The organism is Streptomyces sp. NPDC017979 (assembly GCF_044328175.1).
In the GTDB taxonomy this organism is placed as follows: domain Bacteria; phylum Actinomycetota; class Actinomycetes; order Streptomycetales; family Streptomycetaceae; genus Streptomyces.
On record NZ_JBIRGU010000003.1, the window covers coordinates 460424 to 516208 of the forward strand.

At 73.1% G+C, this 55785-nt stretch carries 52 protein-coding genes, 1 other RNA gene and 1 riboswitch (2 of these 54 only partly in view); of the genes, 26 read left to right on the forward strand and 27 right to left on the reverse strand.

All coding sequences use genetic code 11. The annotated features are described in order from the left end of the window. Positions 1-784, reverse strand: the 5' portion of a protein-coding gene (locus ACH4E8_RS11560; protein ID WP_398446773.1) for a prenyltransferase/squalene oxidase repeat-containing protein. It extends 467 nt beyond the left edge of the window; only the first 784 of its 1251 coding nucleotides appear in the window; it begins with the start codon at positions 782-784; its stop codon lies beyond the left edge, outside the window. 157 nt (positions 785-941) lie between these two features. Beyond that, positions 942-1015: riboswitch (cobalamin riboswitch) on the reverse strand. A 455-nt stretch (positions 1016-1470) separates the two neighbouring features. Here ACH4E8_RS11560 and ACH4E8_RS11565 point away from each other — a divergent pair. Then, positions 1471-1866, forward strand: coding sequence for a RidA family protein (locus tag ACH4E8_RS11565; protein ID WP_398447295.1), 396 nt, complete (start codon positions 1471-1473; stop codon positions 1864-1866). 79 nt (positions 1867-1945) lie between these two features. On the opposite strand, the gene ACH4E8_RS11570 is transcribed toward ACH4E8_RS11565, so the two are convergent. Continuing rightward, positions 1946-2533: a histone deacetylase gene (locus ACH4E8_RS11570; protein WP_398447297.1), complete on the reverse strand. Its 588-nt coding sequence runs from the start codon at positions 2531-2533 to the stop codon at positions 1946-1948. 408 nt (positions 2534-2941) lie between these two features. Here ACH4E8_RS11570 and ACH4E8_RS11575 point away from each other — a divergent pair, with 408 nt between their 5' ends. Next, complete coding sequence (locus ACH4E8_RS11575; RefSeq protein WP_398446775.1) at positions 2942-4432, forward strand: aldehyde dehydrogenase; 1491 nt, start codon at positions 2942-2944, stop codon at positions 4430-4432. After that, positions 4432-4665, forward strand: a complete 234-nt coding sequence (locus ACH4E8_RS11580; protein ID WP_398446777.1) for a ferredoxin — start codon at positions 4432-4434, stop codon at positions 4663-4665. The genes ACH4E8_RS11575 and ACH4E8_RS11580 overlap by 1 nt, the downstream gene beginning before the upstream one ends. Positions 4666-4738: 73 nt before the next feature. Here ACH4E8_RS11580 and ACH4E8_RS11585 read toward each other — a convergent pair whose 3' ends face one another. Beyond that, positions 4739-5377, reverse strand: coding sequence for a TetR family transcriptional regulator (locus tag ACH4E8_RS11585; protein WP_398447299.1), 639 nt, complete (start codon positions 5375-5377; stop codon positions 4739-4741). A 451-nt stretch (positions 5378-5828) separates the two neighbouring features. Here ACH4E8_RS11585 and ACH4E8_RS11590 point away from each other — a divergent pair, with 451 nt between their 5' ends. The 4 genes from ACH4E8_RS11590 (at position 5829) to ACH4E8_RS11605 (ending at position 9417) form a co-directional block, all read left to right on the forward strand. Continuing rightward, a complete protein-coding gene (locus ACH4E8_RS11590; protein WP_398447301.1) occupies positions 5829-7106 on the forward strand; it encodes a glycosyltransferase family 4 protein in 1278 nt (425 codons plus the stop codon). A gap of 238 nt (positions 7107-7344) precedes the next feature. Continuing rightward, entirely contained in the window at positions 7345-8076 is a 732-nt protein-coding gene (locus ACH4E8_RS11595) for a class I SAM-dependent methyltransferase (protein WP_398446779.1), read from the forward strand. Beyond that, positions 8073-9143 carry a prenyltransferase gene (locus ACH4E8_RS11600; RefSeq protein ID WP_398446781.1) on the forward strand — a complete coding sequence of 357 codons (1071 nt, stop codon included), beginning with the start codon at positions 8073-8075 and terminating at the stop codon, positions 9141-9143. The genes ACH4E8_RS11595 and ACH4E8_RS11600 overlap by 4 nt, the downstream gene beginning before the upstream one ends. Positions 9144-9207: 64 nt before the next feature. Next, positions 9208-9417, forward strand: a complete 210-nt coding sequence (locus ACH4E8_RS11605; protein ID WP_398446783.1) for a hypothetical protein — start codon at positions 9208-9210, stop codon at positions 9415-9417. Between the two features lie 233 nt (positions 9418-9650). Here the strand turns inward: ACH4E8_RS11605 and ACH4E8_RS11610 are convergent, their stop codons facing one another. From ACH4E8_RS11610 to ACH4E8_RS11630, 5 genes are all read right to left on the reverse strand, one after another. Beyond that, complete coding sequence (locus ACH4E8_RS11610; protein WP_398446784.1) at positions 9651-10526, reverse strand: hypothetical protein; 876 nt, start codon at positions 10524-10526, stop codon at positions 9651-9653. A gap of 358 nt (positions 10527-10884) precedes the next feature. After that, a complete protein-coding gene (locus ACH4E8_RS11615; RefSeq protein WP_398446786.1) occupies positions 10885-11895 on the reverse strand; it encodes an LLM class F420-dependent oxidoreductase in 1011 nt (336 codons plus the stop codon). A 244-nt stretch (positions 11896-12139) separates the two neighbouring features. Next, positions 12140-12973: a hypothetical protein gene (locus ACH4E8_RS11620; protein ID WP_398446788.1), complete on the reverse strand. Its 834-nt coding sequence runs from the start codon at positions 12971-12973 to the stop codon at positions 12140-12142. Between the two features lie 366 nt (positions 12974-13339). Beyond that, positions 13340-14344, reverse strand: coding sequence for an N-acetylmuramoyl-L-alanine amidase (locus tag ACH4E8_RS11625; RefSeq protein WP_398446790.1), 1005 nt, complete (start codon positions 14342-14344; stop codon positions 13340-13342). Between the two features lie 264 nt (positions 14345-14608). Continuing rightward, the gene (locus ACH4E8_RS11630; protein ID WP_398446792.1) at positions 14609-15274 is read right to left on the reverse strand and encodes a class I SAM-dependent methyltransferase; all 666 of its coding nucleotides are present in this window, start codon (positions 15272-15274) and stop codon (positions 14609-14611) included. Between the two features lie 324 nt (positions 15275-15598). Between ACH4E8_RS11630 and ACH4E8_RS11635 the strand changes: the two genes are divergently transcribed. Both ACH4E8_RS11635 and ACH4E8_RS11640 read left to right on the forward strand, forming a co-directional pair. Beyond that, complete coding sequence (locus tag ACH4E8_RS11635; protein ID WP_398446793.1) at positions 15599-16810, forward strand: lipid-transfer protein; 1212 nt, start codon at positions 15599-15601, stop codon at positions 16808-16810. 127 nt (positions 16811-16937) lie between these two features. Then, positions 16938-18413: an MFS transporter gene (locus ACH4E8_RS11640; RefSeq protein WP_398446795.1), complete on the forward strand. Its 1476-nt coding sequence runs from the start codon at positions 16938-16940 to the stop codon at positions 18411-18413. Positions 18414-18432: 19 nt separating this feature from the next. Here ACH4E8_RS11640 and ACH4E8_RS11645 read toward each other — a convergent pair whose 3' ends face one another. Next, on the reverse strand, positions 18433-19470 hold the full coding sequence (locus tag ACH4E8_RS11645) for an alpha/beta hydrolase (protein ID WP_398446797.1): 1038 nt from the start codon (positions 19468-19470) through the stop codon (positions 18433-18435). 457 nt (positions 19471-19927) lie between these two features. Here ACH4E8_RS11645 and ACH4E8_RS11650 point away from each other — a divergent pair, with 457 nt between their 5' ends. From ACH4E8_RS11650 to ACH4E8_RS11660, 3 genes are all read left to right on the forward strand, one after another. Beyond that, positions 19928-20788, forward strand: a complete 861-nt coding sequence (locus ACH4E8_RS11650) for a MaoC/PaaZ C-terminal domain-containing protein (RefSeq protein WP_398446799.1) — start codon at positions 19928-19930, stop codon at positions 20786-20788. Between the two features lie 66 nt (positions 20789-20854). Next, positions 20855-21934, forward strand: a complete 1080-nt coding sequence (locus ACH4E8_RS11655) for a Zn-dependent alcohol dehydrogenase (protein ID WP_398446801.1) — start codon at positions 20855-20857, stop codon at positions 21932-21934. Positions 21935-22002: 68 nt separating this feature from the next. Then, positions 22003-22944 carry a 3-oxoacyl-ACP reductase gene (locus ACH4E8_RS11660; protein ID WP_398446803.1) on the forward strand — a complete coding sequence of 314 codons (942 nt, stop codon included), beginning with the start codon at positions 22003-22005 and terminating at the stop codon, positions 22942-22944. 47 nt (positions 22945-22991) lie between these two features. Here the strand turns inward: ACH4E8_RS11660 and ACH4E8_RS11665 are convergent, their stop codons facing one another. From ACH4E8_RS11665 to ACH4E8_RS11675, 3 genes are all read right to left on the reverse strand, one after another. Continuing rightward, the gene (locus tag ACH4E8_RS11665; protein ID WP_398446805.1) at positions 22992-23453 is read right to left on the reverse strand and encodes a hypothetical protein; all 462 of its coding nucleotides are present in this window, start codon (positions 23451-23453) and stop codon (positions 22992-22994) included. A 157-nt stretch (positions 23454-23610) separates the two neighbouring features. Then, positions 23611-23775: a hypothetical protein gene (locus ACH4E8_RS11670; protein ID WP_398446806.1), complete on the reverse strand. Its 165-nt coding sequence runs from the start codon at positions 23773-23775 to the stop codon at positions 23611-23613. A 93-nt stretch (positions 23776-23868) separates the two neighbouring features. Next, the gene (locus tag ACH4E8_RS11675) at positions 23869-24999 is read right to left on the reverse strand and encodes a hypothetical protein (RefSeq protein ID WP_398446808.1); all 1131 of its coding nucleotides are present in this window, start codon (positions 24997-24999) and stop codon (positions 23869-23871) included. Between the two features lie 240 nt (positions 25000-25239). Here ACH4E8_RS11675 and ACH4E8_RS11680 point away from each other — a divergent pair, with 240 nt between their 5' ends. From ACH4E8_RS11680 to ACH4E8_RS11695, 4 genes are all read left to right on the forward strand, one after another. Beyond that, positions 25240-26292: an ABC transporter substrate-binding protein gene (locus ACH4E8_RS11680; RefSeq protein ID WP_398446810.1), complete on the forward strand. Its 1053-nt coding sequence runs from the start codon at positions 25240-25242 to the stop codon at positions 26290-26292. 133 nt (positions 26293-26425) lie between these two features. Further along, positions 26426-27265: a Nif3-like dinuclear metal center hexameric protein gene (locus tag ACH4E8_RS11685; protein WP_398446812.1), complete on the forward strand. Its 840-nt coding sequence runs from the start codon at positions 26426-26428 to the stop codon at positions 27263-27265. Beyond that, a complete protein-coding gene (locus ACH4E8_RS11690; protein ID WP_398447303.1) occupies positions 27262-28005 on the forward strand; it encodes a zinc ribbon domain-containing protein in 744 nt (247 codons plus the stop codon). The genes ACH4E8_RS11685 and ACH4E8_RS11690 overlap by 4 nt, the downstream gene beginning before the upstream one ends. Then, a complete protein-coding gene (locus ACH4E8_RS11695) occupies positions 28005-29273 on the forward strand; it encodes a bifunctional RNase H/acid phosphatase (RefSeq protein ID WP_398446813.1) in 1269 nt (422 codons plus the stop codon). Before ACH4E8_RS11690 ends, ACH4E8_RS11695 begins: the two co-directional genes overlap by 1 nt. A gap of 108 nt (positions 29274-29381) precedes the next feature. Here ACH4E8_RS11695 and eda read toward each other — a convergent pair whose 3' ends face one another. From eda to ACH4E8_RS11710, 3 genes are all read right to left on the reverse strand, one after another. Continuing rightward, on the reverse strand, positions 29382-30011 hold the full coding sequence (eda, locus tag ACH4E8_RS11700; protein ID WP_398446814.1) for a bifunctional 4-hydroxy-2-oxoglutarate aldolase/2-dehydro-3-deoxy-phosphogluconate aldolase: 630 nt from the start codon (positions 30009-30011) through the stop codon (positions 29382-29384). Positions 30012-30090: 79 nt separating this feature from the next. Continuing rightward, entirely contained in the window at positions 30091-30891 is an 801-nt protein-coding gene (gene yaaA / locus ACH4E8_RS11705) for a peroxide stress protein YaaA (RefSeq protein WP_398446815.1), read from the reverse strand. A gap of 476 nt (positions 30892-31367) precedes the next feature. After that, positions 31368-31658 carry a hypothetical protein gene (locus tag ACH4E8_RS11710; RefSeq protein ID WP_398446817.1) on the reverse strand — a complete coding sequence of 97 codons (291 nt, stop codon included), beginning with the start codon at positions 31656-31658 and terminating at the stop codon, positions 31368-31370. 369 nt (positions 31659-32027) lie between these two features. On the opposite strand from ACH4E8_RS11710, the gene ACH4E8_RS11715 reads away from it, so the two are divergent. Beyond that, positions 32028-33491, forward strand: a complete 1464-nt coding sequence (locus tag ACH4E8_RS11715; protein WP_398446819.1) for an RNB domain-containing ribonuclease — start codon at positions 32028-32030, stop codon at positions 33489-33491. A gap of 19 nt (positions 33492-33510) precedes the next feature. On the opposite strand, the gene ACH4E8_RS11720 is transcribed toward ACH4E8_RS11715, so the two are convergent. Next, positions 33511-34416 carry a hypothetical protein gene (locus ACH4E8_RS11720; RefSeq protein ID WP_398446821.1) on the reverse strand — a complete coding sequence of 302 codons (906 nt, stop codon included), beginning with the start codon at positions 34414-34416 and terminating at the stop codon, positions 33511-33513. Then, on the reverse strand, positions 34413-35174 hold the full coding sequence (locus ACH4E8_RS11725) for a MerR family transcriptional regulator (RefSeq protein ID WP_398446822.1): 762 nt from the start codon (positions 35172-35174) through the stop codon (positions 34413-34415). The genes ACH4E8_RS11720 and ACH4E8_RS11725 overlap by 4 nt, the downstream gene beginning before the upstream one ends. A 99-nt stretch (positions 35175-35273) precedes the next feature. Between ACH4E8_RS11725 and rnpB the strand changes: the two genes are divergently transcribed. The 3 genes from rnpB to ACH4E8_RS11740 all read left to right on the forward strand — a co-directional run bounded on the left by rnpB (position 35274) and on the right by ACH4E8_RS11740 (position 38091). Next, positions 35274-35681, forward strand: an RNA gene (gene rnpB, locus ACH4E8_RS11730) — RNase P RNA component class A. 101 nt (positions 35682-35782) lie between these two features. Further along, the gene (locus ACH4E8_RS11735) at positions 35783-36232 is read left to right on the forward strand and encodes a DUF523 domain-containing protein (RefSeq protein ID WP_398446824.1); all 450 of its coding nucleotides are present in this window, start codon (positions 35783-35785) and stop codon (positions 36230-36232) included. A gap of 92 nt (positions 36233-36324) precedes the next feature. Beyond that, entirely contained in the window at positions 36325-38091 is a 1767-nt protein-coding gene (locus ACH4E8_RS11740; RefSeq protein WP_398446826.1) for an ABC transporter substrate-binding protein, read from the forward strand. Between the two features lie 22 nt (positions 38092-38113). Here the strand turns inward: ACH4E8_RS11740 and ACH4E8_RS11745 are convergent, their stop codons facing one another. The 4 genes from ACH4E8_RS11745 to ACH4E8_RS11760 are packed head-to-tail and all read right to left on the reverse strand — an operon-like array spanning position 38114 to position 41578. Beyond that, on the reverse strand, positions 38114-39280 hold the full coding sequence (locus ACH4E8_RS11745; protein WP_398446828.1) for a C45 family autoproteolytic acyltransferase/hydolase: 1167 nt from the start codon (positions 39278-39280) through the stop codon (positions 38114-38116). Then, on the reverse strand, positions 39277-40008 hold the full coding sequence (locus ACH4E8_RS11750; RefSeq protein WP_398446830.1) for an SDR family NAD(P)-dependent oxidoreductase: 732 nt from the start codon (positions 40006-40008) through the stop codon (positions 39277-39279). The genes ACH4E8_RS11745 and ACH4E8_RS11750 overlap by 4 nt, the downstream gene beginning before the upstream one ends. Then, positions 40005-40793, reverse strand: coding sequence for an SDR family NAD(P)-dependent oxidoreductase (locus ACH4E8_RS11755; RefSeq protein ID WP_398446832.1), 789 nt, complete (start codon positions 40791-40793; stop codon positions 40005-40007). The genes ACH4E8_RS11750 and ACH4E8_RS11755 overlap by 4 nt, the downstream gene beginning before the upstream one ends. After that, the gene (locus ACH4E8_RS11760) at positions 40790-41578 is read right to left on the reverse strand and encodes a polysaccharide deacetylase (protein WP_398446834.1); all 789 of its coding nucleotides are present in this window, start codon (positions 41576-41578) and stop codon (positions 40790-40792) included. Before ACH4E8_RS11760 ends, ACH4E8_RS11755 begins: the two co-directional genes overlap by 4 nt. Positions 41579-41776: 198 nt before the next feature. Between ACH4E8_RS11760 and ACH4E8_RS11765 the strand changes: the two genes are divergently transcribed. Further along, positions 41777-43201 (forward strand): APC family permease, encoded by a 1425-nt coding sequence (locus ACH4E8_RS11765; RefSeq protein ID WP_398446835.1) that lies wholly within the window; start codon positions 41777-41779, stop codon positions 43199-43201. A 338-nt stretch (positions 43202-43539) separates the two neighbouring features. On the opposite strand, the gene ACH4E8_RS11770 is transcribed toward ACH4E8_RS11765, so the two are convergent. The 4 genes from ACH4E8_RS11770 to ACH4E8_RS11785 all read right to left on the reverse strand — a co-directional run bounded on the left by ACH4E8_RS11770 (position 43540) and on the right by ACH4E8_RS11785 (position 48068). After that, positions 43540-45210: a serine/threonine-protein kinase gene (locus ACH4E8_RS11770; RefSeq protein WP_398446837.1), complete on the reverse strand. Its 1671-nt coding sequence runs from the start codon at positions 45208-45210 to the stop codon at positions 43540-43542. A gap of 100 nt (positions 45211-45310) precedes the next feature. Further along, positions 45311-46480 (reverse strand): abortive phage infection protein, encoded by a 1170-nt coding sequence (locus ACH4E8_RS11775; protein WP_398446839.1) that lies wholly within the window; start codon positions 46478-46480, stop codon positions 45311-45313. A gap of 471 nt (positions 46481-46951) precedes the next feature. Beyond that, on the reverse strand, positions 46952-47281 hold the full coding sequence (locus ACH4E8_RS11780) for a MazG-like family protein (RefSeq protein ID WP_398446841.1): 330 nt from the start codon (positions 47279-47281) through the stop codon (positions 46952-46954). A gap of 25 nt (positions 47282-47306) precedes the next feature. Further along, on the reverse strand, positions 47307-48068 hold the full coding sequence (locus ACH4E8_RS11785; RefSeq protein WP_398446842.1) for an SDR family oxidoreductase: 762 nt from the start codon (positions 48066-48068) through the stop codon (positions 47307-47309). Between the two features lie 154 nt (positions 48069-48222). Here ACH4E8_RS11785 and ACH4E8_RS11790 point away from each other — a divergent pair, with 154 nt between their 5' ends. The 4 genes from ACH4E8_RS11790 to ACH4E8_RS11805 all read left to right on the forward strand — a co-directional run bounded on the left by ACH4E8_RS11790 (position 48223) and on the right by ACH4E8_RS11805 (position 52983). After that, positions 48223-49854, forward strand: a complete 1632-nt coding sequence (locus ACH4E8_RS11790) for an alkaline phosphatase D family protein (protein ID WP_398446844.1) — start codon at positions 48223-48225, stop codon at positions 49852-49854. A gap of 56 nt (positions 49855-49910) precedes the next feature. After that, positions 49911-51347, forward strand: a complete 1437-nt coding sequence (locus ACH4E8_RS11795) for a multidrug effflux MFS transporter (RefSeq protein ID WP_398446846.1) — start codon at positions 49911-49913, stop codon at positions 51345-51347. Further along, the gene (locus tag ACH4E8_RS11800) at positions 51344-52363 is read left to right on the forward strand and encodes a small ribosomal subunit Rsm22 family protein (RefSeq protein ID WP_398446848.1); all 1020 of its coding nucleotides are present in this window, start codon (positions 51344-51346) and stop codon (positions 52361-52363) included. Before ACH4E8_RS11795 ends, ACH4E8_RS11800 begins: the two co-directional genes overlap by 4 nt. A gap of 125 nt (positions 52364-52488) precedes the next feature. Next, positions 52489-52983: a universal stress protein gene (locus tag ACH4E8_RS11805; protein ID WP_398446850.1), complete on the forward strand. Its 495-nt coding sequence runs from the start codon at positions 52489-52491 to the stop codon at positions 52981-52983. Between the two features lie 32 nt (positions 52984-53015). Here the strand turns inward: ACH4E8_RS11805 and ddaH are convergent, their stop codons facing one another. Then, a complete protein-coding gene (ddaH, locus tag ACH4E8_RS11810; protein WP_398446852.1) occupies positions 53016-53840 on the reverse strand; it encodes a dimethylargininase in 825 nt (274 codons plus the stop codon). A 384-nt stretch (positions 53841-54224) separates the two neighbouring features. Here ddaH and ACH4E8_RS11815 point away from each other — a divergent pair, with 384 nt between their 5' ends. Continuing rightward, positions 54225-54983: a bifunctional DNA primase/polymerase gene (locus tag ACH4E8_RS11815; protein WP_398446854.1), complete on the forward strand. Its 759-nt coding sequence runs from the start codon at positions 54225-54227 to the stop codon at positions 54981-54983. A 37-nt stretch (positions 54984-55020) separates the two neighbouring features. Here ACH4E8_RS11815 and ACH4E8_RS11820 read toward each other — a convergent pair whose 3' ends face one another. Next, on the reverse strand, positions 55021-55785 hold the 3' portion of the coding sequence (locus tag ACH4E8_RS11820) for a hypothetical protein (protein ID WP_398446855.1). Its footprint extends 273 nt past the window's final position; the window shows 765 of its 1038 coding nt (coding positions 274-1038); its start codon lies beyond the right edge, outside the window; its stop codon occupies positions 55021-55023.

Below are 55785 nucleotides of genomic sequence, written 5' to 3' on the forward strand. Positions count from 1 at the left end.
GGTACGCGGCGCCGTTGTGCGCCGCGCCCTGGACGTCCGTGGCCTTCGCGCAGGTCGTGCCCGCGGCGTGCGCGGCGCCGGCCTTCGCGACCAGGCCCTTGCCCTGGGCGGCGAGCACCGCGGCGGCGGTCGAGTCGGCGACGACGCCGGGCTGCCCCGGCTGGTAGACGAACGCGCCGCCGTCCTTGCCGCCGCACGGCTGCGCGAACGTCAACAGGGCGTCGTACGGCGACTTGCCGCCCTTGGACCGCACGGCCTGCGGCTGCTCGCCGGCCGCGGCGAGGGCGCCGATCACGACGGAGGTGGAGTTCGCGTCGCTGGCGCCGCCCGGGTTGTAGCTCCAGCCGCCGTCCGCGTTCTGCACGGACTTCAGCCAGCCCACGGCCTTGGCGACCGTCTTGTCCTGGCCGCCGGTGGCGGCGAGGGCCTGGACGGCGGCGGCGGTCGCGTTCGAGTCCCGGGGCAGCTTGGCGGCGCAGTCGCCGGAGACGTCCGCGCGGTAGGCGGAGAACGCGCCGTCCGCGCACTGCTGGGCGGTCAGCCAGTCCACCGCCTTCGCGGCGGGGGTGAGGCCCACGGCGTCCTGCGCCAGCAGCGCCAGCGACTGCCGCCAGACGCCGTCGTACGCCGGGTCGGCGGTGCCGAAGAGCCCGGAGGGGAGCGGGGCGGGGGAGGGCGACGCGGTCGCCGGGGCGGCGTGCGCCGCGGGGGCGCCGAGCAGGGCGGCGGCGCCGAGCGCTGCGGAGAGGGCGAGCGCGGTGGTGCTGCGGCGGACGGTGGTCATGACGGGTGCTGCCTCTTCCCTGCGGGTTCCCTGCGGGACGCTGACGGGCGCGGGGCAGGGCGCGGGTACGGCGACGCACCGGGCTCCGGCCCGCGTTCCTCGACGGTGCCGACCGTCGGCGGGGTGCCGACGGCTTGAGCGGTCACGGCCGCGTCCGGGGCGCTCCGGCTGCGCCCCGGACGTCCGGGGCTCACGGTTGCGGGTCAGCGCCGGATTTCCACCGGCTTCCCCCCGTACGGGCGTGATACGACCCACCCACCTTACCGACGCCCCGGGGCCACCCCCGCCGCGCCCCTGGGCCGCTGCGGTCCGAGCTGCGCCCTGCTGGGTTGATTTCCGCTGGTCAGCGCGGTTTCGCCGGGCGGCGGCCCGTGTTGTCGAGTCCACGGCCCCGGCTGTGGCTGGTCGCGCAGTTCCGCTTCCTGCGCCCTTGAGGGCACGAGGCCCCGCGGGACCTCGTCTCGGCGGACCCGCCCGTGTCGACCGCGCGGGCGCGCGGGCGCGCGGTGTCGATCGCGCGGACCCGCCCGGGAGACCGTCGGCAATACATGACGAGGGATGTCATGTATTGCCGGCAGGCTCGTGATCACGACGTCGACGCGGGGCGAAGCGGTCGGTCGCCCGGCCGGCGTGCGTACTCCGTACCGAAGACGAAACCGAGCGAGACGAATCGAGCTGCTGTGGCAATGGAACGAACGGCGATCAACCCGGTGAAGTGGTCGACGGCGAAGGGCTTCAACCAGGGCGAGGTCGTGTCCGGACACACCCGGACCCTGTACGCCTCGGGCCAGACCGCGACGAACGCGTCCGGCGAGCCCCGACACGCCGGCGACATGGCGGCGCAGTTGTCCCTGAGCATCGCCAACCTGGAGGCGGTGCTCACGGCGGCGGACATGTCCCTGGCGAACCTGATCCGTCTGAACGTCTACACGACGGACGTCGACCTCCTTTTCGCCCACTACGGAGTCCTGGCGGGCCGCCTGTCCGCCGCGGGCGTCTCCCCGGCGAGCACCCTGCTCGGCGTGACCCGCCTGGCGCTCCCCGGCCTCCTGGTGGAACTGGAGGGCACGGCGGTCGCCTGACCCGTCACCGCGGGCGGTTGGCGCCATCGAGCCCCGCGTCCGCCGCCCGCGTCCATCGAGCCCCGCGTCCGCCGCCCGCTCACTCCGTCCCGCCCGGCAACTCCTGCACCTCCGCCGCCGTCCACCCCGTCGCGCCCGCCGCGTCCGTCAAGTAGCGGGCGACGGCCGTCGCGTCCCAGCCGCCCGCAGCGCGCAGGCCGACCGCGAGGTGCCGCAGGTACGCGGCGGACGGGCGCACCTCGGGCACGTCCGCCAGGTGCCACGGCGCCGTGAACGTCAGCACGGGCAGCCCCGCCACGAACCCCGGGTGCACCAGCGTCTCGTAGCGCCCCGGCCCGATCGTCGACCGCCCGAGCGCGATGGCCGTGCCCAAGTCGAGTGCGGGGCCGCTCCCCGGCGTCCGGTACATCTCCTGCGCCGCGATGTCGTCGAACTGCTCGGCCGTGATCAGGTGCGCGTGCGCCCAGGTGGTGCCCGGGGCGTCGGGGTCGTAGAAGGCGCGCCCGCCCGACCAGACCTTCGACCAGGTCGCGAAGTACAAGGCGCCGGGCAGTTCGAGGGGGACGGACGCCCGCGGCGGCGTGCGGTCGCGGCACCCCGGGTGCCCGCGCGTCGCGCCCGGCGGGCGGCCGCCGGCGATGTAGCTGTGCAGCCGCTGCGGGTCCATGTTCGACCCGTACGACGCGTACCAGACCAGGCGCGGGCGCTCGACGGCGGAGAGGCCGACGGGGGAGGCGGCGGCGCTGGGCACGGGGCGCTCGGGGGTCCTCAACTCGCCTTCCTTCGTGCGGTGCCCGGACGCCGCGGACGGTCGGCGTCACCCGGTGTCCCGTCCGCCCGTCGGGCCGACCTGCGCGTACGGAGCCATTGTCCTTCGTCGCGCGCAGGGCGCGAGTCGACGCTCCGGCCTCGGGACCCGGACCCTCCCGTCAGGGGGAAACCCGCTGGTGAGCGCGGCCTTGGTGGCACCTATGGCGTAGTTGAACTAGAACTGGTATCAGTTTTGGAGCAGCGTCAGATCCGAGCGCCAGACCCAAGTGTCAGATACCGCCCAGCGCCACAGGAGGCCGCGGCCATGACCGAGCTCGTGGAACATCGAAAGCTGTTCGTCGGCGGAGAGTTCACCGACCCCCTCGGCACCGACACCATCGAGGTCGTCTCCCCCCACACCGAGCAGGTCGTCGGGCGCGTCCCGCACGCCTCGCGGGCGGACGTGGACCGGGCGGTGGCCGCCGCCCGTCGGGCCTTCGACGAGGGGCCCTGGCCGCGGACGGCGCTGGCGGAGCGGATCGAGGTCGTCACCAGGATCAAGGACGCGCTCGCCGTACGGCACGAAGAGCTGGCCCGGCTGATCAGCACCCAGAACGGCTCCCCCTACTCGTGGAGCGTGTTCGCGCAGGCCCTCGGCGCGATGATGGCGTGGGACTCCGCCATCACCATCGCGCGGGACTTCGAGCACGAGGAGCGCCGGGCGGGAGCGCTCGGGCCGATCCTCGTACGGCGCGAGCCCGTCGGCGTCGTCGCCGCCGTGGTGCCGTGGAACGTCCCGCAGTTCACCACCGCGGCCAAGCTCGCCCCCGCCCTGCTCGCCGGCTGCACCGTGGTGCTCAAGCCGTCGCCGGAGACGCCGTTGGACGCGTACGTCCTGGCCGAGCTGGCGCAGGAGGCCGGGCTCCCGGAGGGCGTGCTGTCGATCCTGCCGGCCGACCGCGAGGTCAGCGAGTACCTGGTCGGCCACCCCGGCGTGGACAAGGTGTCCTTCACCGGCTCCGTCGCGGCCGGCAAGCGCGTCATGGAGGTCGCCGCCCGCAACCTGACCCGCGTCACCCTCGAACTCGGCGGCAAGTCGGCCGCGGTGATCCTGCCGGACGCCGACTTGGAGTCCACGATCGCCGGCATCGTCCCGGCCGCGTGGATGAACAACGGCCAGGCGTGCGTGGCCATGACGCGGGTGCTGGCGCCGCGCAGCCGCTACGAGGAGATCGCCGACGCGTTGGGCGCCGCCGCCTCCGCCCTGGTGGTGGGGGACCCGCTGGATCCCGCCACCCAGGTCGGCCCGCTGGTCGCCGAGCGCCAGCAGCGCCGCTCGTTCGACTACGTGCGCATCGGCCGGGAGGAGGGCGCCAAGGTCCTCGTGGGCGGCGGTCGCCCGGCGGACCTGGAGCGGGGCTGGTACGTGGCGCCCACCCTCCTCGGGGACGTCGACAACTCCATGCGGGTGGCCCGCGAGGAGATCTTCGGGCCGGTGGTCTGTCTGCTGCCGTACGGGGACGAGGCCGAGGCGGAGAGGATCGCCAACGACTCCGACTACGGGCTCAGCGGCAGCGTGTGGACGGCGGACGTGGAGCGCGGCGTCGACTTCGCGCGCCGGGTGCGGACGGGCACGTACAACGTGAACACCTTCAGCCTGGACATGTACGGCCCGTTCGGCGGCTACAAGAACTCCGGCATCGGGCGGGAGTTCGGCCCCGAGGGGTACGCCGCCTACCTGGAGCACAAGATGGTCCACCTGCCGGCGGGGTACGGGGACCAGCCGGGCGAGTCGGACCACGGGGACGAGGGCTGATGGGCGACCGCTGGCACGTCGAGGTCGACCGGGGCGTGTGCATCGGCTCCGGAATGTGCGCGGGCCTGGCCCCCGAGGGCTTCGTGCTCGACTCGGCCCGGCAGTCGCACCCCAGGGACGCGGAGACGGACGCGAGCGAGCCGGTGTTGGCGGCGGCGGAGGGCTGCCCGGTGGAGGCGATCGCGATCAGCTTGGTGGGCAGCGGTGAACCGGTCTTCCCGCCGGAGGAGTGAGCGCCCGGCGGTGAACGGACGTGCGCGGTACGGCCGTAGGGCACGGGCGCACGCCGCGGGGGAGCCGCGCTCCTCAGGCGCGGCGCCCCGGCCGTGCTCCCGTCGCGTCCGCCGGGTCCACCACGTCGATGAGTCGGCACACCGTCTCGATGTCGATCTTCACCTGGGCGATCGAGGCCCGCCCCGACAGCCAGGTGATCAGCGCCGAGTGCCAGGTGTGCTCGATCACCCGCACCGCCGAAAGCTGCTCGGGCGTGGGGTCTTCGAGCCCCATCGCGTCCAGGATGATCGCCGTCGTCTGTCGGGAGACCGTGTCCACCTCGGGGCTGACGCTGCGGTCCGCGAAGGTCAGCGCCCGCACCATCGCGTCGGCGAGGTGCGGCTCCCGCTGGAGCGCGCGGAAGGCCCGCATCAGCGTCTCGGCCACCCGCTCGGCGGCGTCCGCCCCGCCCGGCGGGCGCTTGCGCAGGGTCGTGTGCAGGTGGTGGAGCTGGTCCTGCATGGTGGCGACGAGCAGATGGACCTTGGAGGGGAAGTAGCGGTACAGGGTGCCGAGGGCGACCTCGGCGGCCTCGGCGACCTCCCGCATCTGCACCGCGTCGAAGCCGCCGCGGCCGGCGAGTTGCGCACTGGCGTGCAGGATGCGGCGGCGGCGGGCCTCCTGGCGCTCCGTCAGGGGCGGTGCACCGGGGACCGGCCCCGGGCGTCGCACCGGATCGGGGCGCGCGGCCCGCGAACCCGGCTCGGGCCGAGCATCGGACTGCGCACGGGAGCGCGCACCGGATCGTGCCCCGGCGCGCGTGCCGGTCCGGGCTCCGGAACGCGCGTCGGGCAGTGCCTCGGACCGCGTCTCGGACGTCTGCCGTGCCTGCTGGGCTTCGGCTGTCATGGTCCCCGTCGTCCCCGTTCCTGTCCGTCCCCCGTGGTGGCGCGAATCACCTGATCCGGCCGTCACACCCGGAGCTACCTGCGGGTAGATTCGAAGCTCCTTGAGCCACCGAGTCTGAAACTTGTTCTAGATTAGCGCGAGCGGTTACGCTCCGGCGAAACGTATGGGGAGAAGGGGGCCGTGAGTGACCGCTGAGGCCATCGAGGCCGGTCCCCGTGACCCGGAGCGCCGGCCGCGCGGCACCGCAGCGGCCACCCCCGCGGCAGCCGCACCCATCGACGCCGGCGCCGACGCCGGCCCCTCGGACCGGCCGCTGCGCATCGCGCTCCTCACCTACAAGGGCAACCCCTTCTGCGGCGGCCAGGGCGTGTACGTGCGCCACCTCTCCCGCGAACTCGCCCGCCTCGGCCACCAGGTCGAAGTGATCGGCGCCCAGCCCTACCCCGTGCTCGACGACGGCGTCCCCCTCACCGAACTGCCCAGCCTCGACCTCTACCGCAGCCCGGACCCCTTCCGCACGCCCGGCCGCGAGGAGTACCGCGACTGGGTCGACGCCCTCGAAGTCGCCACCATGTGGACCGGCGGCTTCCCCGAGCCGCTGACGTTCTCGCTGCGCGCCCGGCGCCATCTGCGGGCCCGCCGCGGCGAGTTCGACGTCGTGCACGACAACCAGACCCTCGGGTACGGGCTGTTGGGCGACCTCGGCGCCCCGCTGGTCACCACCGTCCACCACCCCATCACCGTCGACCGGCGCCTGGACCTGGCGGCGGCGGAGGGCTGGCAGCGCCGCCACTCCGTACGCCGCTGGTACGGCTTCACCCGGATGCAGCGGCGGGTGGCCCGCCGGCTCCCGTCCGTGCTCACCGTCTCCGGTTCGTCGCGCCGGGAGATCGTGGACGACCTCGGCGTGCGCCCCGACCGCATCCACGTCGTCCACATCGGCGCCGACACCGAACTCTTCGCGCCCGACCCCGCGGTCCCCGAGGTCCCCGGCCGCATCGTCACCACCTCCAGCGCCGACGTCCCGCTCAAGGGCCTCGTCCACCTGGTGGAAGCGCTGGCCAAGCTGCGCACCGAACACCCCGGCGCCCACCTCGTCGTGGTCGGCAAGCGGGCCGAGGACGGCCCCGTCGCCCAGGCGATCGAACGCTACGGGCTCGGCGGCGCCGTCGAGTTCGTCAAGGGCATCTCCGACGCGGAGCTGGTCGACCTGGTGCGCGGCGCGCAGATCGCCTGCGTGCCGTCGCTGTACGAGGGGTTCTCGCTGCCCGCCGCCGAGGCGATGGCCACCGGGACGCCGCTGGTCGCCACGACGGGCGGGGCCATCCCCGAAGTCGCAGGCCCCGACGGCGAGACGTGCCTCGCGGTGCCGCCCGGGGACGCGGGTGCACTGGCCGCGGCGCTCGGCCGGCTCCTCGACGACCCGGAGCTACGGACCCGCCTGGGCGCGGCGGGTCGGCAACGCGTGCTGGAACGATTCACCTGGGCGCGGGCCGCGCAGGGGACGGCGGAGCTGTACTACGCGGCGGTGGCCCGGGCGGCGAAGCGGTGACCTGGGGTGTGGCGCGGTGACCGGCCAGGCAGGTGCCGCGACCGTCCGGCCGGCCGTCGAATCCGTCCAAGCAGCCGCCGGGACCGTCCGATTGACCCGCTGATCACCGAGGTGCCCCGGTGCCGGTGACCGCCCGGAGGCGACGCCGAGCAGCGGGGCGCCCACCGGGGCGGCCCGTCCCGGCCCGCCCAGTCCGTCCCGTCCACCCCGACCATCCCCACCGTGAAGGCAGGAACGCGTGCTGACCGTCGACTTCTCCCGCTTCCCGCTCGCCGCGGGCGACCGCGTCCTGGACCTGGGCTGCGGCGCCGGCCGGCACGCCTTCGAGTGCTACCGGCGCGGCGCCCGCGTCGTCGCGCTCGACCGCAACGGCGAGGAGATCCGCGAAGTCGCCAAGTGGTTCGCCGCGATGGAGGAAGCCGGCGAGGCACCCGAGGGCGCCACCGCCACCGCCCTGGAGGGCGATGCGCTCAACCTCCCCTTCCCCGACGAGTCCTTCGACGTCGTCATCATCTCCGAAGTGATGGAGCACATCCCCGACGACAAGGGCGTGCTCGCCGAGATGGTGCGGGTGCTCAAGCCCGGCGGACGCCTCGCCGTCACCGTCCCGCGCTACGGCCCCGAGAAGGTCTGCTGGACGCTCAGCGATGCGTACCACGAGGTCGAGGGCGGTCACATCCGCATCTACAAGGCCGACGAACTGCTGGCGAAGCTGACGGAGGCCGGACTCGTCCCGTACGGCACCCACCACGCCCACGGCCTGCACAGCCCCTACTGGTGGCTCAAGTGCGCCTTCGGCGTCGACAACGACCGGGCCCTGCCGGTCCGGGCGTACCACAAGCTGCTCGTCTGGGACATCATGAAGAAGCCGAAGGCCACCCGCCTCGCCGAGCAGGCGCTCAACCCGCTCATCGGCAAGAGCTTCGTGGCGTACGCGACCAAGCCCCAACTGCCCCGGGCCCAGGCGTGACCACCCCGCGCACCGAACACCTGGTCCTGCCGGGCGTCCTGACCGCGGCCGAAGCGGCGCAGACCGTCGCCGGGATACGCGCCGAGCAGCGCGCGGACGGCGCCATCCCGTGGTTCCGCGGCCACCACCTCGACCCCTGGGACCACACCGAGGCCGCGATGGCGCTCGACGCGGCCGGCGAACACCGGGCCGCGGGCCGGGCGTACGACTGGCTGCGCACCCACCAGCGGCCCGACGGCTCCTGGTACGCGGCGTACGACGACGGCGACGCCGCCCGACCCACGGACCGCGGCGCCGAGACGAACTTCACCGCGTACGTCGCCGTCGGCGTCTGGCACCACTACCTGGCCACCGGCGACGGGGCCTTCCTGGACCGGATGTGGCCCGTCGTGCGCGCCGCGATCGCCTTCGTCCTGGAACTCCAGCAACCGGGCGGCCAGATCGGCTGGAAGCGGGAGCCCGACGGCACCCCCGTCAACGACGCACTCCTCACCGGCTCCTCCTCCATCCACCAGGCCCTGCGCTGCGCCCTGGCGATCGCCGCGGAGCGCGCGGAGCCCCAGCCCGACTGGGAACTCGCCACCGGCGCACTCGCCCACGCGATACGCCACCACCCCGAGCGCTTCCTCGACAAGTCCCGCTACTCCATGGACTGGTACTACCCCGTCCTCGCCGGCGCGGTCACCGGGGAGGCGGCGAAGGCCCGGATCGCCGAACGCTGGGACGACTTCGTGGTCCCCGGCCTCGGGGTGCGCTGCGTCTGGCCGAACCCGTGGGTGACGGGCGGCGAGAGCTGCGAGTTGGCCCTCGCGCTCTGGGCGGCGGGCGACCGGGACCGCGCCCTCGACGTCCTGAAGTCCATCACCCACCTGCGCGCCGACGACGGCATGTACTGGACGGGCTACGTCTTCGAGGACCGGGCGATCTGGCCCCGCGAGCGGACGACCTGGACGGCCGGCTCCCTGCTCCTGGCAGCCGCGGCCCTGACCGGCGACGCACCGACCTGCGCGATCTTCAGCGGCGACGGCTTGCCGACGGGCCTGGCGCCGGACTGCTGCGACGAGTAGTCGACGGGTCGGGGGTGTGCCGTCCCGCCTCCCCCGACACACCCGGCTCAGTAGCGTGTCCCGCATGCCGGATGCAGAGAACGCAGGCGACAACGCCGCGCGGATCGCCGCGGCTTGGCACCCGCTCACGGAGTGGCTGGCCGAACACGCGCCCCGCTCGTACGCACAACTGTTACCGCCCGCCACCGACGACGAGATGCGCGAGGCCGAGGCCGTACTGGCCGAGTGGGCCCGGCACCCCGACGGCGGGGAGCCCAGGTCGCCGCGATCTTGACCGCGAACGACGGTACCCTCCCCGACGGGCGAAACGACAGACCTGCCGTGAGCCTGGGATGCCTGGTCTGGCTCCACCCCGACCATCCGCACCTGTCCTACGCGCCGTGGGAGCTGGTCCACCCCAGCGGTCGCTAGGGCCTGGATCCGTGGGGCCCTTCCTCCCGCCCTCGCGGAGCAGAAGGAAGGTCCCGTTCCCTGTGTCCCGTTGCCGGGACGGTCAGGGCTTGGTCATTAAGGTGCTCGCTGCCGTTGTCGACCCTGGCTGCCACGGTCTGGTCCGTGGGTGGTCGACGAAGGTCTTCTTCGGTACGTACCCGCCGGATCCTTTGCCTTGGTACTTCGCGCAGACCACATCGCGGGACTTCCCCTTGTTCCAGCTGCTGGCTGTACGTGCGATCGGCGCGTGGTAGACGAGCGGATTGTTCGTGGTGACGCCCAGCCCCTTCGAGGCGGACCTGTTCTGCACCACCCAGGCATGGGCCGCGGCGGCCGGGTAGTTCGCCGTGTTGAACGTGGACGTGGGACGTACTGCGACAGCACGCAGCCCGGGGCGCCGTAGGACGAGACCTTTTCGCAGCGGACCGTGAGGTCCGGTGCCCGGGCCGGACCGGTGCTGCTCACCCACTCGCGCTTCCTGCCATCCGGAGCGGGCGGCGGGTCAACGCCGGGCACGGGGAGGGTGACGAAGTACATCGGCAGCGCTTTGGACAGGTCCACGTCCCGCGCGCCGGTCCCGTTGACCTTGCCGTTCCAGGTGTGGTTGGAGGTACCGGTGCTGACGTGGGTGTCGTTGGGCTCGATGCCGTTCATGCCCCCCTTCCAGCTCAGCGCGCCCAAGAAGTCGATGGGCTTGGCGCCGGCACCGTTGTTGCAACCGTCGCTGTTGCACATGATGTCGATGAACGCGTCCGGTGCGTCGGAGCCGAAGATCACCGCCTTGTCCACGGCAGGGAACGTGTTGTAGATCGGCGTCATTTCGAGCCAGGTCTTGATGTCGCTGGTGTGCGGGTCGGTCGTGGCCTGCAAGTGCATCTCGAAGTCGGCGGTGTACACGACGTCGGGGACGCCGGGAAGGGGCTTCGACCGCGCGATGACCTTCAGGTCCAAGAAGAGGCAGGCTTCGGTCCGGGTGAACAAGGACTTCTGGGCCTCGCCCGACAGGGACGGCTGGCACCACGGAGACTTCGTCGACGGTGGCGTCCCACATCACCGGGGCGGGCATGACGGCTCGCTGTTGACCGGTGCTGGGATCGGTGAAGACGACCGAGCCGTCAGGGTTGGCGCGGGTGGATAGAAGGGGCAGTCGAGGGTTGCTTCTTGCCGCCCCCCAGGAGGGGAAGGTGGAGTCGAGCACCCGGTGATTGCCCTGGCGCGCGGAGCTCGCCGGGGCAGCCCTTGGACGGCTTGCAGCCACTCCTGCGGCTTCTGACGTGAAGGGGACCGTGCTGGTTGCGGAGGGCCGCGCCTACAGCACCAGTTCTGCCAGCACCCTCAGCGTCGGCTCGTCCGGGGACGTGATCAGCAGGTCCGTCACGGGGCCCTGGCACCAGGCTTGGAGGCGGTCCGCTATCCGGGTCCTCGGGCCGACGAGGGAGATCTCGTCGGCGAAGGCGTCGGGGACCGCGCGGATCGCGTCGTCGCGGCGGCCCTCGGCGAAGAGGGACTGGATGCGGCGGGCTTCTTTCTCGTAGCCCATGCGGGACATGAGGTCCGCGTGGAAGTTGCGGGTCGCGTGGCCCATGCCGCCGACGTAGAAGCCGAGCATCGCCTTGACCGGGAGCAGTCCCTGTGCCACGTCGTCGCAGACGTGGGCGCGGACGAGCGGGGCGACCGTGAAGCCCTCGGGGAGTTCGACGAGCGCTTCGGCGTACGCATCGTTCCGCAGCGGCGACCAGTACAGCGGCAGCCAGCCGTCCGCGATGCGCATCGTCTGCGCCACGTTCTTCGGGCCCTCCGCGCCGAGGAGGATCGGCAGGTCCGAGCGGAGCGGGTGGGTGATGGGCTTGAGGGGGCGGCCGAGCCCCGTGCCGTCGGAGCCGTCGTACGGCACGGGGTGGAAGCGCCCGTCGAGCGCGACCGGTGCCTCGCGGCGCAGCACCTGGCGTACGACGTCGACGTACTCCCGCGTCGCGGCCAGCGGACTCGCCGGGAAGGGGCGGCCGTACCAGCCCTCCACCACCTGCGGGCCGGACAGCCCGAGGCCCAGCACCATCCGGCCGCCGGAGAGGTGGTCGAGGGTGAGCGCGTGCATCGCCGTCGCGGTCGGGGTGCGGGCGGACATCTGGGCGACCGCGGTGCCCAGCCGGATCCGCGAGGTGTGCGCGGCGATCCAGGTCAGCGGGGTGAAGGCGTCGGAGCCCCAGGCTTCCGACGTCCACACGGAGCCGTAGCCGAGCCGTTCGGCCTCCTTGGCGAGCGCCAGATGCGACGGGTCGGGGCCGCGGCCCCAGTACCCGAGGGCGAGTCCCAGTCGCACGGTCGCACCACCCGTCCCTTCCGACGTGCGTCCGGCCCCGGGAACCGGGTGCCCGAGGCGAATTTGACGAGGCGTCAGGATAGGGCAGCGGCCCTCCACCCGGAAGGGGTGGAGGGCCGCAGTGGAAGCTGGCCGGCGAGCAGGCGCAGATCCGTGATCCGGCAGTCCTGTGATCTGGCGGACCTGTGATCCAGGTACCTGTGACCCGGCGGACTTGCGATCCGGCGGACTTGAGATCCGGGGATCAGCCGCGCTGGATGCCCGAGGTGTCCTGAAGGACGCCCCTGCGGCCGTCCTGCGTCTGCGCGACCAGGCTCTGGCCCCGCTGCTCGACCGCCAGGTACCAGGTGCCCGGGGCGAGTTCGGCGATCGGGGTCGGCGAGCCGTCCTCGCCGTACAGCGGACGCGCCACCGGCACCGCGAACCAGAACGGCGCGAACTCCGGCGCACCGCCGGCCGGGGCGGGGCCGCCCTGCGGCGCCGCGGCCGGGCCGGGCTGCGCCGGCTGCGGGCCGCCGAACGACGGCGGGCCGGCCTGCTGCGCACCGAACGGGGGCTGCTGGGCGCCCGGGTAGCCGTAGCCGCCCTGCGGCTGGCCGCCGTACGGAGCCGCGGGCGCGGCCGGCCGCGGCGCACCGAGCAGCGGAGCCTTGAACACGGGTACGACCTGGCCGCAGATCGCACCGGCCGCGAGCACCAGCGCGGCGATGAAGCCCAGGATCAGACCCGTACCGGCGTCCGGGCTGAACTCGCCGACGTCCAGCGAACCCGCCGGGTCGAAGATCATGCCGAGCCCGGTCCAGGCGGCGAAGATCGTCGCGACGACGCCGATGTGACCCAGCTCGATCCCGAGGACCCGGGGCGCGCGGGGGAGCACGTGCGACAGCACGATCAGCAGGGCGCCGATGATGCCTGCGAGATAGACCCCGAGGAGCAGGGACCCGTTGTCCCAGGCGGTCGGCACGTCGTCGCAGCCGCTGCCGGTGCAGTCGAACGTGTCGAGGAACGAGGCGATGAACAGCACCACCGCTGCTCCGATCACCACGCCATCGCCTCTAGTGAGGGAGCGGATGTTCACGTATGAATCCTTCGTCGGTTGTCTCGGGTCGTCTGATCGGGGATGGCAACTGCCGCCGGGGTTGCGGCGGCGGTGCGTGCGGCGGGGAGTTCGGGGGTGACTCCCCGTCGTTAGGGGTGAATCTATCGTCTGACCGTTCGCGTCGTCTGCCGGGTGCGCTCAGTCACCCCCGACGCGCAGGGGAAATGGACCCGATGGAAACCTGATCGGAATCAGATCGGGATCTTGTTCCGGTGGATTCGTCGGGAATCACACCGTGCTGGGCGACCTTCGGACGCCCGTTCGCGAATCGACGGCACCCGGAACGGAACCCCCGGAACCGCAGCAGGCGTCGGAAGCGTGCGGGGCGACGGGAATCGCGGGCCGTCAGCTATTACGGGCCGTCAGATACGCGCGCAGCCCGTCCGCCAATCCACGTGCGGCTTTCTGCCGCCAGTCGGCGTTCTTGAGCAGGGCGGCGTCCTGCGGGTCCTGCATATTGCCGCACTCGACGAAGACCTTGGGCACCGTGGAGAGATTGAGGCCGCCGAGGTCGGTGCGCACGTCCAGTCCGGTGCCGTTGCCGATGTAGTTGGCGCGGGCGCTACCGGTGGCCGCGGCGAAACCGTCGGCGATGCGCACGCCGAGGTCGCGCGAGGGCGCGACGATCGGGGACGTGTCGGCGGAGCCCGCCTTGACGGGGCCCGGAAGGATCACGTGGAATCCGCGGTTGCCCTTCGCGGAACCGTCGGCGTGCACGGAAATGACCGCATCCGCCTTCGCGTCGTTCCCGATCCGAGCCCGCTCGTCGATACAGGGGCCGAACGCGCGATCGCCGTCGTGGGTGAAGGTGACCCGGGCCCCTTCCTTTTCCAACAGAGTGCGAAGACGTTGTGAAACGTCGCGGGTGAATGCGGCTTCCTTGTAACCGTCGACGGTGGCCGTACCCGTTGTGTCGCATTCCTTGCGGTTGGTTCCGATGTCGACGAGCTTATTGATCTCCGCGGTGTGCTGGAAGTTCCCGGGATTGTGCCCGGGGTCGATCACGACGACCGCGCCCGCGAGCTGCCCTTCCCGGGCCTTCGGTGACGGATGGGGCTGCCCCGACGGTGTGGTGGGCTTGTCGTCGCTGACGTCACCGTGGCCTTGCTCGCGCTCGTGCACGTCGGGGACGTACGCCTGCGGGGTCGTCACCCGGTCGGCCCGCTCGGCGTCCGCGTCCCGCCACAGCAGCCAACCGGCGAACGCGGCGGGCACGATCGTCGCGGCGCACGCGACGAGCACGGCGGGCCGCCGTAGCCGCCGTCGACGCTGGTCGCCCCCGCCGCCGCTGCGGTCGCCGCCCCGGTCGTCGTGCTCGGGGCTCGGTGGCTGCTGCTCGTCGTGCGACATGTGCGGAGCCTAGGGCCTGTCTTACGGAACAGGCTGGATTGGCGAGCGTGGCCTGGTGTCGTGGATCTCAAGGCGGAGGATGGGGGTACCTCCCGGGCCGCCAGGCCCAGGGGGAGAGCCAATGCGGTGGGGGTACCCCCGTACCCGCAGGGCACAGGAGGCCATTGGCGACCGACGACGACACGGAGAGGCGCGGTGCCAGGCCACGCGAGCCCGGCAAGACCCGTAAGGCAGGCCCTGAGGGGTCGCCCTCGGTCCGGGTCGTCACCCTCCCGGCGCGGCGCGGCGCAGCACGCGCAACGAGTCGGTGGCCGACACCTCGACGAACGCGCCCGACTCCAACGCCCGCCGATAGATGCGGTACGGCGCCTGGCCGCCGTCGGCCGGGTCGGGGAAGACGTCGTGGATCACCAGCAGGCCGTCCTGCGCCAGATGCGGCGCCCACCCCTCGTAGTCGCCCGTTGCGTGCTCGTCGGTGTGGCCGCCGTCTATGAACAGCAGCCCCAACGGACTGCCCCACACCCGTGCGACCTGCGGGGACCGCCCGACGACGGCGATGACGTGCTCCTCCAGGCCCGCGCGGTGCAGAGTGCGGCGGAACGTCGGCAGCGTGTCCATCCGGCCGACCTCCGGGTCGACGACGGTGGGGTCGTGGTACTCCCATCCGGGCTGCTGCTCCTCGCTGCCCCGGTGGTGGTCCACGGTGACGACCGTCGTCCCGCCCCGCCGCGCCGCGTCCGCGAGCAGCACGGTGGAGCGCCCGCAGTACGTCCCCACCTCCAGCAACGGCAGCCCCAACTCCGCCGCTTGCATCGCCGCGGCGTACAGCGCCAGCCCTTCGCCCTTCGGCATGAACCCCTTGGCCGCCTCGAACGCGGCGAGCACATCGCCTCCGGGGCGAGCCGCCGGGATGGCTGGAGCCTGGATCATGTCGGGTCCTTCCTGGTGGAGCCGTGTTTCGTCGGCCGTCGGTCCGACCGGCGCCCCCATGGTGCCCCACGCCCGAGGGATGCCAGGAGCGCCCCCGGCCCGCTTGAATCTCCCCTTCACCTGCCCTTCCGTCATATTGGAACACGTTCTACTCTGCGCTCCATGGCCGCTCGGGACGCACTTCCCGAAGCGCTCGTCGGCGGTACCGCCCGAGTCCCACTTCGCGTCGTCGCCGAACGCATCCCCGGCCTGCCGTGCGACTGACCCGCCCGAGCGTCCCGAACGGCCCCCGCTCGACGACCGAGACGAAGGAGCACGCACACCATGAAGAGCTACATCGTGGGCGTCGGCATGACGTCGTTCGAGAAGCCCGAAGCGCGGGACTGGCAGTACTGGGACATGGCGCGGGAGGCCGGTACGCAGGCGCTCGCCGACGCCGGGGTGACGTACGCCGACGTGGAACAGGTGCCCGTCGGCTACTGCTTCCAGCCCTCCACGGCCGGCCAGCGCGCCGCCTACTCCCTCGGCCTCACCGGAGTCCCCGTCTACAACGTCAACAACAACTGCGCCACCGGCGCCACCGCACTGTTGATGGCGCGCCAGTTCGTCGAGGGCGGTCTCAGCGACTGCGTGCTCGCCCTCGGCTTCGAGAAGATGCGCAAGGGCCCGCTGGGCGCGGGCAGCGGCGGCGACGGTGCGGGCGGTGGCGCCGCGGACTTCGCCACCTCGCCCGTCGCCCGCCACTACGGAGTCATGGCCGCCCGCCACGGCTTCGAGAAGTCCCCGCCGACCGCCCAGCTCTTCGGCAATGCGGCCCGGGAGCACATGGAGCGGTACGGCACGACGCCGACGCAGCTCGCGGCCGTCGCCGCCAAGAACCACCGGCACTCGGCCCACAACCCGCGGGCGCAGTTCCAGGACGTGTACACGGTCGAGGAGATCCTCGACACGCGGACCGTCCACCGCCCCCTGACCAAGCTCCAGTGCTCGCCGACGTCGGACGGCGCGGCGGCGGCCGTCGTGGTGTCCGAGCGGTTCGTGGCGCGGCACGGGCTGCGCGGGCGGGCCGTGGAGATCGCCGCCCAGACGATGGCGACGGACACCGAGGAGACCTTCGACTCCGGGTCGTGCATCGACGTCGTCGGCGCGCCCGTGTCCCGTGCCGCGGCCCGCGGCGCGTACGAACGGTCCGGCCTCGGCATCGAGGACGTCGACGTGATCGAACTGCACGACTGCTTCTCCATCAACGAACTGCTCACCTACGAGGCACTGGGCATGTGCGCCGCCGGTGAGTCGGGGAAGTTGGTCGAGGACGGCGCCACCACCTACGGCGGACGGTGGGTGGTCAACCCGTCGGGCGGGCTGATCTCCAAGGGGCACCCGCTGGGCGCCACGGGGCTCGCCCAGGCCGCGGAGTTGGTGTGGCAGCTCCGCGGCGAGGCGGCGGACCGCCAGGTGACCGGCGCCCGCGTCGGCCTCGCGCACAACATCGGGCTGGGCGGGGCCGCGGTCGTCACCCTGCTGCTCGCGCCGTAGCGCACGGGAGACGGCGGCAGCGGTCGGCCTGCTGCGGAAGAAGGAGCGTGCACGGCCGAGGCGACGACGATCCGCGCTGCCCCGTACGTCGATATCCGGATGTACGGGCCAGAGGACGGCTGCGACCATGACGAGCATGGTCCAGCAGCCCCTGAAAGCCCCCGCCAACGGCCCGTCCGACCCCGCCGTAGCCACCCGCTCGGCGCCGCCCAGCCGGACCTGGCTGGTGCTCTTCACGGCGTGCGCCGGGCAGTTCCTCGTCGTCCTCGACGTCTCCGTGGTGAACGTGGCGCTGCCGTCGCTGCGTTCGGACCTCGGGCTGTCCCCGGCCGGGTTGCAATGGGTGCTCAACGCCTACTCCATCGCCTTCGCCGGCTTCATGCTGCTCGGCGGGCGGGCCGCGGACCTCTTCGGCCGCAAGCGGACCTTCCTCGCCGGGCTCGGGCTCTTCACGGTGATGTCGCTCGCCGGCGGACTGGCGCAGGAGGGCTGGCAACTGCTGGCGGCGCGCGCCGGCCAGGGGCTCGGCGCCGCCGTGCTCGCCCCGGCCACGCTGACGATCGTCACCTCCGCCGTGCCGCCCGGGCCTGCGCGCACCCGGGCGATCGGCACCTGGGCCGCGGTCGGCGGTGCCGGCGGCGCCGCCGGTGGACTGGTCGGCGGGATCCTCACCGATCTGCTCTCCTGGCGCTGGGTGCTGCTGATCAACGTCCCCGTCGGCGTGCTCGTGCTGCTGGGTGCGGCGATCTGGCTCACCGAAAGTCGCGGGGGCGAGGGACGCCGGCTCGACCTGCCCGGCGCGGTGCTGGTCACCGGTGGGCTCGCGGCCGTCGCGTACGCCATCGTCGAGACCGAGCAGGCCGGCTGGTCCGCGCCGGCGACCCTGCTGCCGCTGCTCGGCGGGCTGGCGCTGCTCGGACTCTTCGTCGCGGTGGAGGCGCGCTCCACCGCTCCGCTGATGCCCTTGAAGCTCTTCCGCACCCGGGCCGTGTCGGCCGCCAACGTCACGATGCTGGTCACTGGTTCCGCCTCCTTCTCCAGTTGGTTCTTCATGACCATGTACGTCCAGAACGTGCTGGGTTACGAGCCGCTGGAGGCGGGTCTCGCGCTGATCCCCAGCTCCGTCGCCGTCGTCCTCGGCTCCAAGGCGGCACCGCCGTTGATGGCGCGGGCCGGTGCGCTGCCGGTCGCCGTCGCCGGCGCACTGGTGGCGGCCGTCGGCTTCGGCTGGCAGTCGACGATGACGGCGGACGGCAGCTACCTCACCGACGTGCTCGGCCCGGGCATCGTGATGATGACGGGGATCGGCCTGGTCGCGACCCCGCTCGCCACCCTCGCCACCTCCGGAGCCAACCCCTTGGACGCGGGCCTGGTCTCCGGACTGATCAACACCTCCCGCACCATGGGCGGCGCACTCGGCCTCGCCGTCCTGGCGACGGTGGCGGCGACGAGGACCGCGGGCGGCACATCCCCCGGGGAACTGACGGCCGGCTACGCGCTGGCCTTCCGGGTGGGCGCCGGGGTGTTGTTGTTCGGGGCGATCCTGATGCTGCTGTGGCTGCCGCGGCGTGGCACCGCCGCCAGCGCAGCCGGCTCGTCCTGACTCGGATGCGCGGGCCGACTCAGGTGTGCAGGGCCGCGACGAGCATCGGCAACGAGACGCGGAACTCCCTGGACCAGTAGGGCGGGTCGTGCGTCCCGGAGTGGAAGTGGGTCACCACCCGGGCACCGGCCACCCGCAGGAGCGGGGCCAGCTTCTCGTTCTCCGCCCGCATGATCGCCTCGGTGGGGGAGAGGACGTCGGCGGGGAAGGGGTCCTCGGGGTCCTCCAACCCGGGTATGTGCTCGTCGGGCAGGGTGTCCGGGGGATCGAGCGGGCCGAGCCTGCCGTCACCGCAGGACAGGTGGACCGGTACGCCGGCCAGCCGACGGGTCAGATGCGCGGGGTCGTGCGCCCGCCAGATGTGGCGCTGGCGCTCGGGGTGCCCCCACAGGGCGAGCCAGTCCAGGCCCAGGTACTGCATCGCGGCCCGCACCGCGCGCGGGTGCTGGTGCGGATGGACGTAGCCGCTGTAGCTCGCTGCGGCCCGGAACAGGCCGCGGTGGCGAGCGGTGTAGGACAGTGCGCCGAAGCCTCCTTGCGACTGTCCCGCGACCGCTCGGCGCGGCCCCGCGCCGTAGTACTTCTCCACCAGCGGTAGCACCTCACTGAGGTGGAAGCTCTCGACGGCCGGTGGGCCACCGGCGCCGTGCTGCCACCAGTCCGTGTAGAAGCCGAACAGCGGCATCTCCGGCATCACCACGAGCACGTGCCGAAGCTCGGCCAGGCGCTCGATGCCGTAGCTCTCCGTCCACGGCAGGTGGTCGCCGTCCCCGCCCGGCAACAAGTACAGCGTCGGCCAGCGGTGGACGGGGCGGCGCGCATGCCATCCATGCGGGGTGAGCAGCCGTACCTTCGCGGACCGGCCGAGCGCGGTCGACGACACCGTCAGATCGACGATCCGGCGGCCGGAGTGCTCCTCGCGCAGCACCTCGGCCCGGGGCGCGGCGGGCGTCGACGGCGTCGCGTGCGCGGCCCCGCCGGCGGCGGCGGTCAGGGCCAAGGCGCCGGTCAGAAGCAGGGTGCGCCGGGGCGGTCCGACAGGTGGGACGGGAAGCATACGAGCACCTCATCTCGCAATCTCGCATCGTCGCGACGGATTCGGCTTTCCCTTCGAGTCTCACCGCTGCCCCGCCAGCCGGCAATCGATCACATCCCTGGCCCGCCCCTGAGAAGGACCCCTAGGTCATGTGTTCGCAATGGCCGCCCCACAGTGGTATCTGATGTTGCGTCAGATATTTGGCTGACGTGGCATCAGGAGGGTTCCCAAGTGCGGAGTGCTGCGTTATACATACCCCAGCCGCCCCTAGAACGCGTTCTAAAACAGTGCAGGGTCGGCCCCCAGCGACCTCGGTGCGGCCGACGGTGCGGACGGTCGCGCCGAGGTCTTCCAGCCCTGACACCGGCGACCACCAGCGTTCGTCAATGACCGCCAGCGATTGCCCCGGACCACCAGCGACCAGCAGGAGCAGCGAGCCAGCAGGGAATTTCAGGGACAGCAAGGGAGCAGCAGCCTCATGCCCATCGATCCCGCCAGGGCCGTCGCCGCCGACCCCCGCAGCGCCGACATCAGCTGGAACCACAAGGACGTCCAGCTCTACCACCTCGGAATCGGCGCCGGCACACCCGCCACCGACCCCGACGAACTGCGCTACACCCTCGAATCCCGGCTCCACGTCCTGCCCAGCTTCGCCACCGTCGCAGGCGCCGGCAGGGGCATCGCCGGCGGACTCACCGGCCCCGGCCTCGACATCGACCTCACCTCCGTACTCCACGGCGGCCAGACGGTCCGCGTCCACCGCCCCATCCCGCCCGTCGGCGCAGCCACCTCGACCACGCGGGTGGCCGCCGTCCACGACAAGGGCAAGGCGGCCGTCCTCGTCCTGCGCACCGAAGCCGCCGACACCGACGGTCCGCTGTGGACGAACGAGTCCCAGATCTTCGTCCGCGGCGAGGGCGGCTTCGGTGGCGAGCGCGGCCCGTCCACCCGTTCCGAACCTCCCGCCCGCGACCCGGACAAGACCGTCGACCAGCACGTACGCGAGGACCAGGCGCTGCTGTACCGGCTCTCCGGCGACCTCAACCCGCTGCACGCCGACCCCCAGTTCGCCGCGCGCGCCGGCTTCGACCGGCCCATCCTGCACGGCCTGTGCTCGTACGGCATGACCCTCAAAGCGGTCGTCGACACCCTCCTCGACGGCGACGTCGCCCGCGTCCGCTCCTACACCGCCCGCTTCGCCGGCGTCATCTTCCCCGGCGAGACCCTGCGCATCCGGATGTGGTCGGCCGGGAGCGACGGCCGGGTGCAGGTCGCGGTCACGGCCGTCGAGCGGGACGGCGCCCCCGTCCTCGCGGACACCGTCGTCGAGCACACCTGATCCGTCACCCCTGCAACCCTGATCCGCCACCCCTCAACGAACCGCCTCTCCGAGAGGAGCCGCACCGTGCGCGCAGCCGTACTGCACGAGACCGGACAGGAGAAGCTCGAAGTCCTCGACGACGTGGAGGCCGTGGGCTTCGGCCCCGGCAAGGTCAGGGTCCGTGTCAGGGCCACCGGCCTGTGCCACTCCGACGTTTCCGCGATGAACGGCGTGCTGCCGCAGCCCGCGCCGTTCGTGCCCGGCCACGAGGGCGCCGGCGAGGTCGTCGACGTCGGCGAAGGAGTCACCCACGTCTCCCCGGGCGACCGGGTGCTGATCTGCTGGATGCCGCCGTGCGGGAGTTGTCCGTCCTGCAAGCGCGGCCAGACCCAACTGTGCCTCGCCGGCTTCATGAACGCCGGCGTCCCCAACTTCAAGCGCCCGAACGGCGACATCTTCGGCTTCGCCGGCACCGGCACCTTCGCCGAGGAGGTCGTCATCGGCGCCGGCAGCGCCGTCCCGATCCCCGACCACGTGCCGTACGACATCGCCGCGCTCATCGGCTGCGGCGTCACCACCGGACTCGGCGCCGCGGTCAACACCGCCGACGTCCGGGCCGGGGCGTCCGTCGCCGTCATCGGCTGCGGGGGCGTCGGCATATCCGCGATCCAGGGCGCACGGCTCAAGGGCGCGGCCCGGATCGTCGCCGTCGACCCCGTCGCGTCCCGCCGCGAGGGTGCGCTGCGGTTCGGCGCCACCGAAGCCGTGTCCCCGGAGGAACTCGGCGACGCCAAACAGCGCATCACCGGCGGCGAGGGCTTCGACTACGTCTTCGAGGTCGTCGGGAAGTCGGCCACCGCCCGCACGGCGTACGAGACCACCCGGCGCGGCGGCACGCTCTGCGTCGTCGGGGCCGGCGCGATGGACGACTTCCTCCAACTGAACATGTTCGAGCTGTTCTTCGACGAGAAGCGCATCCTGCCCTCCATGTACGGCGGCGGGGACGTGCTGGCCTCCTACGAGCGGGCCATAGCGCTCTGGCGCGCCGGCCGGATCGACCTGGAGGCGATGATCACGCACCGGGTTCCGCTGGTGGAGATCAACGACGCCCTGGAGCAGATGCGGACCGGAGAAGCGCTGCGCACCTGCATAGAGATCGGCTGACCGGGTCCGTAGCGGAAGGCGACACTCCCTAGTACGGCAGCCGGATGGACCGAGAGGAAGCAGACCTGATGTCCCTGCCACTGGACGGACTGTCCGCGATCGTCACCGGCGCGGGCCGCGGCCTCGGCCGCGCGGAAGCCCTCGAACTGGCCAGCCTCGGCGCGAGCGTCGTCGTCAACGACTACGGACAGCCCGGGCGGGACGGTACGGGCGGGGCGTCGGCCACCCCGGCGCAGGAGGTCGCCGAGGAGATCCGGGCGGCCGGCGGCGCGGCCGTCGCCCACCACGGCGACGTCGCCGACTTCGCCGCCGCCCGCGACCTGGTCGCGCTCGCCGTCACCACGTACGGAAAGCTCGACGTCCTCGTCAACAACGCGGGCATCCTGCGCGACCGGATGGTCTTCTCGATGACGGAGGACGAGTGGGACTCGGTGATCCGCGTCCACCTCAAAGGGCACTTCAACACCACCCGTTTCGCCTCCGCGCATTGGCGCGAGCGGTCCAAGGCGACGGGCGGGCCGGTCCACGGCCGGATCGTGAACACCTCGTCGGAGGCGTTCCTCGCGGGCTCGGCCGGCCAGCCGAACTACGCGGCGGCGAAGGGCGGCATCGTCGGCCTGACCACGTCCACGGCGAGCGCGCTCGCCCGGTACGGCGTCACCGCCAACGCGATCTGCCCCCGCGCCCGCACCCGGATGACCGAGGACGTCTTCGCCGGGTTCCAAGAGCCGGCGGACGGCGTGCTCGACCCGCTGTCGCCCGAGCACGTCGCGCCCCTGGTCGGCTATCTCGCCGCGCCCGCCGCCGCGGGCGTCAACGGCCAACTGTTCGTCGTCCACGGCGGCATGGTCGCCGTCGTGGCGCACCCACCGGTCGTCGCGCAGTTCGACACGGAGAAGGAGAGCTTCAGCCACGACGAACTCGACGCGCTCCTGACGCCGTACTACGCGGCGCGGCCGCCGGCCGAGACCTTCGCGGCGACGGAGGTGCTGGGTCTGAAAAAGCGGTGACGAATCCGGGTTTGACGTCGCGGCCAATCTAAAGAGCCGGGCCGGTGTCACAGCTCCTTACATTGCTCGCGCGCCTTCGCCAGATCCTTCTTTGTCTCGTCGTCGAACTCGAAGACCTGCATGTGACGCTGTTGCGCACGGCGCAGGGCCTCGGCGAGTTCCTCGTACGAGGGGTCGACGGCAGCGGCAGACGCAGTGAGGGAGCCCGCCGCGGCGAAACGGTTGCGGTGGACGTCACCCGCGCTCCCCTGATCCAGCCAGAGGGACTCCTTGAACCCGGCGAGCGCCTGGCAGCCGGCGCGGGCGTCGGACGCACCGCTCGGCTCCTTCGTCGAGCCGTTGTCGTCATCGCTCAGGGCCCACACGGCCCCGACGCCTCCGCCGCCGAGCAGAAGGCCGACGAGCAGGGCGCCGACCAGGGGGTTGATCCGGCGGCTCGACGGCTGCGGGGTCGGGACCGGCGGGTTCGGCTGCGGGGCCGGGGGATCGGCGGGCGGCTGGGAGTGCATTCGGCCAACAATACGACGCGGCGCCGCGCCGTCCGCGGTCCGGAACCCATCCGGTGCGTACGGGCGGCGCCGCTCACGGCCCCCTCGCCGGTCCGACGTCCTTCGAGCCGCCGTCAGTCGGCCCGTACCAGGGGCGGACCGGCGTCAGGACGTCGTGTCACTCCGCCCCGGGCCGGCGGTGCTTGCCGTGCGGTTCGCCGGCCGCCTCTTCGGCCGCCGCCCGACCGCGGTGCTTGCCGGCGCCATCGCCAGCCGGCGCCCCGGACGCGGCGACACCGTCCTCCTGAACGGTCTGGGGCGGGTCGGTTCGGGTCTCAGACATGGCGGTAACTTCCCCGTCGTGTTGGCTTGCTGTGGTCTTCGCGGCCCACCGCCGAACATTGGCGATCACATGGCCACGCGCAGGTCGGAGAGTTTAGCCAGCCAACGTACGGCCCCCGAGGGGCGCCTGCTGCAACGGGACCGGGCGGCACGCCGCGGGGCGGGCCGGAGCGGGCGCCGCGGGACTGTCGGTCGCCCCCCGGGGCGGAGCCGGGGGCGGTTCGACGGGCAGGTCGTCGGGCGGGTCGAACACCGCGACGCCGCAGGGCACTGCCCCGTTCGCGTACGGCACGTGCAGTGCGCCCGCCTCGCTCCAGCGGCCCGCACCCGCGAACCAACCGGCAGGAGCGGCCCGTTGGTGCAACTGTCGACCGGACGGCCGCCACACCCCTAGCCAACTGCCCTCGCCACCGTCGACGCGGAACGCCACCGCGCAGCTCTCCGGCAGCAGGACGTGCCCCGGCTGCACGGCGAAGGGCGTGACCGTGCGGTCGGGCAGCCGCAGGCAGTCGGGGAAGCGGACCGGGCGCGACCCGCCGAGCACGCCCCAGCCGATGCGGTCCTCGCCCGGCGCGTTCGACCGGACCACGAGGAGCCCGCTGTCGGGCGCGGCCGACAACAGCCGGTCGTCGCTGTCCTCGGCGATCTGGAGCAGCGGCGAGACCTCGCCGGCGCGCGCCAGGTCCACGGCGACCGCCTTCGTCGGGCCGCCGTCCGACTGCCGGTCGAGCCCGAGCAGTTGCCCCGTACGGTCCAGCCAGACGCCGCCCGAGCAGCGCCCCGGCACCTCGGCGACGCGCTCGGGCCCGAAGGCGCCGCCGGCCACCAGCCAGATCGCGGTCGAGTACGCGCCGGGGGCGATGGCGTACGCCCGTCGGCCGTCGGGCGCCGGCGGCAGCAGCCGCACGGGTCCGGCCGGGGTCGACTCGATGCCGCCGAGGGGCAGTTCGCCGGTGCCGGGGCCGGTCGGGTACAGCAGCGAGAAGAACTGCCGCCCGCCCGCCCGCCGGTGCACCAGGACCCGCCCGTCGGCGAGCGGAAGGAGCTCCGTGTCGGGCTCCTCGGGCTGGTGCAGCGGCAGGGGTACGGCGTACGGCTCGGGCCCGTCGAGCGTCCAGCGCTCGGGGAACAGGGCCTCGCCCTCGCCCGCGAGCCGGGCCGCGTACGCGCCGTCCGCGGAGATCGCGAACCCCGCCGTCGCCCTCACGGTGGCACGGACTGTCATCAAGGCGTCACCTCCGGTCATGACGCTAGGTTTCGTACTTCCTGCCGAACAACGCGGGACACCCCACTTCACACATATGGGTGGTGGGTGGGGGATATCCCCGAAGGGGCGGGCGTGCCGTGCTGGGGAGGGGGTGGTGGTGTGCCTGGGGCGTGTGGTGCTTAAGGTACTGAGGTAAGGCATTCCTAACTTGATCGCTGCACCTCCTCGACGCGTCACTTCCTTGATCTGGAGCCCGCCATGTCCCTTCGTCGCCGCGGCGCCGCCGTAGCCGCACTCCTCGCCGCCGCGCTCACCCTCACCGCCTGCGGAAGCGGTGACGACGGGGACAAGGGTTCGTCCGGTGCGGCCGACTCCGCCAAGGTCGGCGGGGACGGCAAGAAGTCCGTGGCGCAGGGCGGCAAGGACTTCGGGGACGCCTCGGCGAAGACCGCGGCGATGGGCACCGACGCGGCGCCGGGTCAGTTCCCGCGCACCGTCACCCACGCCATGGGCAAGACGAAGCTCGAATCGGCGCCCAAGCGCGTGGTCGTCCTCGACGTCGGCGAGCTGGACAACGTCGCGTCCCTCGGCGTGCAGCCCGTCGGCTACGCGCCCACCGAAGGCGACGACGGCATCCCCGGCTACCTCAAGGAGGCGGCCGGCAGCCCCAAGAGCGTCGGCACGATCAACAGTCTCAACCTGGAGGCGATCGCGGCGCTCAAGCCCGATCTGATCCTCGGCAGTCAGCTGCGCGCCGCCGACAAGTACAAGGAGCTGTCCAGCATCGCTCCGACCGTCTTCTCCATCCGGCCCGGCTTCACCTGGAAGGAGAACTACCTCCTGAACGCCGCCGCGCTGGACAAGACGGCGCAGGCGAAGGAGAAGCTGGCCGCGTACGAGGCGAAGGCCAAGCAGCTCGGCTCCGACGTCGGCGCCGACAAGCCGACGATCTCCATGGTCCGCTACATGCCCGGCAAGATCCGGCTGTACGCCCAGGCGTCGTTCATCGGCACGATCCTCAAGGACGCCGGGCTGCCCCGCCCCGCCAACCAGCAGGTGAACGACCTCGCCGTGGAGATCAGCCCGGAGAAGATCGACTCGGCCGATGCGGACTGGATCTTCACCGGCGTCTACGGGGACCCCAAGGCGACCAAGCGCGACACCGCCCTCGGCAACCCGCTGTGGAAGAACCTGGAGGCGGTGAAGGCCGGCCAGGCCAAGGACGTCGCGGACGAGACCTGGTACCTCGGGCTCGGCGTGACCGCGGCCGAGGAGGTCCTGGACGACCTGCGCGGCTTCCTGGTCAAGTAGCGCGCGGGCTGCCCGGTCGGGCGGCGCCGACGTCCGGCGGCGAAGGCCCTGCTCACGGGTTGGTGTGATGATCGGCTCACGCTTGTGGACAGGGCAGGACGGTCGAGCGCGGGGCGCGGGTAACCTGTGTCCCGTGCCCCGTCTATCCGAAGTCATCGCCGCGCTCGACGCCCTGTGGCCCCCCGCCCGGGCCGAGCAGTGGGACGCCGTGGGCACCGTCTGCGGCGATCCCGACGCCGAGGTGGAGCGCGTCCTCTTCGCCGTCGACCCCGTCCAGGAGATCGCCGACGAGGCGATCGCCCTCGGCGCCCAGCTCGTCGTCACCCACCACCCGCTCTATCTGCGGGGCACCACGACGGTCGCCGCCGGCCACTTCAAGGGCCGCGTCGTGCACACCCTGATCAAGCACGACGTCGCCCTGCACGTCGCGCACACCAACGCCGACAGCGCCGACCCCGGAGTGTCCGACGCCCTCGCGGGCGCGCTCGACCTCAGGGTCGTCGGCCCCCTCGTGCCGGACGCCACGGACCCCGCGGGGCGCCGTGGGCTCGGCCGGATCTGCGAGCTCGATCACCCCGAGACGCTGGCCGCGTTCGCCGAGCGCGCCGCCAAGCGGCTGCCGGCCACCGCCCAGGGCATCCGGCTCGCCGGCGACCCCGAGGCCCCGGTGCGCCGGGTCGCGGTCAGCGGCGGCTCGGGCGACAGCCTCTTCGAAGCCGTGCGCGCCGCCGGAGTGGACGCCTTCCTCACCGCCGACCTGCGCCACCACCCCGCCTCCGAAGCCACCCAGCACTCCCCGCTCGGCCTGGTGGACGCCGCGCACTGGGCCACCGAGTGGCCCTGGTGCGAGCAGGCGGCCGCCCAGCTCGACGAGATTTCCGACCGGCACGGCTGGGGCCTGCGCGTCCACGTCTCGGCCACGGTCACCGATCCCTGGTCATCCCATACCTCTTCTCCTGGAGCCCCCAACTGAACGCCGCGCCCGCCGACCAGATCCGACTCCTCGACGTCCAGGCACTTGACGTTCGGCTGTCCCAGCTCGCCCACAAGCGCAAGTCCCTGCCCGAGCACGCCGAGATCGACTCGCTGACCAAGGACCTCACCCAGCTGCGCGACCTGCTGGTGGCCGCACAGACCGAAGAGAGCGACACCGCGCGCGAGCAGACCAAGGCGGAGCAGGACGTCGACCAGGTCCGCCAGCGCGCGGTGCGCGACCAGCAGCGCCTGGACTCCGGTGCGATCACCTCGCCCAAGGACCTGGAGAACCTCCAGCGGGAGATCGTCTCCCTCGCCAAGCGCCAGGGCGACCTGGAGGACGTCGTCCTCGACGTGATGGAGCGCCGCGAGTCCATCCAGGAGCGCGTCGCCGAGCTGACCGACCGCGTCGCCTCCGTGCAGGCGAAGGTCGACGACGCGACCGCCCGCCGCGACGCCGCCACCCAGGAACTGGACGCCGAGGCCGCGACGGTCACCAAGGAGCGCGCCGCCGTCTCCGCCGCCGTCCCCGCCGACCTCCTCGCCCTGTACGAGAAGCTCCGCGTCCAGCAGGGCGGGGTGGGCGCCGCCCGGCTCTACCAGCGCCGCTGCGAGGGCTGCCGCCTGGAGCTCAACATCACCGAACTGAACGACGTGCGCTCCGCCGCCGCCGACAAGGTGCTGCGCTGCGAGAACTGCCGCCGCATCCTGGTCCGCACCGCCGAGTCCGGCCTCTGATGCCCACGTTCGTCGTCGAGGCGGACGGCGGGTCCCGGGGCAACCCGGGCCCGGCCGGGTACGGCGCGGCGGTGATCGACGCCGCCACCGGCGAGACCCTGGCGGAGACCGCCGAGTACATCGGCGTCGCGACGAACAACGTCGCCGAGTACAAGGGCCTGATCGCCGGGCTGCGCGCCGCGTACGCGATCGCGCCCGACGCCACGATCCGCGTCCGGATGGACTCCAAGCTGGTCGTCGAGCAGATGTCGGGCCGCTGGAAGATCAAGCACCCGGACATGAAGCCGTTGGCCGCCGAAGCCCGGGGCGTCTTCCCGCCGTCCGCCGTGACGTACCAGTGGATCCCCCGCGAGAAGAACAAGCACGCGGACCGGCTCGCCAACGAAGCGATGGACGCCGGGCGCCGCGGCGAGCAGTGGGAGGCGTCGACCTCCGCGGCGGGGGGCGCAGGCCGGCCCGCGCAGGAGGACGAGACCCGGGTCGTCGGCGACGCGACGGCGGGTGCGGCCAAGGCCCGCGCGGCGCTCGCCGGCGGCAGGCCCGCGTCGGCGTCGGCGTCGGCGCCTGCCGCCGTGGTGGACGCCGGCACCACAGCCGTCACCGCGACACCGGCCGTCGGCTGGGGGGCCTCCGCCGACCTCGGCGCGCCCACCACCTTCGTCCTACTGCGGCACGGCGAGACCGCCCTCACCCCGGAGAAGCGCTTCTCCGGCAGCGGCGGCAGCGACCCGGAGCTCTCCGCGGCCGGGCTCCGGCAGGCCGAAGCGGTCGCCGCGGCGCTGGCCGCGCGCGGCACGATCCAGGAGATCGTCACCTCCCCGCTGCAGCGCTGCCGGCAGACGGCCGCCGCCGTGGCGGACCGGCTCGGCCTCGATGTCCGCGTCGAAAAGGGCCTACGGGAAACGGACTTCGGCGCCTGGGAGGGCCTGACCTTCGGAGAGGTCCAGGAGCGCCACCCGGACGACCTCGCGGCCTGGCTCGCGTCGACGAAGGCGGCACCGACCGGCGGCGGGGAGAGCTTCGCGACGGTCGCCCGCAGGGTGACCGCGGCCCGGGACCGGCTCCTCGCCGCCTCGCCGGGCCGCACGGTGCTGCTCGTCACCCACGTCACCCCGGTCAAGACCCTGGTCCGACTGGCGCTCGGCGCCCCTCCGGAGTCCCTGTTCCGGATGGAGCTGTCCGCGGCGTCCCTGTCGGCGGTGGCGTACTACGCCGACGGCAATGCGTCGGTGCGGTTGCTGAACGACACCGCGCATCTGCGGTCGTAGCCCTTTCGGCACCGGCCCGCCGCTGAAACGCCCTGCGATCGTGCTCGGTCGCAGGGCGTTCTCGTGTGCCAGGCCCAAGGGGACCTTGCGGGCGGGTCCCGAGGGAGGTCAGGCAGTCGCAGGGGCCGTCAGGGTGGATGCCTCCGCTGCCAGGGACTCGATGCGGGACCAGTTCTTGGTGGCGATGGCGTCCGGCGGGAGCATCCAGGTGCCGCCGACGCAGCCGACGTTGGGCAGGGCGAGGTAGGCGGGTGCGGACATCCGGGAGATGCCGCCGGTCGGGCAGAAGCGGGCCTGGGGGAGCGGGCCGGCGAGGGACTTCAGATACGCGGTGCCACCGGCGGCCTCCGCGGGGAAGAACTTCATCTCGCTGACCCCGCGCTCCAGCAGGTTCACGACCTCGGACACCGTGGAGACCCCGGGGAGGAAGGGCTGACCCGAGTCCTTCATCGACTCCAGTAGCTGCTCGGTCCATCCCGGGCTCACCAAGAAGCGCGACCCGGCGGAGACCGCCGCGGCCACGTTCGCCGTGGAGATCACCGTCCCCGCGCCGACCGTGGCTTCGGGAACCTCGGCCGCGATGGCGCGGATGGCGTCCAGGGCCGCCGGCGTCCGCAGCGTGACCTCGATCGCGGGCAGCCCGCCCGCGACGAGGGCGCGTGCGAGCGGCACGGCGTCTGCGGCGTCCTCGATGACGACGACGGGGATCACGGGCGCGAGGTCCAAAACGGAGGTCATGGCCTCATCCTGCCGGCGGTGCACACCATGCGCAACGAGCGTTGCGCATGGTGCAATATGTGGGTGGGTGGTGCGACGGTCAGTGGATCTCGGTGACCACCACGTCGAGCGACCAGGGCCGACCGGCACGCGTCGGCGGCTCCACCTCGACCGCGTGCCCCAGGTCCCGCAGCGCCTCGACCAACTGGCCGGGCCCCTTCGGACGGGCGCCCGCGACCAGCAGGTCCCGTACGATCCGGCCCTTCGTCGCCTTGTTGAAGTGGCTGACGACGGAGCGCTTCTCGACGCCGTCCACCAACTGGGAGTGCAGCACCCGCACAGTCGCCGTACGCCCTGCGACCTCGCCCTTCGGCTTCCACGCCGAGGCGTACGCGGACGACCGCAGATCCAGCACCAACCCGCCGCCCGCGGCCTCCGGCAGCGCCTCTTCCATCGGCTTGCGCCAGTGCGCGCCCAGCGCGCCGAGCCCGGGCAGCTTCACCCCCATCGAGCAGCGGTACGACGGGATGCGGTCGCCCACCCGCACCGCACCCCACAGCCCGGAGAACACCAACAGCGAGGCGCGCGCCCGACGTCGGGCCGCGGCGTCCAGGGTCGCCAGGCCCAGCGCGTCGTACAGCACGCCGGTGTAGACCTCCCCGGCGGGGCGGGCGCCGGCGGTGCGCAGCGCCGCGTTCTTCGTGACCTCGCCGCGCAGGCCCTCGCTCAGCCCCAGCACCTGCGCCGCCTTCGCCTCGTCCGCGGCGCACAGCTCCACCAACTCGTCCAGCACGGCGGCGCGCGCCTCGGCGAGCCCGGGAAGCGACAGCGAATCGGGCTTCAGCGGGGCGCCCCGCCCGGAAGCGGCCTTACCTTCCGACGGCGGCAACAGCACGAGCACGAACGATCTCCTCACGGGCACTGACGGGAAGGGGAGGGGCCGGGAGTGGACCCCGCGTCAGCGTACGCCCCCGGGGTGACCGGGCCGCCCGGGGAGGAGTACGGGCGGCCCGGTCCCGAGGCGGTCGACGGCACGGGCCGCCGACCAGTCCGGCTGCGGCTGGAAGCCGGCGGAGGTGGCTCGGTGGATCGGGGTGCAACGGATGGGCCCGCGTGGCCCGGGCGGCCGGCCCGGCCCGGAGCGGTCCGATCCGGTGGGGCGGTCGGACGATCACGGGCGAGGGGCGAGGGGCGAGGGGCGAGGGGCGAGCGGGAGAGCGGGAGAGGAGGTTGCGGGGCAGTGAAGGGGCGGGGTCGGTCAGACGGGCAGGCGGGACGGATCCGGCGCCCGGCCCGTAAGGCACTCCCCGCGTGCGACGACGCACCTTCGCGCCGTCGCGCCAACGTCGAGTCGGGCCCGTCCGCGACGTCGGCGCGTCAGCGGACGTACACGCTCGTGCCGAACTCCGACACCGCCCGTTCGTTCGGTGGGACCACGTCGATCACCCGGCCCGTGCAGCCGCCGCTGCTGAACACGAAGACGTACTCGCCCGTCCTGTTGTCGACGAAGAGCGGTCTGCGCGTGCTGTCGAAACAGCCGCTGGGGTCGTGGTGCACCACACCGTTGAGAATCAGGTCGCCGTTGGCGGCGTACGCGGACTGGGGGACGGCGACCGCGAGCGTCGCGGCGGCGGCGAGGACTCCGAGCGTGCTGGCGAGACGGCGCATGGCGATACCTCCGGTGAACTCCAGGACCACGGGGGCTCGACAGCACCGACCCCCCTGTGCGCCTTCAACGTTAGGTACGCAAGTCGCCACCCACAGTCACTCGCAAGGGTGAACGCAGGGCTGCGCCCCTGCCCTCCTCGACGAACGCGCAGGCAGCCGCACCGCACCCCGCCCAAACCCCACTGGCGTACTGTCGCCATCCCGCCCCCGTCGTCCCGCCCCCGTCGTCCCGCCCCCGCCGTCCCGCTGCCTCGCCCCCGTCCGCCCCGCTGCCCCGCCCGCCGCCCGGTCACCCTGCCCCGTCCGCCGCCCCGCCCGGCGGCCCGTTCTCACCGCGCGACCCCGCCCCGTCCGCCATACGCTCGACCCATGCCCCGCCGCGTGATGCAGACCACCGGCGCAGCCGCCGAGGCGCTGCGCGGCGCGCTCCGCGACCTCCGCTCCGAACTCGGCGTTCCGACCGACTTCCCGACCGCCGTGCTCGCCGAAGCCGCCCGCACCGCCGCCGCGCCCCGGCTCCCCGACGACGACGCCACGCACCTCCCCCTCTTCACCGTCGACCCGCCCGGATCGCGCGACCTCGACCAGGCCGTCCACCTGGCCCGCAGGGAAGGCGGCGGCTACCGCGTCCACTACGCCATCGCCGACGTCGCCGCCTTCGTCCCGCCCGGCGGCACCGTCGACTCCGAAGCCCACCGCCGCGTGCAGACGCTGTACTTCCCCGACGGCACCGTCCCCCTGCACCCGCCCGCCCTCTCCGAAGCCGCCGCCAGCCTCCTCCCCGACCGCGCCGTGCCCGCGCTGCTGTGGCGGATCGACCTCGACGCCGAAGGCCGCACCGCCTCCGTCGACGTCCGCCGCGCCCTGGTGCGCAGCCGCGCCGCGCTCGACCACGCCACGGCCCAGCGGCGCATCGACGACGGAACCGCCGAGGAACCCCTCGCCCTGCTCCAGGACGTCGGGCTGCTGCGCGAGGCGCTGGAGCGCGAACGCGGCGGCATCTCCCTCAGCGTCCCCGAGCAGGAGATCTCCAGGAGCGACGGCGGCTACGCACTCGCGTACCGGGTGCCACTGCCCGTGGAGGGCTGGAACGCACAGCTCTCCCTGCTCACCAACATGGCCGCGGCCGACCTCATGGCCGCGGCCGGCACCGGCGTCCTGCGCACGCTGCCGACCGCCCCCGTCGGCGCGGTCGCCCGGCTGCGGCTGACCGCGCGGGCCCTGCGCATCGACTGGCCGCACCACGTCTCGTACGCCGACCTCGTCCGCTCCCTCGATCCGCACGACCCCCGCGACGCCGCCTTTCTCCAGGAGTGCACCGCCCTCCTGCGCGGCGCCGGCTACCACGTCTTCACCGGAGGTCGGCTGCCCGACCCGGCCGTCCACGCGGCCGTCGCCCACGCCTACACCCACTGCACCGCGCCCCTGCGCCGGCTCGTCGACCGCTACGCGGGGGAGTTGTGCGTCGCGGCCTGCGCGGGGAGCGGGGTGCCCGAGTGGGTGCTCACGGCGCTGGACGACCTGCCGGCCGAGATGGCCGGGGGCGCCCGCCGCGCGGCGGCGGTGGAGCGGGAGTCCGTCGACCTCGTCGAGGCGGCGCTGTTGAACGGGCGGGTCGGCGAGGTCTTCGACGGTCAGGTGATCGACGTACGGGACGACGACCCGGCGACCGGCACGGTCCAACTGCGCGACCCGGCCGTGGTGGCCCGGGTCACGGCGGACGGCACCCGCGCGGGGGCGCTGCCGCTGGGCGAACCCCTGCGGGTACGGCTCACCAGGGCGGATCCTGGGGCCCGCCCCGGCACGGCGAGGGTCCTCTTCACCGCGGTCTGACCCGCCCGGAGGGCCCGGCTCAACCCGTCGCGCGCTCCGCCTTCTTCAGCGCCGCCAGCAGCGACTGCGGATCGTCCGCGTGGAACCGGATCGTGTGCGCCGTGCCGGTCTTCCCCAACGGCCGTGCGTACGGGATCGGCGCCGCAAGCTCCACCGAGAGCGTCGTCTGACCCCCCACGACCAGGTCCAGCGAGCCGTCCGCGCGCGGCGTGATCGCCTGTGCGTCCGGGAACCGTCGGTCCAGCCGTACGCGCACGATGTCCTCGGCCGGGATCCACAGGTCGAACAGGGCGCCGTAGCGCAGCCGCAGCGAACCGTCCGCGCCCACCACGTGCGGCCGGGCCACGCACGCCGCCAGGATGCCGACCATGACGACCATCCCGTACAGGCCCAGGTACAGCGTGATCGCATGCACCAGCGGCCACGGGATCAGCCAGGCGAGCGCCACCGTCTCGACGACCGAGAGCCCGACCCAGGACCACATCATCGCGGCCTGCGCGGAGTTGTAACCGGCCGCGTGGTCGTCCGCGCCCACCCCGTGTCGACGCCGGCGCACCCACAGCCAGATGCTGTGCACCGAGCGGACCTCGTGCAGCGTCAGCCGTCGCACCACCCGCGGTACGAGCCGACCGGCCGCCGTTCGCAGCGCAGGGCGGGGCGCCGCACCGTCGAGCCGGGCCCGGGCGTACAGCCGTACGAACAGGGCGGACTCCACCGCTGTGGTGCCCAGCAGCAGCGCGACGAAGCCGGCGAGCGCCGCGGGGGCGACCGCGACGCCGGCCAGCGCCGCGGCCAGGACGCCCAGCTCGACGGGGAGCAGCGTCCACAGCAGGACGCGCGTCTTCATCCCGCGCTCCGTCATCGTGTCCCCCGTGACCACCGCGCCTCCCGTCATCACCGCATCCCCCTTCACGACGTGCTTCATGACGCCCTCCGTGCGATCAACGCGGCCACCATCTGTCGTACGACCTCGGCCTGGGCGGGGGAGAAGTCGGCGAACAGGACCTCCGCCAGACCGTTGTCCTCCAGCGGCTGGTCGCCCATCATCGCGACGAGTTCATCGGGCATGCAGGCGGCCAGCTCCACGGCGAGGGGCGCCACGCGCGGGTCGTCCCGCGCGGCGTCCGCCAACTCGTCCAACTGCTCGTACAGGGCGTGCACCCGGGAGTTCGTCCCGCCTTCGGCGAGCGGGCGCAGCGCGTCGAAGAGCGGCCCGCGTTCGGCGGGGTCCATGACCGCGTCCAGCAGCGCCAGGTGCTCCCGGTCCTTCGCGGCGATGGCGGAGTCGGTGGGCGCGAAGGCCCCCCACAGCCCGGCCAGCTCCGGCGAGACGGGCCCCTCGACGGGCAGCGTGCCCGCGCGGGCCCGGGCGATCAGCTCGCCCAGCTTGCCCCGCTGCCGCGCGATCGCCTCCTGCTGGCGCGCGAGGTCCGCGTCCAGCTCCTCCAGCACCTCCACCAGCTCGTGCCCGGCGTCGTCCGCGAGCACGTCCCGCACCTCCGCGAGCCCGAGCCCCAGCTCCGTCAGCCGTCGGATCCGCGCCAACGTGACGGCGTGCTGGAGCCCGTAGCTGCGGTAGCCGTTCGGCAGTCGCTCCGGCTCCGGGAGCAGCCCGAGGTGGTGGTAGTGGCGTACGGTGCGCGGGGTGACCCCGACGAGCGCTGCGAGCTCTCCGATCCTCATGCTCTCCAGTGGAAACGATGACGTTGCGGCAAGGTCAAGCGCGGGCGCCCGGCGCGCCGGGGCCGGCCTCCGGGCGGGTAGCATGGTCGACACGGCAGACGAGCCGGGCGGACGGCCGCGTGAAGCCCTTTCGGGGCTTCCCGAGGAACGTCCGGGCTCCACAGGGCAGGGTGGTGGCTAACGGCCACCCGGGGTGACCCGCGGGACAGTGCCACAGAAAACAGACCGCCGGGGACCGTATCCGTACGGACCCCGGTAAGGGTGAAACGGTGGTGTAAGAGACCACCAGCGCCTGGGGTGACCCAGGCGGCTCGGTAAACCCCACCCGGAGCAAGGTCAAAAGGGGACGCGGAAGCGTTCCTGCGCGGACGTTCGAGGGCTGCCCGCCCGAGTCCGCGGGTAGACCGCACGAGGCCGGTGGCAACGCCGGTCCTAGATGGATGGCCGTCGCCCCGACGACCGCGAGGTCCCGGGGCACAGAACCCGGCGTACAGCCCGACTCGTCTGCCTCACAGCTCCCAAGGGCCCCACTCTCCGAGCAGGGGCCCTTCTTTGTGCCCGATGCGCCGGGCAGGTGGGACTTCGAAGACGCCCTCTAGCCTGGCCCCATGGCGAAGATCCTGGTCAGTGCGTGTCTGCAAGGGGTGCCCTGTCGGTTCGACGGGCGGGACAAGGCCGCGCCCGAGGTCGTCGAGGCGATCGGTGGGCGGGACGTGGTGGCGTTCTGTCCGGAGGTGGCGGGCGGGTTGGAGACGCCGCGGCGGCCCGCGGAGCTGGTCGGGGGTGACGGGCACGCGGTGCTCGACGGCCGGGCGCGGGTCGTGGACGACGCGGGGCGGGACGTCACCGGGGCGTTCGTCGCGGGGGCTCGACGGGCCCTGGAAGCGGCGCGGCGGGCCGGGTGCGAGGAGGCGCTGTTGATGCCGCGGAGTCCGTCGTGCGGACGGGGCGTCGTGTACGACGGGGGGTTCTCGGGGCAGCTCACGGAAGGCGACGGGGTCACCGCCGCGCTGCTGGGGCGGCACGGGATCGAGGTGCGGACCGCGCCCGGGGTGTGACAGGAGCGGCAGAAGGGTCTGGTACGCGTGCGATTTGCCGATTATTGTGCTTTGCGAGGTTTCTCGCGCCGGCCGGACGAAGGAGGCATCGCGTGCGGTCACTGCCCGCTCCCCGTTCCGCCGCGGCCCCGGGCCGCGGTGTCGACCAGCTCTGGGAGGTCAGCGTCGCCCAGGGCGGCGACGGCCCGTACGTTCCGGGGGCGTCCGCCGCGCTCGGGCCGGAGTTGCTGCGGCGCGTCGTCGGGTTCGTCGTCGCCGGGCTGCCGGACGCGCGGTTCCTCTGGTACGAGGACGGGCGCTGGGCCCGCTGCGCGCTGGAGCGGCGGCCCGGGGCGCAGGCGCAGGTCGCGGTCGTGCTCAGCCCGCTCGACGGGCCGCCGGGCGGGTTGACCGCCCGGGAGATCGACATCGTGTCGCTGGTGGCGCTCGGGCTGTCGAACCGGGAGATCTCCAGCCGGCTGGGGACCAGCATCCGTACGGTCACCACCCAGGTCGAGCGGCTGCTGAAGAAGCTCGGACAGGACTCCCGGGCCGGCGCCGGCGCTCTCGCCGTCGACCGGGACCTGATCCGGCTGCCGATCCCCGGCGGGGCCGAACAGAAGCCGGATGCCGACGGCACCAACGGCACCAACGGCATCCGCGTCCTCGACATCGAGCGCCACAGCGGCGGCGCAGCCGCGGCCGGGCTGCGCGCCACCGCCAGGGCGCACCGCCCGAGCCGGCCCCGGCGCCGCGAGACGCTGCGCATCGCCACCATCGCCGTCGGCGGGGCCTTCGCCGCCGACGGGCGCGAGACCGCGCAGGGCGCGGCGCTCGCCGCCAGCGACGTCAACACCCTCCGCAGCGACCTCGGACGCGCCGTGGAGCACGTGACCGTGCACATCGACCCCCTCGACGACGCCTCGGTGCGCGCCGGACTCGCCGCGCTGGAAGAGGCCGACCCGGACGCCATCACCAGCAGCTACGCCAGCGCCCTGAGCCCCGCCGTCTTCGAGTTCGCCGCGGACTTCGGCCGCACCTTCCTGCACACCAACACCTGGACGCGGAGCGTGGCCGCCGTGCGCGCGGACCCGGGGCGGTACGGGCACGTCTTCCAGACCTGCCCCTCCGAGCCGACGTACCAGGCGGCGCTGCTGTCGTTCCTCGGCGGCTGCCCCTCCCGCGGCGACCGCAGGCACCGGCTCGCCGTCGTCGAACTCGACGGCTACGGCTGCGCGGTCACCGACGACACCTTCGAGACCCGGGTCGCGGCCGTGGGCTGGGAGGTCACCTCGACGCACCGGGTCGGCCTGACCGTGGACCGCGTCGACGACCTGGTGGCGGACGCGCTCGCCGGCCGGCCGGACGTCGTCGTGCTGTCGCACCTGTCCGTGGAGACCGCGGCCGAACTCCAAAACGCGATCACCCGCCACCATCCCGGCCAGCTCACGTACCACATCTACACGCCGTCGGTGCCCGGCTTCGCCCGGCGCATCGCGCACGACCCCGGCGGGCAGGTCATCTGGTCGACGGTCACCGGCCGGCCCGACGACCCGCTCGGGCGGCGCTTCACCGAGGCGTACGCCCGCGCGTACGGCTCCGCACCCGGGCGCAGCCAGGCGAGCGCCGCGTACGACCAGGTGCGGATGGTGCACGCGGCGCACGCCATCACGGGCTCCTTCAGCCCGGCGGCGATCGGCGGGCACCTGCGGGAGTCCGCCTACCGCGGGGTGAACGGGACGTACCTGTTCGCGGACGCCGGGCAGGCGGTCACCGGTTATCCGTACGACTCCGTCGACCAGAGCCTGTCCCAGCCCACGTTGACCTACCGGCTGTCGGGGGCCGGGCAGGAGATCCTTTCCGTCACGCCGGGACCGTAGGGCACGCCCGGCCCGTGAGCCGTCACGCCAGGCCCTTGAAGAAGGGCCGGTAGCCGTACGGGGCGCGGGGCGTGGTGCAGGGGTGGCCCAGCGCCAGGTGCATGACCTGCCGCTCCGGCTCGATCACCGCGCTGGCGACCGTGGAGCCCTGCTCCAACGCGTGCTCCGCCGGGTTGGGGTGGCAGCACACCGCCTCGGGGTAGTTCTCGTGGTCGCTGAGCACCTCGTGCCAGCCGGCCACCGTCGGCTGCGGCATCCGCCCGGCCAACTCCAGGGTGCGTGCGCGCCGGAAGAGGGTGTCCGCCATCACGGTCGGGCCGAGGTCCGTGCCCGTCGACGCGAACGCCGAGTCGTCGCTGACGAAGTGGTTCGTGTGCACGAACAGCCCGCCGGGGTCCACCCGGTGGACGCTGACGTCGTCGGCGCCGCCCGGGCGGGTCTCCACGTCCACCGCCCGACCGTCGCCCACCAGGAGGTAGTTCGCCGACGACGAGCGGTGCACGGAGCGCAGCTTCTCCTCCGCCGCCGCCAGCGACTCCGACTCCAGCAGGGCCCGCAGCAGCAGGTGGTACGGCATGCCGGGGCTGCCCACGTCCAACGACGTGACCAGGGCGTTCGTCAGTACGGTCAGTCCGGCGGAGTTCATCCCGAACTTGGCCAGCAGCCCGGCTTCCACCACCGAGACCCAGCGCGGGCCGTTCGTCGGCTCCGTCTCCAGGACCACGACGGTGCCGTGGGCGAACGGGATCCAGTCCCAGTTCTGCCCGACGACCGGCTCCGGGCCGCGCAGGTCCACGAACGCGGTGCACTCGGGCGGCGCGGTCGGTCCGGCCGCGCCCGCGGCGATCTTCCGCGCCTTGCCCGAGAAGAGGATCTCGGTGCGCAAGTTGAGCGCGAGGACGTCGGCGAAGGTCACGCCGGCGCCCTCGGCGATGCCCTGCATCTCCTCCAGGTGATCGGCGTCGAACGCCTCGATCACCGGGACGAAGGTCTCCGCGAGGGCGGTCGCCGCGTCCCACGGCACGTCCGCGAACTTCGCGTACACGCGCTCGTAGTGCTCCAGCGACCGCAGCACCTGCGTGCGGGCGGCGGTGCCGTACTGCCGTCCGCGGTCCAACGGGCTGCCGCTGGTGCGTACGAACAGGGGCTCGGCCGGCAGACCCTCGACGGTCTGTGGTTCCGCGTTCATGACGCGCTCTGTCCTCCATCCACGGCGATCACGGTGCCGCTGACGTACGCGGCCTGGTCGGACGCGAGGAACATGCAGACCTGCGCGACCTCTTCAGCCGTACCCAACCGGCGGGCCGGAATGCGCCGCAACACCTCGTCGAAGGCGTCCGGGTTCCCCGAGACCGTCGTCATCGGGGTGTCGATGACGCCCGGCGCCACCGCGTTGCACCGGATGCCGTACGGCCCCCACTCCACGGCGAGTTGCCGGGTCAGCGCCTCCACCGCGCCCTTGCTCGCGCTGTACGCGGCGCTGGGCTCCCCCGCATCGCCGCGGGCCGCCGCGATGCTGGACATCAGTGTGACGCTGCCGCCGCTCGCGGAGTTCCGCATCCGCTCCGCGGCGGCCGCGGCGACCAGCAGCGAGCCGCGTCCGTTGACGTCCATCACGCCGTCCCAGTCGGCCGCCGCGGTCGCGGTGGCCTCCTTGAAGCGGTAGATCCCGGCGCAGTGCACCACGGCGTCCGGAGCGCGCGAACCCCACGCCTCGTCGACCCGGCGGAAGGCGTCGCGCACGGACTCCCCGTCCGTGACGTCGCAGGGGAAGGTGACGGCGCCCGTGCCGTCGGCCGCCGTGGCGCCCTCCGGCATCAGGTCCAGTCCGATGACGGTCCAGCCCCGCTGGAGCGCGAGGGCGGCGGTGGCCCGGCCGATGCCGGAGCGGGACCCGGTGACGACGAGTCGCTTCATGAGGTGAGCACCCCTCCGTTGACGTTGACGGTCTGCCCGGTCACGTACGCCGCGCCGGACAGCAGGTGGTGGACGGCGTCGGCGACGTCCGCGCCGGTGCCGTGCCGGCCCAGCGGCACCTGGGCGACGACCCGGGCGCGCTCCTCGTCGAAGGTCCGGCCGGTGCGCCGGGCGCGGGAGCGCAGTTCGTCGCGGTGCATCTCGGTCATGACGTAGCCGGGGGCGACCGCGTTGACGGTGAGGCCGGGGACCTCCTCGGCCAACTCCACCGACAGGGTCCGCATCAGCGAGCCGACGGCCGCCTTGGCGGCGCTGTAGGCGCCGGCGCCGGGGGTCGGCTGCTGGGCGAAGAGCGAGCCGATGACGACGATCCGGGGCCGGTCGGAGCGCGCGAGCGCGGACCGTACGGCCCGGACGCCGTGCAGCACCCCGAAGAAGTTGACGTCGAGGACGTGTTGGATCTCCGCGTCCGGGGTGTCGAGCAGCGGGGTCTCGGGCCCGCCGACGGCGGCGTTGGCGACGAAGGCGTCGATGCGGCCGAAGGCGCCGAGCGCGGCGTCGACGACGGCCGCGGCGTCCGCGGGGCTGGCGGCGTCGGCCACCAGACCGAGGGCCCGCTCGCCGCCGAGGGCGTCCGCGACGCGGGCGACGTCGGCGTGCACGTCGGTGAGGACGACCCGCCAGCCCTCGGCCAGCAGCCGGCGCGCCACGTCGTGGCCGATGCCGCGGGCGGCACCCGTGACGAGCGCGGTACGGGGCGTCACGGCGGCGGTACGGGACGTCACGACGGCACCTCCGCACCTTCGGTCCTGGCCGCGCGGGTGGCGGCGGCGATCTCGGCACCGGTGGCGAACCAGATCCGGTCCCGGTCGTACGCCCCCGTCGCCATCAGGAACTTCTCCAGCATCCGCAGCCGGCCCGGCCGGCCGATGATCTGCGGATGGACGGTGAGCGTCACCAGCCCGCCCGCCTCGTGGATCGCGGACGCCTCCTCGCTCCACAACTCCATGACCTCCCGCGAAGAGCGGATGGTCCGGTCCCAACTGGTCGCGTCGAACCAGAAGTGCGGTGCGTCGTCCAGCGACCAGTGGACCGGGACCTCGACGAGGTCGTGGGTCGCGTGGGCGTAAGGATTGATCGCGTCCATCATGTTCGACGAATAGCTGAATCCGTTCTCGACCAGCAGGTCGAGCGTGTGGGGACTGATGTCCCAGGAGGGCGACCGGTACCCCTCGATCCGCCCCGCGAAGGAACGCAACACCCCAAGGCCCCGGGACAGCTCCTCGGCCTCCTCGTCCCGCGCCATCAGATGCGGAGAGCGGTGGCTGTATCCATGGTGCCCGATTTCATGGCCCCGGGCGACGATGGATTCGATGATCCGCGGATGCCTTTCGGCGTCCCGACCGCAGACGAAGAATGTGGCGGGCAGCGAGAGCCGGTCCAACATGTCCAGCAGCGCCGGTACGGCGATTTCCGCGCCGTAACGGGCCTGGGAAAGGACACCGGGCCGAGCCGCGTTCGCGGGGTCCTCGGCGAGCCACAATTCCTCGGCGTCGAAGTCGACCGTCAATGCCGTTGCCGCGCTAAAGCCAGCAGGCCACATGGGGGTCCTCTCTCCATTGCGGGGATCGGGGCCACGGTAGCGGCGAGGGCACCTTCAGCGAACTCCGTAAGATTACGTATGTCCGTCCTGGCTTGGCGTTTGCCACTCTTCGGGAATCGATGGATCCCCCGTTGAACCCGACGGGCGCGGAGAGGAAAAGAGCCGGTGTCCAGTACCACCACTGAAAATGCGCCTCGGCTGACGCGCGTGCTGCGGTTGCCCGCGATCGTCCTGTTCGGCCTCACCTACATGTCGCCCGTCGCGGTCTTCACCACCTACGGCATCGTGAATGACGAAACGGGCGGCCACCTGCCCGCCGCCTATGTGCTGGCACTCGGCGTGATGCTGCTGACGGCGCACAGTTACGGGCGGATGGTGCGCAGCTATCCGACGGCGGGTTCGGCCTACAAGTACTCGCAGAAGGTCTTCGGCGGCCACGTCGGATTCCTCACCGGCTGGACGCTGATGCTGGACTACCTCTTCTTGCCGATGGTGTCCTTCCTGCTCGCCGGCATCTATCTGCACGCACAGTTCCCCGGGGTTCCGCAGGGCGTCTGGAGCGTGCTCGTGCTGCTCGTGGTGCTGGTGTTCAACCTGCTCGGCGTGAAGTTCGTCAGCCGGATCACCGCGCTGATCATGGGTGTGACCGGGCTGCTGCTGGCCGTGTTCGTCTTCGTCGGCGGGGCGAAGTCCGAGGTGGCGGCCGGGGACCTGTTCCAGTCCTTCGTGCCGGCGTCCGACCAGTGGTCGCTGCTCGCCGGCGGCGCGGCGATCCTCGCGCTCAGCTTCCTCGGTTTCGACGCGGTCTCCACGCTCGCGGAGGAGGCCCACGAGCCGCGGCGGACCGTGCCCCTCGGCATCATCCTGACCACCGCGATCGGCGGCGGGCTGTTCATCCTCGTCGCCTGGATCGGCTCGCTGGTCCGCCCCGACGGGCAGTTCGCCGACCCGGACTCGGCGGGCGCCGAACTGATGCGGACCATCGGCGGCAGCGGGCTGAGCGCCGCGTTCACCGCGGTCTACGTGCTGGGCTGCTTCGGCTCCGCGATGGTCTCGCAGGCCAGCGTCTCCCGGATCATCTTCTCCATGGGGCGCGACGGGCTGCTGCCGCGGCGCCTCTTCGGGCGGCTGCACCCCCGCTTCGGCACCCCCGTCGGCGCGCTGGTGCTGGTCTCGGCCGTCGCCTGCCTCTCCGTGGTCCTCACCCTCGACCAGGCCGTCGTCATGATCAACTTCGGTGCGCTGGCGGCGTTCTCCATGGTCAACCTGAGCGTCGTCAAGCACTACCTCTTCGGCGCCGGCCGCGGTCCGCTCACCGCGAGGTCCCTACTGGTCAACGGAGTCCTGCCGGGGCTCGGCTTCGCCACCACGGTCTGGCTGTGGACCAGCCTGACGGGGACGACCTTCGTCGTCGGCCTGGTGTGGATGGCCGCGGGCCTCGTCATCCTGGCGATCACCACCCGCTTCTTCACCCGGCAGCCGCCCGAGCTGCACATGGACGGGGCGGAGGGCGGCGGGGCCGGGCCGGAGGACGGCCGGGACGGGCACGTCGCGCCGCTCGACTCCCCGGAGACGACGCCCACCCGCTGACGTACGGCGCGCGGTGTACGCACCCTGCGCGTGCCGCGCAGGGTGCGGCACGCGCGGTGCACAGGGGTGCGGCCCAAGGCCGTGGACCGCCCCCCGCGTTCCCCCTGCGGGCGCGGTTTCGCCGTGCGACGCGTGGTGTTGTCCCGTCTGCAGCCCGGTGGTGGGCCGTCGCGCAGTTCCCCGCGCCCCTGATTCGCTGCCCCCGCCATGTGCCTGCGGGCTGTACGCGGTCTGCCCCGCAAGGGGGAACCGCGCGAACGGCCACAGACGGGCCGCAGACGCGGCAACACCACACTCGTCGCACGGCGAGAGCGCGGCAGGTGACAGGGGGTGGCGCGTCAGGAACGGGTGCAGCGGCCCTTGGGGGCGTTGAGCGGAGGGCGGCACTGGAGGGTGGAGTCCGCGGGGCGGTTGCTCAGGAAGCGCCCGAAGCAGTCGTTCGCGGCCGGCATGCCGTGGTCCTGGCAGTACGTCAGCGCCGCCTTGCCGTCCTTGAACGGGCCGGGCGCGTAGAAGATCCAGTAGCCCGGGCGCAGGGACGCGTAGTTGTCGCTGCGCACGTACTTCACGTCCGGCACGGTCTGGCGGATCCTCGCCAGCTTCTCGTCCCGGGCGCCCGGGCCCGTGGACGTCGGCTCCGACAGCACCTGGGCGATCCACTTGCCGCCGGGCGGCGCAGACGGCTCCTGCGCGGGGGCGTCGTCGGGGGTGCCGTCGGGGGCCTGCGGCGACGGGGCGACGTCCGTCGAATCGGACGCACCGACGTCCGGCGCGCCGGAAGCGCCGTCCGCCCCCTTGTCGTTGTCGCGCAGCGTCAGGACCAGGGCCGTCCCCAGCGCGACCGCCACGGCCGTGGAGAACGCGGCGACGATCAGGGGCATACGGCTCCGGGCGCGCCGCGGAGGCGGAGCGGTCGCCGCCGCAACGCGCCCGGAGGTCGGTGGCCGCCCGTGCGCGGGGGCGGGGGCGGGGGCGGGGGCTTGTGCCGGCGTCCGGCGTCCTACGTGCGTACGGGCCGAGGCGTCCGGGTGCGCGCGGTGGACCGGCGGGGTCGGGGCGGGGGGTGCCGGTGCCTCGGGCTGGGCCCAGCCCTGGGGCGTCCAACGCTGCGGCGTCCACTCCTGCGTCGCCGGTCTGGCCGGGTGGTTCGCCACGACGGACGCCACCTGGCCCACCTGCGCGGCCTGCCCCACGTGCCCCGCCTGTCCCGCCTGTCCCGCCTGTGCGAGCAGTGCGTCCAAGGCGGCCGCGTCCGGGCGTTGCGCCGGATCCCGCACCAGCAACGCCCCGAGCGCCGGCGCCAGCGGCCCCGACCGCACCGGCGTCGGTATCGGATCGTCCAGCACCGCGGCCAGCGTGGCGAAGGCGTTGTCGCGCCGCAGCGGCGAGACGCCCTCCACGCAGGCGTACAACACCAGGCCGAGGGACCACAGATCGGACGCCGGATCGTCGTTCTGGCCGCGGATCCGCTCCGGCGCCATGTACTCCACCGTGCCGACCAACTCGCCGGTCTGCGTCAGCGAACTGCTGCCCTGGAGGGCGGCGATGCCGAAGTCCGTGAGCACCGCGATCCCGTCCGGCCGCAGCAGCACGTTCGCCGGCTTCACGTCCCGGTGCTGGATGCCGGCCGCATGCGCCGCGTTCAGCGCCCACAGCACCTGGCGGCCGATCCGCGCGGCCTCGACGGGGGTCAGGGTCGTCTCGTGCAGGCGCTGTTGCAGCGAGTCGCCCGGCACCAGCTCCATCACGATCCAGGGGTGCGGATCGGCCACCACGATGTGGTGCACGGTCACCACGTGCGGATGGCTGAGCCGGGCCAGCGCCCGGGCCTCGCGCAGCACCCGTTCCCGTACGGCGTCGGACGCGGCGGCCTCGGGGCGCACGGCCTTCAGGGCGACCTCGCGGTGCAGCGCGCTGTCCCACGCCCGCCAGACCGTTCCCATGCCGCCGCTGCCCAGTGGCTCGACCAACTCGAACCGGCCGTCGACCACGTCCCCCGGTGCGTTCATGGGGACCACCCTAGGTGGTGCCCGCGACGCTCCACTGCCGGCCCGGACGCCGTTCCGTTCCGGTTGTGACGCCCTTGTGGACGGCCCGTGGAGGCGGTTTTCAGACGCGGTCGTGGCGGTCGTAGCGGGCGTAGCGCCGGGCCAGTGCGTGGAACGCCTCCTTCGGCTCCCAGTGCCAGTCCGACGCCGGGTCGGCCGGATCGTCCTTGATCGGCTTCACGATCGCGTACGACGCCATGTCGAGGTCGTGCCGCGGGGAGTCGGCGCGGTGCGGGGCGTCCGCCGTGAGGAACTCGAAGGCCATCGCCGCGTACAGCCCCATCTCCTCGAAGACGTCGAACACTTCGCCCACGTACGCCGCCTGGGCGCGCTCGCTGCGCACCAGGTCGCCGACGATCTCGGGCGGCTGCTTGGAGTGGTCGACCACGTCCCACCCCATGCCGCCGGCCTGCGGCGCCCCCTTGTACGTGCACGTTCCGAACTCCGTGATCGCCAGCGGCTTGCCCCACCGCAGGTACTTCCGCAACTCGCGCACGTGGCTCTCGCGGCGCGGGAAGTACGAGTAGTAGTCGATGCCGACGACGTCGAAGAGGTTCCAGTCGACCCGGTCGTCCTGGCCGGCGGCGTAGCTGAGCGGCCCGCGGAAGACGTTCCGGCCGACGGCCGCGGCGCGGGCCGTGAAGGCGTCCAGCTTGCGCTGCATGTCGACGAAGTCGACGGTGCCCTCCTGGAGGTTCTTGATCCGGTCCAGCACGGTCTCGCCCGGCACGATGCCCGGTACGAGCAGCCAGAACTCGCAGCCCACGCTGAGGTGCACGTCCGCGCCCTGGCGGCGCAGCCGCTCCGCGTGCCGCCCCGTCTCCGCGAGGTGGTCCAGCGTCTCCTGCTGCGGGCGGTCGCTGAGCGTGGGCTCCAGCCAGACGTGGAGGCCGCGTTCCACCGCCTCGGTCGCGGTCGCGGCGAGCCGGTCGACTCCGTCGCCCGTCACCTTCACGGAGTTGGCGTGCAGGTCCCGGGCGATGGCCCGCAGGTCGCTGCGCATGCGGCGGGCGCTCCAGGCGGTGCCGGGGGTTTCGCCGGGGACGAGGGTGTAACAGGCGCTGCGGTAGCGCACGCCGCGGTGGGGGCGGGGCGTGCGGTTCGCGGCGGCGGCCGCCGTGCCGGCCGCGCCCACCGCGGCGGCGGCCCCCACCGCTCCGGCCCCCGCCAGGAACTGCGCCCTGCTGATGCCGCTGCGGCGGCCGTTCCTCGCCGTGCTTCGGTGGTTCACGGTGTGCCCTCCCGTGGGGTTGGATTCCGCACCCAAGTCTGGTGAGGGGGAGGGGTGTTGCGGGTCGGCCGATGGTCTGCGACCGGGCGACGAAGGGATGACCCTGGGGCGCCCGCTTGCAACCAAAGAAGCGTGTGGGCTCCCCTTGGGCACGCGCGAGCGCCCTTCGCCGTTGCCCTGCGGAGCGTTGGTGCCCGAGGGTCGTCTGTGGCTGGTCGCGCAGTTCCGCCCCCTATGCCCAGAGCGCATGGGGGACCCCCGCGCCCCTGAACCCCCTGCCCTACGGGCATAGGGGGCGGAACTGCGAGACCAGTCCACCACCGGGCCGCAGAGACCAATAGCTACCGCGGTGCTACCACGGGTTTGTCAGGCGCACAGGCGCACAGGGCGCCGGGCCGCGCCGGCAACGCGCCGCCCGGGCCGCGCCGGCGCGCGGGCACGCTCCCGCGAGGGGCGCGGCGCGGGGCCCGGTTACGGGAAGGCGCGGGAGGAGACCTGGTGGACGTGGGTTCGGAAGACGGACTCCGCGTCCGGCGTCAGGGTCCGCAGCGTGACCATCGCCGTGAGGATCACGTCGCACAGCTCCGACTCCACGTCCCGCCACGTGTGCGAGTGGCCCTTGCGCGGGTTGTGGCCCATCGCGCCGATGACGGCCTGCGCCGTCTCCCCGACCTCCTCCGACAGTTTCAGCATCCGCAGCAGCAACTCCTGCTCCGCGGGGCGGTCGTTCGCCGCGTCCAGCCAGGCGCGCAGTCGCTCGACGGTGGGCCAGATGTCGTCGGCACCATTGATCTCGTCCATGGGCGGCAAGACTGCCACGGCGCCCTCAACCCCGCCCGATGTACGGCATCGTCGTCGCCATCACCGTGGCGAACTGCACGTTCGCCGACAGCGGCAGCTCCGCCATGTGCAGCACCGTGCGGGCCACGTCCGCCACGTCCATCACCGGCTCCGGCGCCGTCCGCCCGTCGGCCTGGAGGACGCCGGCCGGCATGCGCTCCGTCATCTCGGTCGCCGCGTTGCCGACGTCGATCTGCCCGCAGGCGATGGAGTACGGGCGGCCGTCCAGGGACAGCGAGCGCGTCAGGCCGGTGATCGCGTGCTTCGTCGCGGTGTACGGCGCCGAGTGCGGGCGCGGCACGTGCGCCGAGATCGAACCGTTGTTGATGATCCGACCGCCCTGCGGCGACTGGTCCCGCATCGCCCGGAACGCGGCCTGCGCGCACAGGAACGAGCCCGTCAGGTTCACGTCGACGACCCGGAGCCAGTCCTCGTGCGTCAGGTCCGCGAAGGCGACCCCGGACGGCCCGGACGCACCCGCGTTGTTGAACAGCAGGTCGACACGTCCGCAATCCCGGCCGACCGTGGCGAAGAGCGTGTTCACATCTGCGGGTGACGTCACATCAGTGGGAACGCACAGCACGTTCCCGCCCGCCAACGACGCCGTTCGCGCCAGCGCGTCCGCCCGCCGCCCGGCCACCGCGACCGACCAACCCGCGCCCGCCAGCGCCAGGGCGACGCTCCGGCCGATCCCGGAGCCGCCGCCCGTCACCACCGCGACCTTCTCCCCAGTGGACTGAGTGTTCATGGGGTCGGAGCGTAGCCCCGCGCCCCGTCGGCGGGTGCTCGCGACGGGAAGTCATCGGGTCGTCATCCGCCGGCCCCGTCTCCGACAGCACGGGGACTCCCGCCGCCACTCCCATGCGGAAGGACAACCGCCGCAAGGGGAGGGGACACCACCCATGAGACCCACGCACCCGGACGAACTCCGCGCAGCCGCACGGCACGTCGGGGCCGCGATCGCCCGCCGTCGTATCCTCACCACCGCGGGCGCCGCCGCCGTCCTCGCCTTCACCACCGACCTGCCGGGCAGCGCCCACGCCGCCGCGGTCGACGCCGCCGCCCTGAAGGCGGACCCCTTCACGCTCGGCGTCGCCTCCGGGGACCCGCAGCCCGACTCCGTACTGCTGTGGACCCGGCTGGCGCCCAGCCCGTACGAACCCGGCAGCGGGTTGCCGCGCGGCACGTACACCGTCCGCTGGGAGGTGGCGCACGACGCCCGCTTCAGCCGGATCGCGCGGCGCGGCACGGCCACCGCGCACCCCGAGGTCCACCACAGCCTGCACGTCGAAGTGACCGGGCTCGCCCCGGACCGGGTGTACTACTACCGCTTCCGCACCGGGACGTGGCTCAGCCCCGTCGGCCGCACCAGGACGGCGCCCGCCCGCGACGCCCGGGTCCGGGAGCTGCGGTTCGCCGCCGTCTCCTGCCAGTCGTACCACGACGGCTACTTCACCCCCTACGCCCACCTCGCCGCCGAGGAGCTCGACGCCGTCTTCCACCTCGGGGACTACCTGTACGAGTACGCCGTGAACGCCACCGGCGGCGCCCGCGCCTACACCGACCGTCGGCTGCCCGCCCGCTTCAACCGCGAGACGCTGACCCTGGAGGACTACCGGCTGCGCTACGGCCTCTACCGGACCGACCCCGACCTGAAGGCCGCGCACGCCGCCCACCCCTTCGTCCTGACGTGGGACGACCACGAGACGGAGAACAACTACGCGGACGGGGACCCGGAGAACGACGTCCCCCCGGAGGAGTTCCTGCTGCGCCGGGCCGCCGCCTACCGCGCGTACTGGGAGAACCAGCCGCTGCGGATGCCGCAGCGGCCCGCGGGCCCGGACATGAAGCTGTACCGGCGGCTGCACTTCGGGCGGCTGGCGCAGTTCGACGTCCTCGACACCCGGCAGTACCGCTCCAACCAGGCGCACGGCGACGGCTGGCAGGTGCCGGGACCCGAGTCGCAGGACCCGGCGCGGACGATGACCGGCGAACAGCAGGAGCGCTGGTTGCTCGACGGCTGGCAGCGCTCGGACGCCCGCTGGAACGTGGTGCCGCAGCAGGTCGTGTTCGCCCGCAGGCGCGACGTGCCGTCGGACGCGCACCGGCTCAGCATGGACGCCTGGGACGGCTACCCGGCGTCGCGGGACCGGGTGCTCGCCGGGGCGCGGGCCGCCGGCGTGGCGAACCTGATGGTCCTCACCGGCGACGTGCACGTCGGCTACGGCTTCGACCTCAAGGAGGACTGGGACGACCCCGACTCGCGCACCCTCGGCACCGAACTCGTCGCCACCTCCATCAGCAGCGGCCGCGACGGCGCGGACCGCCCCGCCAACTGGGAGACCCTCACCCGGGCCAACCCGCACCTGCGCTACTACAACGGCCGCCGCGGCTATCTGACCGTCACGCTCGGCGAGGATCAGGCGCGGGCCGACTTCCGCACGGTGCCGGCCGTCACGGTCCCGGGCGCGCCGATCGGGACCGCGGCGTCGTTCGTGACGGTCGCCGGGGACCCGGGCCTGCGGCCCGCGTGACCCGACCTCCCCGCCGGGCTGAGAGCATGGGCAAACACCTACACAGCGGAGGATCCATGACCAGGCCGGACAGCGGCCCGACCGGCGCGGCGGGGAACGAAGGCGACATACCCAACGGGGGACCGGCCCCCGTTCCCGCGGTCCTGAACGCCGCGGCGCCCGTCGCAGCGGCCCCGGCCCCCTCCGTTCCCGGGCCGGCCCGCTCGCCGGAGCGCACCGCCGTCCCCGGGGCCGACGCGGCCCGCCGCGTCGGCCTGCTGGTCACCCTGGTGCTCGGCGGCCTCACCGCCCTTCCGCCGCTCTCCATGGACATGTACCTTCCGGCGCTGCCCGCCGTCACCGACGCGCTGGGCGCGCCGGCCGCCACCGTCCAACTCACCCTCACCACCTGCATCGCCGGCCTCGCCCTCGGCCAACTCGTGGTGGGGCCCATGAGCGACAAGTGGGGCCGGCGGGGCCCGCTGCTGGTCGGCATGGTCGTCTACGTCGTCGCCACCGCGCTGTGCGCCGTCGCCCCGGACGCCGCGCTGCTCGTCGTCTTCCGCCTGCTCCAGGGGCTGTCCGGCGCCGCGGGCATCGTGATCGCCCGCGCCGTCGTCCGCGACCTGTACGAAGGCGTCGAGATGGCCCGGTTCTTCTCGACCCTGATGCTGGTCTCCGGCGTCGCCCCGATCGTCGCGCCGCTGATCGGCGCCCAGGTGCTGCGCTTCACGGACTGGCGCGGCATCTTCGCCGTGCTCACCGTCGTCGGGGTCCTGCTGACCGCGGTGGCGTACCGGTGGCTCCCGGAGACCCTGCCGCGCGAGCGCCGGCACGGCGGCGGCGTCGGACCCGCCCTGCGCACCATGCGGGGGCTGCTCGGCGACCGGGTCTTCACCGGCTACGTCCTCACCGGCGGGCTCTCCTTCGCGGTGCTGTTCGCCTACATCACGGCGTCCCCCTTCGTCATCCAGGAGATCCACGGCGCCTCCACCCAGACCTACAGCCTGCTGTTCGGCCTCAACTCGATCGGTCTGATCGCCGTCGGCCAGCTCAACGGCCGGGTGCTCGCCGGCCGGGTCAGCCTGGACAAGGCACTCGGCGTCGGCCTCGGCGTGATCGTCCTCGCCGGCGTCGGGCTGGTGCTCATGACGGCGGGCGCCTTCGGCGACGTCGGGCTGGTCGGGATCGCGGCCGGACTCTTCGTGATGATGGCCGCACAGGGCCTGATCATGCCGAACACCAACGCCTCCGCCCTGATGCGCACCCCGCACGCAGCGGGCTCCGCGTCCGCGCTGATCGGCACGTCCTCCTTCCTGCTGGGCGCGCTCGCCTCGCCCTTCGTCGGCATCGCGGGCGAGGCCACGGCCGTCCCCATGGCCGTCGTCCAGCTCAGCTGCGCCGTGGCGGCGGTCTGCTGCTTCCTGTTCCTGTGCCGCCCCTGGTCACGCCCCGGAAGCGAGGAGAAGGAGCTCGCGGGGGGACCTCGGGCAGCCCCTAGAATCGATCGGTGAGCGACACCCTCTCCACCGCCGACGCACTGCGCGCCGCCCTCGCCGGGCTGATCGACGAACTGCCCCCGACCCGGGCGGCACAGGCCGTCGACCGGCTGATCGCCAACTACCGCGGGCAGACGCCCACGGACGCGCCCGTGCTGCGGGACCGCGCGGACGTGCTGGCGTACGCGGCGTACCGGATGCCGGCGACGTACGAGGCGGTACGGGCCGCCCTGGACGCCCTGCGCGAGGCCGCCCCCGACTGGGCGCCCGCCACCCACACCGACATCGGCGGCGGCACGGGCGCGGCGAGCTGGGCGGTCGCGGGGGAGTGGGGGAGCGGCGGGGCTGCCCCCGTCGCCACCCGCGTCGCCACCACCGTGCTGGACTGGGCCGAGCCCGCGCTGGCGCTGGGACGGGAGCTGGCGGCCGGCTCGGACCTGCCGGGTCTGCGTTCCGCCCGCTGGCAGCGCTCTCGCATCAGTGCGGCGCTCCACATCGAGAGCACTGATCTCGTCACGGTGTCGTACGTCCTCAAGGAGCTCACCGAGGACGACCGCGCCGCCGTCGTCACCGAGGCCGCCCGCGCCGCCCGCGCCGTCGTGATCGTCGAGCCGGGCACCCCGGACGGCTACCGGCGGACCATCGAAGCCCGGGACCGGCTCGTCGCCGCCGGGTTCACCGTCGCGGCCCCCTGCCCCCACAGCGACGCCTGCCCCATCGCCCCCGGCACGGACTGGTGCCACTTCTCCGCCCGCGTCAGCCGCTCCTCGCTGCACCGCCGCATCAAGGGCGGGTCGCTGGCGTGGGAGGACGAGAAGTTCAGCTACGTCGTCGCCACCCGCTTCCCCGTGCGCCCCGCGGCCGCCCGGATCACCCGCCGGCCCCAGATCCGCAAGGGACTGGTCCTGCTGGACCTGTGCACCGAGGACGACGGCCTCGACCGGGTCACCGTCACCAAACGACAGGGCACCGCCTACAAGGCCGCCCGCGCCGCCGACTGGGGCGAGGAGTGGCCGGCGCCGGAAGCCTGACCGACGATGGGATGAGGAGCGCCCGCCGCCCGGGCCCCGGTCCGCCGGGCGCACGCACACCGCGCGCACCCCACGGAGGCCGCCGAGGTCACGACGGCACGACGGAGGCAGAGACGGAGGCAGAGGTGTCCGAGGAAACCGCGACGTTCCCCACCGATCCCGAGGCCCCCGGCCGCACCGAGTCCAACCGCCGCGTCGTCGTCGGCGTCGACGGCTCCCCCTCCTCCAAGGAGGCGCTCCGCTGGGCCCTGCGCCAGGCCGCACTGATCCACGGCGGCGTCGACGCAGTGATGTCCTGGCAGTACCCCCCGCACTACGGCTCCCTCGGCTGGACACCGCCGGCCGGGGACTACGACCCCGCCGCCGTCGCCGAGCAGGTCCTCAAGGACTCGCTGGCCGAGGTCGCGGGCCCGACCCCGGCCGTGCCGGTACGCGCCCACGTCGTCCACAACACGGCGGCCGACGCGCTGCTGGGCTACGCCGTCGACGCGGAAGTGCTCGTGGTCGGCAGCCGGGGCCACGGCGGCTTCGTCGGAGCAGTCCTGGGCTCGGTCGCCCAGCACTGCACCCAACACGCCCCTTGCCCGGTGGTCGTCGTCCGCGGCCCCGGCGCCTCCTAGGTCCCTCCTTCAGAGCGGGCCCAAAGGCCCGTTCAGGGGCGCAGTTCCTGCGTGCAGCACTTCACGCTGCCGCCGCCCTTCAACAACTCGCCCAGGTCCATCCCGATCGGCTCGAAGCCCCGGTCCCGCAACGGCTCGAACAGACCCACCGCGGCCTGCGGCAACAGCACGTGCCGCCCGTCGCTGACCGCGTTCAGCCCCAGCGCCGCCGCGTCGGGCCCTTCGGCCACCAGCGCGTCGGGGAAGAGCCGGGCCAGCACCGACCGGCTGCCCGGCGAGAACGCGCCCGGGTAGTACATGACCTCGTCCGCCGCCCCGTCCAACACGCACAGCGCGGTGTCGAGGTGGTAGTAGCGCGGATCCACCAGGTCCAGGCCGACCACGGGCCGGCCGAAGAACTCCTGCGCCTCGTCGTGGGAGAGCGGCGACGACCTGAAGCCCCGGCCCGCCAGCACGTACGACGAGGTGACCGCGAAGTCCCCCTCGCCCTCGTTGACGTGCGCCGGCTCGTGGACCTCGGTGAAGCCGGCAGTACGGAACCACTCCAGGTGGACCGCCGCCTCGGGGCGGCGCTCCGGATGGGCGAACCGGGCGCCGAGCACCCGGCCGTCGATGACGGTCGCGCCGTTCGCGGCGTAGACCATGTCGGGCAGGCCCGGCCGCGGAGCCAACAGCTCCACGGTGTGCCCCAGGGCGCGGTAGCGGTCGCGCAGGTCTTCCCACTGGGCCATGGCCAGGGGCAGGTCGACGGGTTTCGCCGGGTCCATCCACGGGTTGATGGAGTACGTCACCCTGAAGTGCGCGGGTGGGCACATCAGGTAGCGGCGCGGCGATGCGTCACGAAGCGATGAGCGCAAAGAAGGCTCCTCACACGGAGACGTCGGGTACGCGGGTGTGCGTGGAGCCATGGTGGGGCCGACCCGGCCGAAGCGCGCCGACCGTGCGGCGAAGCGTCGCCGAGGACAGCGCTTTTTGGTGGTTTTCGCGGTTTCCTACGAAAACCCACCCGCCGCTCCTTCGTCGGAACCGCGCAGAAACCGGCCGTGCGCGACTGCGAGCCGGCCGTGCGCCGGGCGGTGCGCCGGACCGTGCGCCGGTTGCGCAGTATCCCGCACCCCGCCTCCGTGCGCCCCGGAATGAGTCGAGAGGCCCCCCGGTTGGGGACAGTGGACACCCGCGGAGCAGGATGGTGGGACCATGGCAGGGACCGCGAGGGGCGAGCGTGATGTGTGAGGGGATAGATGGGCGACGGTAAGGGCCGATACCGCAGCACGGAGAGACTCCCCGGAGAGAGCCGCCTCGCGCAGTGGCTGCGCAGGCGCTCGAAGGACGGTGCTCCCGAGCACGGCGTGGTCTCCGACGCCCGTCGCGAGGACCTGCTGCTCGCCGCCGCCGCCGCGGGACTGCCACTGGCGCCCGCCGCCTACCCCGTCGCGTACCGCTGTTCCTGCGAGCGCATCGGCTGTCCCACCCCCGGCCGGCACCCGGTCTCCTTCGCCTGGCAGACCCAGTCCACGACCGACCCCGCGCAGATCCAGCGCTGGGCGCAGGGCGAGCCGCGGGCGAACTTCATCACCGCCACGGGCATGGTGCACGACGTGCTCGACGTCCCCCTGGAAGCCGGCCGCAGCGCCCTGGAGCGGCTGTTGGAGCAGGGCGTCGAGGTCGGTCCCGTCGCCGAGTCCGGGGGCGAGGGCGAGGACGCCCGGGCGCTGTTCTTCACCGCCACCCGCGGCACCCCGGAGGACGAGGACGAGTGGTGGCCCTGCGAGCTGGACTGCCACCCCGAGACGATGGACGAGCACCCGGGCCTGCGGTGGCACTGCCGCGGCAGCTACGTCCTGGTGCCGCCCGCGCTGCTGCCCGGTGACCACTCGGTCGCCTGGGTGCGCGGGCCCGAACACCCGCTCCCGGAGCCGCTCACGCTGCTGGGCGCGCTGACCGACGCGTGCGCGCAGTACGCGCTGCAACACCAGGAGCCCTGGCCGCTGCACCGCTGAGCCACGGCCCGGCCCCCGCGCCTCGCGTCGCCCGTCCTCACTCGCCCTTCACCGACGTGAGGCCGGACATCCGGTCGAGGACGTCGACCTTGCCGTCGGCGCCGCCCGACCCGGCCGGGACGTGCGCCGCCAGGCCCGAGACGCGCTCCTTCGTCACGGACTTCTTCACCTCGCCCGTCATCAGCGGCTTCACGTCCGGATGCACGCTGAGCTGCACGCCCTTCGCCGCGGTCTGGCGCTCGTACGACCGCAGGGTGAAGAAGACGAGCGCGCCGCCGTCCTTCGTGGCGAACCCGAGCGGGGCGGAGTCCTTGGAGTTCACCGGCTGGTCGATCCACTGCGTCGTGGTGCCCGGTTGGGACGGCCGACGGCGCGCCTCGCGCCACTGGGAGGTGTCCGGCCCGTCCTTGAAGAGCGGCGGAGCGCCGGACTGGAGGAACGACGAGTAGTTCTTCGCCAGCGCGGACGGTGCGCTCACCAGCGACGTCGTGTCCACGGGGACGGGCACCGCGAAGCCGTCGCCGTCGGTCTTCAACTCCGGCACCCGGTCCGGGGCCATCGTGTTCAGGTACGCCACCCGCCACTTCTCGCCCGGGCCCTCGCGCAGGAACACCAGCAGCCAGCGCTCGTCCTGCTGGCGGCCCCCGTCCCAGTTGGCGTCCACGTCCGCCAGGAAGTACCGCGGCCAACCCGCCTTCTTCGGTATGGAGAACGAGGCGTCCGTCAGCTCCAGGGCCCGGTGGTTGGGGTTGCCGCCGGGGGACTTGGCCCGCTGCGACGTCATGCCGGCCCGGTTGACCGC

Coding starts and splice junctions, on each gene's coding strand:
- ACH4E8_RS11565 (WP_398447295.1), top strand. CDS start 1,471: ATGGAACGAACGGCGATCAACCCGGTGAAGTGGTCGACGGCGAAGGGC.
- ACH4E8_RS11570 (WP_398447297.1), bottom strand. CDS start 2,533: ATGGACCCGCAGCGGCTGCACAGCTACATCGCCGGCGGCCGCCCGCCG.
- ACH4E8_RS11575 (WP_398446775.1), top strand. CDS start 2,942: ATGACCGAGCTCGTGGAACATCGAAAGCTGTTCGTCGGCGGAGAGTTC.
- ACH4E8_RS11580 (WP_398446777.1), top strand. CDS start 4,432: ATGGGCGACCGCTGGCACGTCGAGGTCGACCGGGGCGTGTGCATCGGC.
- ACH4E8_RS11605 (WP_398446783.1), top strand. CDS start 9,208: ATGCCGGATGCAGAGAACGCAGGCGACAACGCCGCGCGGATCGCCGCG.
- ACH4E8_RS11625 (WP_398446790.1), bottom strand. CDS start 14,344: ATGTCGCACGACGAGCAGCAGCCACCGAGCCCCGAGCACGACGACCGG.
- ACH4E8_RS11630 (WP_398446792.1), bottom strand. CDS start 15,274: ATGATCCAGGCTCCAGCCATCCCGGCGGCTCGCCCCGGAGGCGATGTG.
- ACH4E8_RS11635 (WP_398446793.1), top strand. CDS start 15,599: ATGAAGAGCTACATCGTGGGCGTCGGCATGACGTCGTTCGAGAAGCCC.
- ACH4E8_RS11640 (WP_398446795.1), top strand. CDS start 16,938: ATGACGAGCATGGTCCAGCAGCCCCTGAAAGCCCCCGCCAACGGCCCG.
- ACH4E8_RS11645 (WP_398446797.1), bottom strand. CDS start 19,470: ATGCTTCCCGTCCCACCTGTCGGACCGCCCCGGCGCACCCTGCTTCTG.
- ACH4E8_RS11650 (WP_398446799.1), top strand. CDS start 19,928: ATGCCCATCGATCCCGCCAGGGCCGTCGCCGCCGACCCCCGCAGCGCC.
- ACH4E8_RS11660 (WP_398446803.1), top strand. CDS start 22,003: ATGTCCCTGCCACTGGACGGACTGTCCGCGATCGTCACCGGCGCGGGC.
- ACH4E8_RS11665 (WP_398446805.1), bottom strand. CDS start 23,453: ATGCACTCCCAGCCGCCCGCCGATCCCCCGGCCCCGCAGCCGAACCCG.
- ACH4E8_RS11670 (WP_398446806.1), bottom strand. CDS start 23,775: ATGTCTGAGACCCGAACCGACCCGCCCCAGACCGTTCAGGAGGACGGT.
- ACH4E8_RS11675 (WP_398446808.1), bottom strand. CDS start 24,999: ATGACAGTCCGTGCCACCGTGAGGGCGACGGCGGGGTTCGCGATCTCC.
- ACH4E8_RS11680 (WP_398446810.1), top strand. CDS start 25,240: ATGTCCCTTCGTCGCCGCGGCGCCGCCGTAGCCGCACTCCTCGCCGCC.
- ACH4E8_RS11695 (WP_398446813.1), top strand. CDS start 28,005: ATGCCCACGTTCGTCGTCGAGGCGGACGGCGGGTCCCGGGGCAACCCG.
- eda (WP_398446814.1), bottom strand. CDS start 30,011: ATGACCTCCGTTTTGGACCTCGCGCCCGTGATCCCCGTCGTCGTCATC.
- ACH4E8_RS11710 (WP_398446817.1), bottom strand. CDS start 31,658: ATGCGCCGTCTCGCCAGCACGCTCGGAGTCCTCGCCGCCGCCGCGACG.
- ACH4E8_RS11715 (WP_398446819.1), top strand. CDS start 32,028: ATGCCCCGCCGCGTGATGCAGACCACCGGCGCAGCCGCCGAGGCGCTG.
- ACH4E8_RS11720 (WP_398446821.1), bottom strand. CDS start 34,416: ATGAAGCACGTCGTGAAGGGGGATGCGGTGATGACGGGAGGCGCGGTG.
- ACH4E8_RS11725 (WP_398446822.1), bottom strand. CDS start 35,174: ATGAGGATCGGAGAGCTCGCAGCGCTCGTCGGGGTCACCCCGCGCACC.
- ACH4E8_RS11735 (WP_398446824.1), top strand. CDS start 35,783: ATGGCGAAGATCCTGGTCAGTGCGTGTCTGCAAGGGGTGCCCTGTCGG.
- ACH4E8_RS11745 (WP_398446828.1), bottom strand. CDS start 39,280: ATGAACGCGGAACCACAGACCGTCGAGGGTCTGCCGGCCGAGCCCCTG.
- ACH4E8_RS11750 (WP_398446830.1), bottom strand. CDS start 40,008: ATGAAGCGACTCGTCGTCACCGGGTCCCGCTCCGGCATCGGCCGGGCC.
- ACH4E8_RS11770 (WP_398446837.1), bottom strand. CDS start 45,210: ATGAACGCACCGGGGGACGTGGTCGACGGCCGGTTCGAGTTGGTCGAG.
- ACH4E8_RS11780 (WP_398446841.1), bottom strand. CDS start 47,281: ATGGACGAGATCAATGGTGCCGACGACATCTGGCCCACCGTCGAGCGA.
- ACH4E8_RS11785 (WP_398446842.1), bottom strand. CDS start 48,068: ATGAACACTCAGTCCACTGGGGAGAAGGTCGCGGTGGTGACGGGCGGC.
- ACH4E8_RS11790 (WP_398446844.1), top strand. CDS start 48,223: ATGAGACCCACGCACCCGGACGAACTCCGCGCAGCCGCACGGCACGTC.
- ACH4E8_RS11795 (WP_398446846.1), top strand. CDS start 49,911: ATGACCAGGCCGGACAGCGGCCCGACCGGCGCGGCGGGGAACGAAGGC.
- ACH4E8_RS11815 (WP_398446854.1), top strand. CDS start 54,225: ATGGGCGACGGTAAGGGCCGATACCGCAGCACGGAGAGACTCCCCGGA.